We start from the raw sequence: 57,671 nt of genomic DNA on the forward strand, positions 1-57,671 counted from the left end.
ATTAATCTTATCGATAGCATCTTGTTCGCTGAAAATTCCACCCACACCAATAATTGGGATTCTATTGCCCAATATCGCAGCAAACTCAGCAATCACTTCAGTGGAGCGAGCCGTTACTGGCGCACCACTTAGGCCGCCTGCCTCTTCTCCATGCTTCATGCCCTGCACTGCATCACGAGACAAGGTGGTATTAGTTGCGATTAAACCATCAATCTCATTACTCAGTAGACACTCGGCAATGCCGGCAATCTCTTCTGAACTTAAATCCGGAGCAACTTTAACCGCTAGAGGACGATAAAAACCATGCTGCTTTTGCAATGCCAATTGCTCAGCCTTAAGCGCACCCAACAAGGCATTTAATTCTTCACCATACTGCAGCGAACGTAAGCCAGGGGTATTGGGTGATGAAATATTGATAGTGATGTAATCGGCATGCGGATACGCTTTTTGCAGGCAGACTATGTAATCATCCATCGCCAGATCCACCGGCGTCACGGCATTTTTACCAATATTGATACCCACGACACCTTGGTAGCCATTGGCGCGTGCACGCTGCACATTGTCAACCAGATGATCGACACCAGAGTTATTAAAGCCCATGCGATTGATGATGCCGTTAGCCTCTGGCAGGCGGAATAAACGCGGCTTTATATTTCCCGCTTGCGGCCTTGGGGTGACTGTCCCGATTTCAACAAATCCAAAACCCAGTGCCGCCAATGCTTCAAGGTAGTCACCATTTTTATCAAGCCCCGCAGCCAAACCGACACGATTTGGAAAACGAACTCCCATGACTTCGACCGGATCAGCAGGGGCTTGAGCTACAAAGCGATTCAGCAGATTTAAGCGATTAGCTAGATTCAGGCCTTTAAGGGTGGCGTTATGCGAGGTTTCGGCCGGCAGTTTAAACAGTAGTTGGCGTGCGATTGGGTACACAGGATTCTCTCGGTCAAAATGTGGGGCTGATTATCCCCAGAAAAAGGAAAGGCCGCAACTGCGACCTCCCTAATAACGTATCAATACAATCAATTGTTTAATTAACGCTGACTCTCCAGCGCGGCAATCCGCTCTTCTAAAGGAGGATGCGTCATAAACAACTTTTTAAAGCCGTTGCCAATACCACCCGCAATCCCGAAGGCTGCCAACTCACCGGGTAAGTCTTGTGGCTGATGCCCACGCTGTAGCGCTTTAAGTGCATCAATCATTTTTTGACGACCCGCTAGCTCAGCACCACCTTTGTCGGCCTGAAACTCGCGGTAACGTGAAAACCACATCACAACGATATTCGCCAGGAAACCTAATGCAATTTGCGCAATAGTCGAGACAATGAAGTAAGTCATGCCATAGGAGCCGCCCTGATGGCCACCATCGTTATTACGGTTGCCCGACAGCGCAGAGTTCACCACAGAGGCAATCACGCGTGAGAAGAAGATAACGAAGGTATTCATGACACCTTGCAGTAAAGTCTGAGTAACCATGTCACCATTGGCGACGTGGGCTATCTCATGCCCCAATACCGCCTCAACTTCATCGGCATTCATGGTGTTTAACAAGCCTGTACTCACCGCGACCAGCGCAGCGTTTTTGCGAGCACCCGTAGCAAAAGCATTTGGCTCTGGCGTATCGAAGATACCCACTTCTGGCATATCGATTCCGACTTTCTCAGCTTGTCTGGCGACCACATTTAACAACCAACGCTCTTGCTGGTTCGTTGGCTGCTCAATAACATGCACGCCCATGCTGCGCTTGGCCGAGCTTTTGGACATCGCTAAGCTGATAAAAGAGCCAGCAAAGCCCATCACTAATGACATGACGGCAATATAACCAAACTCTGCGGGCAGACCCATCTGCCTCAATGACTCGGAAATGCCAAACAAGCCGTCCAACACATTCCATAAAATCCCCAACACCACTACGACTGCGAAGTTAGTGGCCATTAACAACAGTACACGCTTCATGCGTTGTCCTCTCGATGATTCAGATGATAATGGAAAAACATGGCTCTTCCATCGCTTGCTTTCAAGGCGGCCACATCAAAATGACCGCGCTTCATGCTTATTATTCAACCCCTTAGTCAATCTGCTATGGCTAAAGGTTCAGTTCATTACCGCTTCGCAATCTGCGACTACGGCAGGATTTTGTGTACGTTTCTACCCAGCAATAGCCACGCGGTAATTGCGCCGCCAATGCCGCCAAATAAATGACCATCCCACGACACGCCTTGCTGCCACGGTGCAATGCCGCTAATCAGTACACCACCATAAGTAATGGCGATAAAAATACTGATAATGAGTGGTACCAAACGCTTTTCCAGCAAGCCGGAAACAATCAAAAACACAGCCAGCCCAAATACCAGCAAACTAGCACCAATATGCAAAGTATCGCCGCGCCCAAACAACCACAGCAGCGAACCACCAATGCCAATAATCAGGCAGACAATTAGCAAGCTATTGGCTCGGGAACCCGCCAGCAAAGCCAGCATCACAATCAGTGGGACGATATTTCCCATAATGTGCGCCAGATCGCCATGCAAAAAGGTCATGGTGATAATGCCGATCAACCCACCAAAGTCGCGAGGAATCAAACCCAGCTTCTCCAGCGGTAGAAAGCGATCCAACACGAAAATAGCCCAGATAATTCCGACAAAAATCAAAATACTAACCAGCTCTTCTCTGACTTTGTGCGCGTAATTTTTCATAAATTAGCTATCCTCAGACAAATGCGCTGATTTCGGAATTAATTTCGGACCAACGTTGCGTATCCAGCAAAGCACTGCGATTCATATAAGCCTTACCTTGCATACGCTCAAGACGTTGCATACTAGCAACACAGGACTCTACATTCAGATCAATCTTCGCCTGGTCCAATACCTGAATCACACCTTCGCGGTTATTACACAATAGAATCATGTCACAACCTGCGCCTAATGCCGCTTGTGCGCGTTCTGCATAATTACCGGCAAATGAGGCACCTTCCATATTCAGATCATCACTGAAAATAACGCCCTCAAAGCCCAGTTGTTTACGCAGAATATCTTGCAACCAAACATTAGAAAAACCTGCTGGCTGGCTATCCACTGACGGATAGATCACATGAGCGGGCATCACTGCATCCAAACCTTTTGACATGAGGTCAGCAAACGGCATCATATCCATCGGGCCAATTGCTTCCAGCGCACGATCATCAACTGGAATTTCAAGGTGCGAATCTGCCACAACAGCGCCATGCCCAGGGAAATGCTTACCCGTAGCCGCCATACCTGCTTCATGCATACCCGCGATATAAGCTTCTGCCATTAGGCTTACAATTTTTGCATCAGCATGAAAAGAGCGGTCGCCAATAACCTGACTTACGCCATAATCCAAATCCAATACAGGCGCAAAGCTAAAATCGATATCAATGGCCCTTAACTCAGCCGCCATTAGCCATGCATGATTATGTGCCGCTTTCAGGGCCTGCTCTTCACTCTCACTATTAGCATATAAGGTTCCCAGTGCAGGCAAGCGCGTAAAGCCTTCTCTAAAGCGTTGCACCCGACCACCTTCATGATCCACACCAATGAGCAAAGGCTTATCCGTAGCTGCACGAATATCACGAACTAACTGCTCTAGCTGCCCGACATCCTCATAATTTCTGGAAAAGAATATAACCCCGCCGCAATACGGGTGTTTCAGCAGCTCACGTTCCTCTGCTTGAAGTTGTGTTCCTTTAAGATCCAGCATTAATGGAGCGATCGGCATAAGTGTATTCTCATCGTGATTTTTTGATTTGGCACAGTATAAACGTCTATACCGCCGCTTGCAGGCTCAATTCGCGCTATTGTGCATTTCCAAAAGCTATCTATTCAGCTGTTATTCAGTTCCGCGCTAAAACCATTACTTTCGTCAGGCTCCGCATATAACTTTTTTATTGCCACGCGTAAAACATAAAGGCTTGGAAGGGATGAATTAAAAGGAGCTTTATTTATGAACTCAACTGCTGAGTTTGATCAATACCGGGGGGCATTGCATCCAACAAACCGTTACAGCGATGTGCAGATTTTATCAGCTAACGGACGCATAGGACGCTTTGAGTATTTCTTTTACTCAATCATTATACCCTTTTTAGTATTTTGGATTATTGCGGCACTGGCCGGCATATCCAGTCGTTTTGGCGAGCTCGGGGGAGCAATCGCTTATGTTTTATTAGCCGCTGGCTTTTGCGCCGCACTAATTATTTATGTGCAGCTGACTATTCAGCGTTGCCATGATTTTAATGCCAGTGGCTGGTTGGCTTTATTACTGATACTGCCATTCGCCAACATTATATTCTGGCTAATCCCCGGAAACCCTGTGGTCAATCGCTTTGGTGGACGACCGAGACCACCCAGCAAACTACTGAGGTTAGGCGCTGGTATCTTATTGCTGATCCTTGTGGCTGGCGCAACTTACTTCGGATTAGATTATTTAGGTCAGTAATTACACCAATTGCAAGCGTAAAGATTCCGTAAGATTAATAGTCTCTGCCCACGGCTTTATATACAATGTTTGTATTAGCCGTGTACAGGGGCCAGCTTGGGTCGGCTTCCGTCACGACATATAACGACTAAAATAAAGACGGTGATGCATGAAACAGCTCATACTAATAATTGCACTAATTGCCAGCTCGTTTGCACTGGCGAGCTACCTGATCAAAAGCACCCCAGAACCAAGGAAGCGCGTACGACAGCCTGTCGTACCAGTGGTCGACATCATGACACCACAACTCCAGTCGTATACTCTGAAAATTCGCTCTTCCGGCTCAGTGGAGTCCAATCTCAGTACCAATATCGTTGCAGAAGTCTCTGGCAAAGTAACCTCTATATCTCCCGTATTTGAAGAAGGTAGTTACTTTCGCAAAGGCGACCTGCTGTTGAGCATTGATAACACCAATTACCGCAATGCTATCGTCATCGCAACCGCTGAAGTCAGTCAGCGCATGCTTGAAGTTAAAACCGAACAAAATCTTGCCAATCTCGCTGAGCGTGACTTCAAATTATACGGAGCCAATCGCCGCCCTACTGATATCGCGGCCCGTAAGCCACATATTGCTTCAGCCATGGCAAACCTTGACGCCGCCAAAGTACGCCTTGAGCAAGCGCGTGATGATTTAAACAAAACCAGAATTCTCGCCCCCTATGATGGGCGGCTATTGAGCCGTAGCGTGAATGTGGGCCAATACATCACCGCCGGAACTTTGGTTGGGCAAGTGTATTCCAGTGACTATGTAGAAGTTCGCCTACCACTGTCTCTATCCGAATATGAAGAATTGGATTTGCCGGAAATTTATAGCAATCAAAAAGTCAGAGCCGATCAATGGCCTGAGGTTTCATTTTCTGCTAAATACGCCGAGAAGCAACACGAGTGGAAAGGTCGCATTGTACGAACCGCTGCCGCTATGGACGCCCGTACCCGACAAATTGCCGTGATTGCCCGCATCGAAAACCCATTCTCTAAAAAGGTGGGCAGCGATGCGCCTCCGGTAAAAGTGGGGCAATTTCTACAAGCTCAAATTATAGGTAGCACCTTAAAGAACGTTTATGTCATCCCTACTCGCTCGACCCGCCAAAACCGTGAAGTCATGCTGTATGACGAAGGCAAAATTCGCATTAAACCCATTGAGGTATTGGCACGAGAAAATGATCAATTAGTTATTTCCAGTGATTCGATTCCGGTGCAAGCCAAGTTGATTACTACACCAATGCCTTCTGCTAAAGATGGCATGGCTGTGCGCTTAGTTGGTGAGAAAACTGAAGATCGACCAACTAAAGGTGGTGGTGGCCGACCTGAAGGTGGTAAACGAGCAGGCGGCGCGAATGGCGATAAACCGGCCAATGCCGCTGCGCGTCAGGGTTCTCAACGCCCTGCTTCGAAAACTTCTGCCGAGGCCAACTAAATGCACGGAGCAATCGCTTGGTTTGCCAGAAATCATGTCGCGGCCAATTTGCTGATGGTCGTTATCGTTGCCGCTGGCATCTTCACCATGTTCAACCGCATTCCGCTGGAAGTGTTTCCATCGTTTGAACGTGATGTGATCAATGTCAGTGCCAGCTATTCGGGCGCTGCACCCAATGAAGTTGAAGAAGGTGTCATTCGCAAAATTGAGGAGTCGGTTGCCGATATTCCTGAAATTGAACATATCATCAGTACGGCCAGCGAAGGCTCTGCCTCCGTTAGCTTAGAAGTTATTAAAGGTGCGGATAAGGATAAGCTGCTAAACGAGGTCAAAAGTCGTTTAGATGCGATCACAGACTTGCCTGATGACGTGGACTCACCCGTCGCTAGTACCTCGGTCAGAACCCGTGAAAACATCAATGTCATTGTCTATGGCGAAATGACTGAGATGGAGTTAAACAAAGAAACCCTAAAGGTACGTGATGAGCTACTCAAACAACCGGGAATTACACAGGTTGCGATTAGTGGTTTGCGCCCTTATGAAGTGGCCATTGAAATACCCGAAGTTACCTTGCAGCGCTATGGCTTAAGCCTTGATGATGTCTCTCAGGCAATCAGTCGTTCTTCGCGTGACATCCCCGCTGGTACGCTTAAAACTGACGCTGGTGATATTCGAATTCGTACTTTAGGTAAAGTTACCAGCGCTCAGCAATTTAACGACATCAATATTCGCAGTAATGCGGATGGCACGCAGATTACCCTCGGCGATATCGCCACCATCATTGATGGCTTTGATGAAGGCCCGCAATACACGACGTTTGACGGTAAGCGCGGTGCGTCTCTAGAGGTTTATCGGGTTGGAGACCAAAGTGCGATTGAGCTCTCTAAAGCCGTCATCGAATACGTCGCCAATAAAAATGACCGACTACCGGAAAATATCACGCTGACTTATTGGCGGGATAACTCGGTCAGCTTGAAAGCGCGTCTTTCTACCTTAGTAACCAGTGCCGCTCAGGGTTGCTTACTGATCTTCATACTGCTTGCATTATTCTTACGACCCATTGTCGCTTTATGGGTGAGCGTGGGTATTCCAATCAGCTTTATGGGTGCGATGATTATCATGCCAGAGCTGGGTGTTACCTTTAACCAAATCAGCTTATTCGCCTTTATCATCGTACTCGGAATCGTGGTGGATGATGCCATTGTGACCGGTGAGAATATTTACACTCACCTGCAATCGGGTAGCGACCCAACTACCTCTGCCATTCAAGGCACACAAGAGGTTTCTGTACCTGTTACTTTCGGCGTACTGACCACTATGACGGCTTTTGTGCCGCTGCTAATGGTTGATGGCTTACGCGGACAAATCTTTGCGGTGATTCCGGCGGTTATTATTCCGGTACTCTTGTTCTCGCTGATTGAGTCAAAACTGATATTGCCAGCGCATATGACATCGGTTCGACGTCGGCCAGCCAATGCCAAACTCAATATTATCAGCCGTATTCAACGAGGCATTGCGGGCAGTCTGGAGTGGTTTATTCATCGTGTTTTCTCTCCGTTTTTGAATGTCGCGCTTAACCTGCGCTATTTTACCCTGACCTTCTTCGTGGCGTTACTGGTCCTTTCAATTGTTGCCATTAACACTGGACGCTTCGCGTTTACCTTCTTCCCGCGTATCCAAAGTGAGTACGTGAGTGCTGACCTGACCATGCCTGAAGGCACACCGATTGAAGTCACCAGCAAGCATGTTGATAATATGCTGACGCAGTTACTGGCTTTGCAAGAGCGCTATGTAGATCCTGGCACTAATGAAAGTGTCATTCGTCACATTCTCACTACTGTGGGCACCAAAGGCGGCAGCCGACGCCAGCTAAGTAGTGGTCAGTCAAACATTGCGCGTATTCAATTTGAAACGACACCACCGGAGGCCCGTACTATAAAAGTCTCCAGCCTGGATATGATTCGAGACTGGCAGCGCATGATTGGTGATATTCCGGGGGTTGAAAGTCTCTCCTTCCGAGCTGAAATTGGCCGCGGAGGACAGCCGCTGGAAATCCAGCTAAATGGCGATAATTTTGATGAGCTCTCTAAAGCGTCTACCGACATCAAAAAGCGACTAGCGAATTACTCCGGCCTATTCGATATCACTGATAGTTTTGAAGGCGGTAAAGATGAAATTCGGATGCGCATTAAGCCCGAAGCTGAAATGCTGGGCTTGTCGCTAACAGATCTTGGTCAGCAAATTCGCAATAGTATTTTTGGAGCCGAGGCGCAAACCTTAGCGCGCGGTAGCGAGGATGCTAAAGTCATCGTGCGTCTACCTAAGCAAGAGCGTTACTCGGTAACGGCGTTGGAGAAAATTCGCATTCGTACCAGTAATGGCGATTTAATCCCGCTACTGGAAGTTGCTGATGTTGAAATCCAACAAGGCTTTTCCAAGATCAGCCGTTATGACGGTCAACGAGTACTGACAATCGCCGCCGATGCGGATAAAGAAAATGTCGATATGCCACGCATTCAAGCAGAAATGCTGGAATGGTTGCCGCAGATTTTGCTTAGCTATCCGGATGTCGGCTACAGTTTTGAGGGAGAGCTGAAAGAGCAATCTGAAGCATTTGGTAGTCTTTATTTTGGACTTGCCTTCGCGCTACTGGGTATATATTGCCTATTAGCGATTCCTTTTCGCTCTTATGTGCAACCTTTTATCGTTATGGGGGTCATTCCGTTTAGCATTATTGGTTCGCTCATTGGTCATGCCATTATGGGAATGACCTTGAGTATTAGTAGTATTCTTGGGATGCTTGCGCTCACCGGCGTGGTCGTGAATGACTCGCTGGTATTGGTGGACTACATCAACCGCAAACGACTCGAAGGTATGGACCTGCTGGAAGCGGTCAGAAAGGCCGGTGGCGCACGTTTTCGCCCCATATTACTGACGTCGCTTACAACCTTTGCCGGTTTGCTGCCACTAATGTTCGAGAAAAGTACCCAGGCACAGTTTCTGATTCCGATGGCAGTCAGCCTCGGGTATGGCATCTTATTTGCCACCCTGCTGTCATTGGTGCTGGTGCCGGTTAGTTATCTGGTGCTGGAAGACATTAAGCGAATCCTGCACTGGATTTACAGACTAGTATTTAATATTGATGAATCAGAGAAAAAACCGGAACCTGCAAGTACTTAACAAAGCTGCCCTGTTTATTTGTGGCTGGCTATTATTAAGCAGCCACATCGCCTTAGCCGATGAGATCGACCTGCATGTCATGGGCGGCCAGTCCAATATGCAAGGTTGGCGCAGCGATGCACGTTATTATCCCGCTGACCCGCGACACCTGGACAGTACAATCCCCTTCTACTATGAAGCGGTCGACTATGCCTCGACCAAACGCCAATGGGAAACGCTACACTCCCAAGGTGGGCACTTTGCACTCGGTCATTTTGGTCCTGAAGTAACTTTTGCTCGTGCAGTTAAGAACTATGGCTTCAAGCCCGCCATTTTTAAATTCAGCTTTGGTAGCAGTAGTCTTGAAACAGTTTGGAAAAGCCCGGGACAAGGCGGCTTATATGATCGGATGATTCGCGAACTGCAACACTCGATTAACCTGTTAAAGCAACAGGGCCATCAGGTAACCATCCGCTCATTCACTTGGATTCAAGGTGAAACTGATGCCGGAAACGATGGCTTGGCTAATCGTTATTACTACAACCTTCAGCGCTTAATACATCATTTTCGTCATAACATCGCCAGAAACCCTAGGTTACCGGTGATTCTGGGCGTGGATGAACAACATCCATTAGTTAAGCAGCGTCCACAAGTGATTGCCGCTCAGCAAAAGCTGGCCGTTGAAGATGCGAATACGGCTTACACTTCGATGCTGGGACTGGAAAAATCAGACGTGACGCACTTAACCGCTAATGGTGTTATCCAACATGGCAATCGCTTATTTAAGGCGTATCTACAACTGGCTTATCATCTGGACTTTTAGTTAGGTCTGCAGAGTCATCACTAGAATCAGCTGGCGTTTCATCAGCTGATTCTATGTCTGGCATCTCCCAATCCACCACCCTGCCTGTTTGCTCATACCCACGCTCATCTTTATCGCAGAATGCCGTTTTCTTAAGATCAGGGTTTAGAAACAATTGAACTTCGTCGCTGGCGCACAGTGATGAAGACAGCACTGCATGGGCCATATCCGCATATTCCAGATAACGACTATTAGGCAGATTAGCAGCAAGTTGTTTGCCCCATTCCGGCGGTGTCACCGAATCCAAAGCACCCGCCAAAATTAATGTTGGCTTATCCGTACTGGCAGGTTCACGATGATTGCGTGATTCGGTCACTGCTTGGTTTCGCCAATTGGCACACATCTTGGGATCGTAAAGTGCATCAGGCGACCAATCGAGCATCGGGTATTTTTCACGAAACGGCTGTAGTCGCCGCATCAATTCATCCGCTTTAAACTGACCATTTTCAGAGCACTCAATAACCATATAGACGGTATCGCTGAACTCCTCAAACAACTCTACTTCCAGATAGTTACTGGCGAGTTTTAATAACGATTTACTGTCTGTGTCAGCATCGTTAACCGCCTTGATACCGGCAGGAATATCACCAAATAAGCGAGAGTCGTAGCCTGTGTAATCTAGCAATAAGATCATTCGCTCAGCGGTTAACATCAAAGGTTTGGAGGGCTTTTTACTGTCTTCTCTCGGTACTTGCAGCAATAAAGGCTCACGACTTAACGTGTTCAGCGCATCCATCAAAGAGGAGGAAAGCTCTGGATAGGCATCATTGCAAAGCTCGTCAGTTTCACAGCGCTGCATAAGGCGCTGAATACCATTAAAGCTGTTCTCAGCCAAGGTTTCAAAACCGTCATAACGAGGCGGATACACCGAATCCAATACCATGGATTTCACGATATCCGGATACTGGCGGGTCGTTTCCAGCGCAAGGCGTGTGCCATAAGACACACCATTCAATACCCACTGCTCAACGTCTAGCAGGTCACGAAGATCCGCGATATCCGATGCACTATAGCTGGTACTAAGCTGTTTTAAATAAGGTTTCAGTGCAGGCTGCTCTGCGTACTGATCATAGCAATGCTGCATTTGACGCTTGAACTGTTCAAAGTCTTCACGCCCACTGAGATCTTGCGCTAAGGTTTCAAGTCGCAACTCATTGCTATCTTTACAACGAAGCAAGGGCTCACTGAGGCCCGTACCACGCTGGTCGAACATAACCGAATCTAACCCCCAACCCTGAGCGACAAACTCACTAATCCAATAAGGCACCGTATCCTTATCGATATAGGCGGCGCCACCTGGCCCACCGGCCAGACTTATCATAGAGATGCTGCTGTTTTTAAACCAAGAATCACGCATCACCAACACCGGTAATTTGAATACCGGTGTGTGGGGTGATTGCTTACGGGTATACAGGTAGGCGCAGTCGATGCGTATTAATTTCGTATTTTCAAACCAGCACTCGGCAGGCTCCAGCCTCGCACCATTAGGTAACGTGGCTGGCCGAATGCTTAATGGGTTCCAGAAAAAGAAACCAGAACCCAATAGCGCTAATGAAACTATTAATGAAGCACGAAAAATACGCAAATAAGCGACCTCAGAGGAATGACAAAATAGTCTTTTCGATATCGTCTTTATCGATCAGCGTTTTCTGGGCAATCGGCTTATCAAACAAGGCTTCAATCTGAGCCGGAATCTGAATATTCGCTTTGGCCGAAATATTCTTCAACGCATCCAAATCGCCACTACCAGACTCTGTACCAATCGCTTCTGCAATAGTCATTGAGAACTTAGTCCACTCAGCAGTAGAGGTTACAATTGTCTTCAGAGGCTTGTCACGGCAGTTATCATAGACCTTGAGGCAGGTCGCGGTGTGTGGGTCCATTAAATAGCCATCTTCAAAACAACGCTTTACGTAGCCTACTGTTTCCTCATCATCACAATGATCTGCCGCAAAAATCGCCTTTAGCTCAGCATGCTCAGAGGGGGATAGCTCATAGAAGCGCTCGGTATCCAGCTGATACATCAACTCTCTGGTACGCTCAGCACCAAATAAATCAAACAGAATACGTTCAACATTGGAGGCTTTCAGAATATCCATTGCCGGTGCCACAGTAGGAATTACTGAAGCGCCACGGAAATCATAATGACCATCCTGAATCAAACCAGTCAGCACTTTATTGTTGTTAGTTGAAATCAAAATCTTCTCAACCGGCAAGCCCATCTGCATGGCATAGTAAGCACCCAATGCATTACCAAAATTACCACTAGGAACAGCAATATAGATCTTCTCACCTAAAGTGATTTCTTCGCGACGGACCAGTTCCAGATAAGCCGAGATATGGTAAATAATCTGGAAAATAATGCGCCCGAAGTTAACCGAGTTAGCTGCTGATAAGTGAATCTTTTTCTCACTCAGTGTTTGCTTGAAACTCTGCGAACCTAGCAACTGCTTCAATGCGCTTTGAGCATCATCAAAGTCACCGTGAATACCAATAACTCTCAGGTTATCAGCATCTTCAGTGATCATTTGAAGACGCTGCACATCCGAAGTTCCGCCTTCAGGATACATGCAGGCTACACGAACCCGCTCACGGTTCTTAAAGGTTTCTAATGCCGCAGGCCCGGTGTCTCCACTGGTCGCAGCCAGAATCAGATAATCCTCATCACGATACTTCGCTAACGCAGAAAGCAATACACCAAACGGCTGTAAAGCCATGTCTTTAAAGGCGCGGGTTGGGCCGTGATACAGCTCACTTACAAATAAATCGTCACGCACTTTAACCAAAGGCGTTGGATCATTCGGGTCATCAAACTGATCATAAGAGCTCAACGCTTCATCAATCACTCGCTCGGCAATATCAATCTCGAAGGCCTGAAGCAGCGCTTTGGCTAACTGCTTGTAGCTGGAGTTCAGATGCGCTTTTAAAAAGGCTTCACCTAAATCTGGCAGCGTTTCTGGTGCATAAATCCCGCCATAGGAAGCAATCGGGCCAAGAATGGCTTCTGAAAAATTAACATTAACCGGGTGCTGTGGCTGCGAATCATTACCACGGGTTTCTATAAACTTCATAAGGTGTCCTGATATTCGATTGACGACGTAGATTTAACCAAGGTTTTCAACACGGATGCGAGTCACTTTGCCCGTCACCACATCCAAAGCCTCAATTTTAGCAATGGCTTGATTCATATCCCCTTCATTCACGACTTTAGTCAGCAGGATAATATCCGCTTTACCATTCGTCTTGCTGGTCTCTTTCTGAATGAATGCTTCGATACTAATATTATCATCGCCCAGAATACGCGTGATATTCGCCAGCACACCCGCCTCATCCCGCGCACTTAAACGCAGGTAAAATGCCGTATCAACCGCATCCATTGCAAGCACAGGGTGATCTGATAAAGAGTCCGGCTGGAATGCCAGATGAGGAACACGATTTTCCGGATCAGAAGTCAGCACGCGTGCAATATCGATGATATCTGCAACAACCGCAGACGCTGTAGGCTCGCCACCAGCACCAGCACCGTAATACATGGTTGGGCCAACTGCATCGCCTTTCACTAATACTGCATTCATCACGCCATTTACATTAGCGATCAAACGATCTTTAGGAATCAGTGTTGGGTGAACGCGTTGTTCAATACCACGCTCAGTTCGACGGGCAATACCCAAATGCTTAATGCCATAGCCAAGCTCATCGGCATAGCCCACATCTTCACTCGAAATATCGCTAATCCCTTCCATATAAGTCTTTTCAAACTGCAATGGAATACCGAAGGCGATTGAAGAAAGAATAGTCAGTTTATGGCCGGCATCAATGCCTTCCACATCAAAGGTAGGGTCTGACTCTGCATAGCCCAGCGCCTGTGCTTCGGCTAATACATCTTCAAAATCACGTCCCTTATCCCGCATTTCGCTAAGAATAAAGTTACCTGTTCCATTAATAATACCGGCTAACCAATTGATTTTGTTAGCGGACAAACCTTCACGCAGAGATTTGATAATTGGAATTCCACCGGCAACTGCGGCCTCAAAAGCAACAATAACGCCTTTTTCACGGGCTTTTTCGAAGATTTCATTACCATGTACTGCGATCAGCGCTTTGTTGGCTGTCACAACATGTTTACCATTTTCAATGGCTTGCAGCACTAAGCTCTTAGCTGGCTCATCACCGCCATACAGCTCAACCACGACTTCAATGTCAGGATCATTGACCACATCGAAAGGGTCACGGGTGATACGACTGCCAGATAGACCTAAGCCTTCCGGCAACTCAGTCTTGGACGTTGAAACATAGTCAATAATAATGCCACGCCCTGCCCGACGAGCAATTTCTTCTGCATTACGTTTTAAGACAGTTGCTGTTCCACTGCCTACCGTGCCCAAACCTAAAAGACCAACTTTTACCGGAGTCATTTACTCTACCTGTCAACACAAAATCGGAAGCAAACAATCAGCCTTAACTCTACTGAATCAACGGCTAATTGCTGCTAAAAAAAATTGCGCCAAGTATAATGTAACGGCACCAAATAGGCTACGCCTAAGCTGGCTTGTCAGGAACTCTGCAAAAATAACTCACGCGAACCGCCTTCCTGCTCCAAAATTCGCTTCAAACGCTTCAAGGCATTCATCTGAATTTGCCGCACTCGCTCTCGAGTAATCTCCATCGCCGCACTGACTTCTTCCAAGGTTGCATAGTCGTGACCATGTAAACCGAAGCGACGCACGATGACCTCCTGCTGCTTTGCATCTAACTGGCTCAACCAAATATCAATCGCTTTAGCAATATCAGACTCCATCGCAACCTGATCTGGTCCTCGTACCGTTTCAGCCGCAATAAAATCCATCACCGACGACTCACCACCGCTACCAACCTTATAATCTAAAGAGGTCGTTGATTCAGTATGACGTAGCAGGCCATGCACTTCTGACTCCGGCTTATCCAAGCCCTTGGCGATATCGCTGACACTCGGCTCAGCGCCATAGCGCTGCGTAAGCTCGGCGCGTTTACGTAAACAACAATTCAGGGCTTTATTAACATGGATGGGTAAGCGGATGGTACGGGACTGATTCATGAGTCCGCGTTCGATACTCTGGCGTATCCACCAGATCGCGTAGGTTGAGAAACGAAACCCTTTCTCTGGGTCAAACTTTTCAACGGCGTGGATCAAGCCTAAGTTACCTTCTTCAACCAGATCAAGCAGACCTAGCCCACGATTCAGGTAGCGTCGTGATATTTTTACAACCAATCGCAAGTTTGACGTGATCATTCGCTTGCGAGCGGCCTCTTCTCCTTTTTGCACCAATCGTCCGTAATAAACTTCCTCCTCGGCGCTTAATAACGGACTTGATTCGATCTCCCTTAGGTAGATGTGAATGGCTTCCTGAGACTGCTTTCCTCCAATTCCTGATCGTAAACCAATACTGGATGGGGATCTGGCAGACTCTGATGAGGGTGTATTTCCTTGTACTCCAATCGCACTCATACTGATTCTCTCTCACATTATGGTAGTTTTTTTCGGATATTTATCCTTATCGTTATTTCTCATTATTATTTTATTATGGCCTAACAATGCCAGATAAGTTCAAAAGTATATCTACCTAAATCTAGTCAGACGCCAGCGTTACAGAAGTACTGATGAGCGGTAACATTCAGCGGTAAGGTTTTGTAATGCATCAATTACTGTGTATCATTATCTTTTATATTATAAGTAATGCAGGGTTGGGATATGCGCTGGAAAGGACGTAAACAAAGTACCAATATTGAAGATCGCCGTGGCGGTAGTAGCGGAGGATTTCGACGACCTTCTGGCGGCGTCAAGGTAGGCGGCGTAGGCTTCATTATTATGTTGTTAGTATTTCTGTTTACCGGCCAAGGTCAGGGGTTGCTTGATATGGTCGGTGGCGACATGACTCAAAGCAGCGCATCACCGCAAAGCACCGGTGGCGGCATCAACGATGAAGGTAGAGAGTTTATTGCCGTCGTTGTGAAAGATACTGAAGATGTTTGGAATCCTATATTCCAGCAAGCTGGCGCGCGTTACCGTGAACCTACTGTTGTGTTGTTTAATGACCGGGTCAGTTCTGCCTGCGGTATGACCTCCTCTGCAACCGGCCCTTTCTACTGCCCCGGCGATGAACAGATTTATTTAGACCTTAGCTTCTTCAGTGAATTAAGCAAAATGGGGGTTGTTGGTGACTTCGCTCAAGCTTATGTCGTCGCGCACGAAGTTGGCCATCATGTACAAAAAGTACAGGGTATCTCTGATGAGGTTGTCAAACTTCAGCGCCAAAGCAGTAAAATTCAGGCGAACAAACTATCCGTCCTGCTAGAGCTACAAGCCGATTGCTACGCAGGCATCTGGGCCAGACGTCAGGCCAACTACAATCTATTAGATGATGGTGACTTGGAAGAAGCCATGAATGCCGCTGGTAGCATTGGTGATGACCGGATGCAAAAGCGCGCGGGTCAGTGGGTTAACCCGGATGGATTTACTCATGGCTCTTCGGCGCAGCGTATGGAATGGCTGAAAAAGGGAATGCTAAGCGGTAATCCAAGCGACTGTGACACTTTCGCCGCGCTTCGCTAAGCTTAAACGCAGGATATGAAACAGGGCTAACTGAATATTCCGTTCAGTTAGCCCTTAATTTTGTTTAAAAACTAGCAAAATGAGCCATGCGATTCAAATTTAGGGGAATTTAACGGAGCCGCTAAGTGATTGTTTGTATTGTAAATACACATTAAATCGCAGTAACTTACCGCTTATCTGAATAACATTAAGGTTGGATTCAGCCAAATCCGCTTAATCTACACATGTCTTCAGGAGGAACTGCTTTTCTCGGGGTTTGTGGTAGCAGTTCGACTTGAACATGTGTTTGATATAAAAATTATATCTTTTAGCTGTTAATGACACTCAACAGCCTAGCACAAACCATGAACATGTTGAAGACAATCAAGTAAGCGCTTGAATCGACCAATGATTGGGGAGTCGGTTTGCTGGTAGCAAAGACTTGAAGGCGGTCGGAAATTTACGGGGGTATAGTTCTGACACTCAACGCTCTTAGAGCATTGTTAAGTTGCCTGTTACGTTTATAGGCGAGCTGGAAACAGCTCGTCTTTTTTATTGCCTTAATTTCCTTAAAAACCTCGCAAACCTTCAAAAAATCAATGATCTGAACCTCTTTCACTTGATAAGCACTTACATAGGGCATATATAATACCCGTGTATTTACGAGGAAAGTCACATGCCAAAAACCATGCAACGCTTGATCGGCTTTGTTCTATTGTCAGCCACTTTAGGACTGGTATCCTTGCAAGCACTCATTCAAGTCTTTTAGAGGTTGCTTAATGTCTAGCGCGAAACGCTACTCCCCCGGTAAGAACAATGACCCAGTGGGCCAGATCAGGCTGGGGCTCAAAGGAATTTTACTGTATCTAATGCCAATGCCGGTGTTACTGGCAGCGGTTATCTCCCTTGTTAAAGGTAACTTTTGGGCAACCATTATCAATGGCGGTGCTTTTGCAGCCTTTATGTTGGCAGCAGTAATTGCCAGACATGGCTTCAAAGTCGAGTATCAATACAACATTAAGAAACTCGCACTGGCCCCCCGCACACCTTACAAAACTGTTGCCGCACTACTACTGTCTAGTACGACTGGCGCAACCGCTTGGTTAGCCGCTGACTACAACTTATTTAGTAGTATCCTAATTGGTGGTGCCACCCTGCTCGCGTTTTATCTGTGTTATGGCTTAGACCCACGCCGCGACAAAACGGGTAGTATTGGTCTGGGAGTGTCCGCTGAGGAAGTGTTTGAAGCACTGGAAGCGGCGAATATCAAAATTGATGCGATCGAAAAAGCACGCACTGATATTAATAATGCTAAGTTCGACCAACACTTAGATCGTATTATTAGCAAAGCACGTAATATCATTACTGTGATCGAATCCGATCCAAATGACTTGCCACGTGCCCGTAAATTCCTGAAGGTGTACCTTGAAGGAACGCAACGTGTGACCGAAAGCTATGTAAAAACACATCGCAATGAAGCCACCACCGTAGAATTAGATACGAACTTTGCCAATGTACTGAACTCTATTGAAAGCACTTTTGACGAACAACACGAAAAACTAAAAAAACAAGATCGCTTTGATCTTGATGTCAATATTGAAGTTTTGGAAACCCAGCTTAAGCGCGAAGGAATCATTTAAACCTTCACTATTCAACAGCATTGCCTACATTACTAAGATTTTAAAGGAACAAACATGTCTGATACGCCAGCGAACACGGTTCAAACTGCCACTGCCACCACAGCCCCTTCTGTAGCGGTTATTCCCGGAACAGAGATTGTTCCTGCTAAACCCATTAGCCAGGAAGTTGTTGCCTACTCTCAGGTTGATCCCAGCGAAAAAACAGAGCTTGATGACATCATTGGTGAAATCGATACGCAAGACCGCTCAAGCATCATTTTCTTTGGTAGCAAAGCTCAGGAGCAAATGAGCAGCATTTCTGAGAACATGCTGGAAGGCGTACGTAATAAAGACTTGGGCGGCGCAAGTGCATCGCTAAATGACATGGTTGTAGCCATCAAAGGCTTCGATGTTGATGAGTTGAATCCTAATCGTAAGTTAGGCTTCTTTGCCCGCCTGTTCGGTAAGGCCAAGCCCGTTGCTGAGTTCCTCAGTAAGTACGATGATGTTCGCAAGCAGATCAACTCAATCACCGATCACATGGAGTCGCACAAGACTCAACTGTTAACTGATGTGATTTCTTTGGATAAGCTCTACGACGCCAACCTCGATTACTTCCATAAGCTGGAACTGTATATCGCAGCAGGTGAAGAAAAACTTCGCATGATGAACGATGTTGAAATTCCAGCGATGGAACAAGAAGCCGTCGCGGATGCGGAAAACATGCTGGCAGCACAAGCCCTTCGCGATATGCGTAGCGCACGCGATGACTTAGATCGTCGTGTACACGATTTACGCCTGACTCGTCAGGTTGCGATGCAGAGCTTGCCAAGCATTCGTTTAGTACAAGAAAACGACAAAACACTGATCAACAAAATTAACTCAACACTGATCAACACCGTTCCATTATGGAAAAACCAGTTAGCGCAGGCCGTAACTATTTTCCGCATGAGCGATGCTGCTGAAACCGTTAAGCGCGCTTCTGACCTGACCAATGATTTGTTGGAGTCCAACGCAACTAACCTACGTACGGCTAATACCGAAGTGCGTAAGCAAATGGAGCGTGGTGTATTTGATATCGAATCAGTCCGTAAAGCGAACCAAGAGCTGATTGGAACGATCAACGACAGTCTGCAAATCGCTGAAGAAGGCCGTACCAAGCGTACCGAAGCGGCAACTGAGCTCCAGCACCTTGAAAGTGAACTGCGTAATGCGTTGATGGCGGCTAAAGTCCGTAAAGAAGAAATTGACGCAGCACCAAGCAAACAGGCTTAAGGAATACCGTCATGGGATTATGGGATAAAATATTTGGCGAGTTTATCGATGTCATTGAATGGACCGATAACTCCAGCGATACCATGGTGTATCGCTTTGAACGCCACAATAATGAGATTAAATACGGCGCTAAGCTGACTGTTCGTGAGTCGCAAGTCGCTGTATTTGTGAACGAAGGCGAGATTGCCGATGTACTCGGCCCTGGCATGTATGAGTTAGAAACTCAGAACCTGCCGGTGCTATCGACCTTACAGCATTGGGATCACGCTTTTCAGAGCCCGTTTAAAGCCGAAGTGTATTTCTTCAATATGCGCCAGTTTACAGATCTGAAATGGGGTACTAAAAACCCGATTATGATGCGCGATGCAGAGTTCGATATGGTGCGCTTGCGTACCTTTGGAACCTACACCATTCGCATTAATAATCCTGAGACCTTCATCAAAGAGATCGTTGGGACTGATGGTCACTTTACGGTTGATGAGATCAGCGACCAACTGCGTAATCTGATTACCTCACGCTATGCGACCATCCTTGGCAAGTTAAAAGTACCTGTATTGGACTTGGCGTCGAACTATGATCAGTTAAGCACCTTTATTACTGAGCGTATTGCGCCGGAGTTTAATCAGTACGGATTAGAGCTGACTAAGGTTCTAGTAGAGAATATCTCATTGCCGCCAGAAGTTGAGAAGGCACTGGATAAACGTACCAGCATGGGCATGATTGGCGATTTGGATAAGTACCTGAAATACGGTGCCGCGCAATCTATGGAATCCGGCAACTCATCCACAGCCTCTTCGGCGATGGAAATGGGTATTGGATTGGCTATGGCGCAAAGCATGACCGGGCAACAAGCGCCTGCGAATGCTGCGAGCACTTCAGCGCCACCACCACTTCCGACTCAGCAGACCTGGCATGTGGCACTTAACGGCACCCCGGCAGGTCCTTTTGATAAAGCACAGATCATTGACTTCATCGGAAAAGGTCAACTTAAAGCAGAGACTTTGGTTTGGGCGAATGGAATGGCTAACTGGGAAACAGCAGGTACCACAGAGTATTTTGAAGGGCTGTTAAAAGCTGGCCAGAATACGCCACCACCGATGCCTAAGTAATACGCTGAACAATCATGGATATTAAGCAATCGCATTTTCCGTGCGAACGTTGCGGTGCGGACCTCGTTTACTCCCCTGAAAGCCAGTCATTGCTGTGTAATCATTGCGGGTTTAAAAACGAGGTTCCGGTCGTACTTGAGCCCATTAAGGAATACGACTTGCAAGAAGCGCTGCGTAATCTGGAGCGCTTAAGAGATAGTGGACAGTCCCAACAGGTGGGCGTGATCAAATGCCCATCCTGTGCGGCGCAGTTTAAACTAGATGATAATGAACATGCTGGCGACTGCCCATTTTGTGGTACGCCAGTTATCACCGGTACAGAACAAGCGAGACCCATTCTCCCGCGCTCATTACTGCCTTTTGCCATCGGCCATGATCAAGCCATACAAATTTTTGAAAAGTGGATGAAAACCCGTTGGTTTGCGCCCTCCTCGCTCAATTCCAGCGCTAAGCGCAATGACAAGCTGACCGGCGTCTACCTACCTTACTGGACATACGACAGCGATACTCAAACCCAGTACCAAGGCCAGCGTGGAACGGTTTATTACGAGCGCCAAATGGTGACAGTCGTCGTGAATGGCAAAAATACCCGACAAGAGCGTATGGTGCCTCGTATTCGCTGGTCACCGGCTTCTGGTCGAGTGGCACGGCATTTCGATGATGTGTTGATTGGTGCCAGCAAGACCTTGCCACGTACCATTATTGATAACCTAGCACCTTGGGATTTAAGCAAGCTCGTACCCTATTCTGAGGCTTATCTCAGTGGTTTTCGCAGTGAGATCTATCAGATTACTGTCGATGAAGGGTTTATGCGGGCGCAACAAGTGATGGATTACACCATCCGCCAAGATATTCGCCGTGATATCGGTGGTGATCAACAACGTATCAACCACCTGTCAACCGAGCATGATCACACCAGCTATAAACACCTGTTGTTACCAATCTGGTCAGCCGCATTTCAGTACCGCAATAAAACCTATCGCTATGTGATTAATGGCCGTACCGGAAAGATTCATGGCGAGCGCCCATACAGCATCGTTAAGATCGCTGGTGCTGTTGCATTGGCAGCAACTTTGGCGGGCGGCGGACTGTATGTCGTCGATCAAAATGGTGGCTTTGATAATATCAATACTGGCTACGCACCCACTTACCAATACTAAAAACGGATAGCCTACCTGCCACATTTTGGCACGAACACCGCTAAGACACTTTGTTTTAATCAGTGCGAAAGGATCGACAATATTGTTATTGTGGGTGGGCTTTGCTATCGTCATGCATTCTTTTAAGACGTACCTCTAAGCCGGTGGATAGATTGAATAAAAAATACCTCTGGATCATTCTCGGCTGCAGCTCGTCGATGGCTGCTCATGCTGAAACAATAGCTCCTATCTGTGCACCTATTCCAACGGGAAATCAGGCGACTGCGGTAACCCAATCCCCAGCAACCGATGCAGTTTACCTGGAAGCTGACGATGGCGTAATCAGCCGGCAAGGCACTTCTGAGCTGAGCGGCAATGTCGTTATTCAACGCAATCAGCAAAGCCTGAATGCAGATAAAGCCACTTACGATCGCAATACCTCACAAGTTCAGGCAACCGGCAATGTAAAGCTAAGCGGCGGCCAAAATGACTTTTTAAGTGACTCCGTCAGTTACAACTTGCAGAAGCAGGAAGGCGAAATCCGCAATGCGGAATACCAGATGCGCGGCTCGCACACCAATGGTCGCAGTGAACTGATTAAACAAAAAGGCCCAGACCAACTGGAGCTTCAAAAGGCAACTTACACAACTTGCCCCGCACCAGATCCAAGCTGGCACATTGCATCCGGCAATATCACACTGAACAACGCCACCCAGCAAGGAACCGCTAAAAACGTTACTTTGCGTATCGGCGACGTCCCTATATTTTACTTTCCATGGCTAAGCTTCTCGTTAAACAACGAGCGAAAGTCGGGATTTTTATCGCCTCGTGCAGGTGTTAGTGATAGCTCGGGCTATGAGCTTTCAATCCCCTATTACTTCAATCTTGCGCCTAATTACGATGCGTTGGTCACCACTGAATACCTATCAGACCGAGGGTTTAAGTTAAATAATCAATTTCGCTTCATGTCTAAAAACAGCAAAGGCGTTATCGAATATGACTTTCTCCCCAGTGATAACGACTTTGATGACAAGTGGCGGGACTATTTCAATATTGACTACGAGCTCAACTTAGCCAAAAACCGGAAGATCACCCTGCAAGCAGAAGGCGTTTCGGATGACGATTATTTTGATGACCTTGGTGGATCACTTTCCTCTTCAAGCACCTCTGCATTGGAGCGTGAGCTAAAGTACACTCGTGAAGGCACAAATTGGGATTTCAGTATTTCAGCCTTGGATTACCAGGTACTGGATGACTCGTCCTACCAGCCTTATGCCAAATTGCCAGAAATAAAATTCAATTATAACTCGCCGCACAAATACAATAAGATCGATTTTTCAGTGGACTCTGAAGCCACTTATTTTGAAAGCTCTGATGGCCCGACTGGTTTGCGGATGGATATTGGCTTTAATGCCTCAAAGCGCTTCGGCAATGAAGCCTGGTACGTTAAACCTTCCGCCAGCTACCGTGTAACTCAGTACTCTCTGGAAGACAATGATGCCGATAGCAATCCGAGTCGCGCACTACCGACCTTCACGCTGGACAGTGGCTTAGTCTTCGACCGAACCCTAGCCAACGGCATGACCCAAACCCTTGAGCCACGCTTCTACTACACTTATACACCGTATGACGACCAGAGTGATATTCCGGTCTTTGATAGCTCCTTAACTGACTTTGCCACCAGCTCACGACTATTCCAATCAAACCGCTTTACCGGTAAAGACAGGATTGGCGATGCTAACCAATTGACTCTGGGATTAACCTCTCGTCTGCAAAGCAAAACAACAGGTCGTGAGTTAGTAAAAGCAAGCATTGGCCAAGTGTTTTACTTTGATGACCGTAAAGTCACTTTAGAGGATGGAGACTCTGCGGAGACGGACAATAATTCAGAGTTCGCCTTAGAATTAGATGCTAGAATGACTGATAAAATCAGCGTCTCGACCACTTCATTTTGGGACCCGGCAGACAACCAATGGTCATCCAATGAGTTCCGGATGAATTATCTGGATAAAGAACAACGTATTTTCAATGTGGGCTATCAACGCTTGCAAGATGAACTGGAGGAGCTTGACTTGTCCTTCTCCTATCCAGTAAGTCAAAAATGGTCCTTCATTGGTCGTGCAGACCATGACCTATATAACAATAGAAGCCTTGAGCTGTTAGCGGGCATTGAATATAAGGATTGTTGCTGGGGGTCACGTGTTGTGGCCAGACGCTACCTGACATCAGATAACAGCAGCTATGACAATGCACTGTTTTTTGAAGTGGAACTCAAAGGCCTTGGAAGTATCGGCAGCAGTGCCAGCAGCATGCTTCAGGAAAAAATTTATGGATATGAATAATACAGCTATGGGAAAACACACATTATCTGGGCCGGCCAAATGGCTGGCAGGTATCGCTCTGACCGTTAGCCTGTCTGCACAAGCGGCCGATGTTAACTTGGATCAAATCGCTGTTGTTGTGAATCAGGACGTTATTCTGATGAGCGATGTGCGACAAGCGATGCGCCGTATGCAAGTCTCAGAAGGCAAGAACAGCAAAACGGATACCTTGGCTCAGCGCGCAATGGATGGCCTGATTCTTGATAGCTTACAGCTGCAAGCAGCCAAGCGTGCCGGTATTAAGCTGGATGATACAAATATCGATGAAGCCGTTGCCAGTGTTGCCCAGCGCAACCGTTTAAGTGTTGATGGCTTTAAGAAGGTACTGCAACGCGAAGGTATCGACTTTAATGGCTTCCGTGACAACCTTAGCAATCAATTATTGATTAATGAGCTTAAGCGTCAACAGTCCAGCCGCAGTAATCAAATCAGCGAGCAGGAAATTAGTGATCTGATTGCCTCAGAGTCTGAGCAAATCACTAAAGGTAAGTCGTACCGCATTCAGGACTTGCTGATCCCTACGCCAGCTAATATCAATGTCGCAAGCTTTAATGCGGCGCGTCGTAATGCCGATCAGCTGCGTAAAATGGCGATTACTAGCAAAGACTTTATGAAAACCAGCTTTGCGAATAATCAAGCAACTGATCTAGGCTGGAAATCATCCGATCAACTTTCGTTTGCTTACCTTAAAGAACTCACTGACCTGGAAGTTGGACAAGTTTCTGACGTGGTGCACGATGCTCGTGGTTTTCACGTGTTGAAAATTGTTGAGCAACGCGGCGGCTCTGAAGTTAAAGCCAGCCAAGTTCGGGTTCGCCATATTTTGATTGCAGACACTGCACCAGATGCTCAAGCGAAAGCAGAATCCATTCGCCAGCAACTGCAGCAAGGTGGTGACTTTGCCACGTTAGCTAAAGTTAACTCTGCCGATACTGGCAGTGCGAAAAACGGTGGTGACTTAGGTTGGAGTGACTCCAAGCGCTATGTTGCATCGTTCGCTAAAGCGGTTGAAACACTGCCGCTTAACACACTAAGCCCGCTAGTAAGAACCCAGTTCGGTTATCACATTATCGAAGTTATGGAGCGCAATGAGATTGATGCCAGTCGTCAGGCGCTAGAAACTCAGGCCCGCAAAATCATCCTGAGCAAGAAGCAGGAACAGGATTACGATGCGTGGGTACAAGGCTTACGCAATGATGCCTTTATTGAATATCGGCAGAAACCTTAATGGCTACGCCTCGTCTCGCGGTTACTTGTGGTGAGCCTTCTGGCATAGGCATTGACCTGCTGATTCAGATTTCTCAGCAGGCTCAGGTTGCGCAATGCGTAGTCATTGCTGACCCGAATGTCATTCAGGCACGTGCTGCCATGCTGGGCCTGAGTATCGTGCTCAAGCCTTATGATGCACTCACTGAGCGACTCCCATCGCAAGCTGGGGAGATGACCGTGCTTGCCGTGCCCTGTGAGGCCCCAGTGACTGCAGGCGAGCTTAATGTGCAGAATGCAGCCTATGTACTTAAAACGCTGGATATTGCGACTCACGGCTGCGTGAGCGGCGAATTTGACGCAATGGTGACTGCACCGCTGCACAAAGGCATTATCAATGATGCTGGTGTACCCTTTAGCGGCCATACCGAGTACTTAGCTGACTTAACTCAGGCAGTATTGCCGGTGATGATGTTGGCGGCTGGTGATTTTCGGGTTGCACTGGCCACCACTCACCTGCCACTCAAAGATGTAAGCGATGCCATCACTGCCGAATCATTGGCCCAAGTCATTCGTATTTTACAGCATGATTTGCAAGAGAAGTTCGCCATCGCCAAGCCCCGGATTTATATCTGCGGCTTAAACCCACATGCGGGTGAAGGCGGTCACTTGGGTATGGAAGAAATCAATACGATTACGCCCACCATTGAAGCCTTAAAAGCGGAAGGGATGGATTTAGTCGGGCCACTACCGGCTGATACCTTATTCACGCCAAAGTATCTGGATAATGCCGATGCGGTATTGGCGATGTTTCATGACCAAGGTTTGCCGGTATTGAAATATGCAGGGTTTGGTCGAGCGGTGAATATTACGCTTGGACTACCCATTATCCGTACTTCTGTGGACCATGGGACCGCTTTGGATCTAGCCGGCACCGGACAAGCCGATGCAGGCAGTTTGAATGCCGCATTACACACGGCGATCGAAGTGGTTGAGCTTAGAAAGCGCGGCCAACCGTAGCAATTAAAATCACCGCAATACCAATTGCGGTGTTAATTCCCACCATCATACGAATCTGATTCAGTGCTTTATCACCTTCTGGCCATTGCTGCGCCTCAACACTGCGGCATAAACGCTTGTAAGGTGCGAAGAACACATGCGCAAAAATCAGCATCATCACTAAGCCCAGCCCAAGCATAATATGCACGTAAATCGGTGCATGAGCACCTAGCTTACCTAGCATCAACATTCCGGTTAAAAACACTAACGCCACACAGCCCCAAACCCATGGGAAAAAGCGCGAGAACACACCGCGCCATAAAGTCAAACGCTGAGGCGGTTCAAGCACAGTGGCGGCGATAGGCCGTAATACTTGATAGGCAAAAAACATCCCACCGACCCAAACCACGACGGATAGAATATGTAACGCGAGTGAGATCGAAACTAACATATAGCGATTCCTAATTAATAAATAAAACAGGGAGATACAAACGTGAGTTGAAACTACAAAGGTATGCTGCGACTAGCCTGATTAAGCAATTTATCGTGAGCTTTGTAGTTCGCATCACAGTCAGCCACCAGCGCCCAAAACCGTGATGAATGATTCATCTCAATGGTGTGACACAACTCATGAATCAATACATAGTCCACTAGCGCTTGACCTAAGAACAGTAACTTATAATTTAAGTTGATATTCTTCTTACCAGAACAACTGCCCCAACGTGTTTTCTGGCCACGAATAGTTAAACGCTGATAGTTAAAACCATGCTGCTCCGCCAGCCATTTCAAGCGCGACGATAAGACCTTTTCTGCCTTAGCCTTGAGCCAGCGTCCAAGTGTTTTTTTAAGCAGCTCAGCATCATCCACATCGCCATAGCATTCCAACTGCCCTGCGGATGTGCGCAGTATGATAGAGCCCGAGGCCTGCGGAAAATACTTAATCGTCCAGCGCTCATCAAGATAAGCCAAATCTAGCAGCTCGGGCTTGGCCCAAGGCTTAATAGCTTCTGGTGATAATGTCTGGAGTTTGTTTTCTAGCCATGCAGCTTGGGAAGCAACGAATGCATGAGCTTTGGCAAGACTTACGCCATTTGGCACAACCAAGCTCAACTCACCCGTTTGCGCCAACTTGAGCCGCAGATAGCGAGCTCGTTTGGATTTGACCAGCGTATAAGGATAACGCTGGTCACTTAACTGAACCTGATAATCAACCACGCAGTCCGTCAGAACCCACAGTCAATATGGCGAAACGCCTAAACAGCACGACGCGGCCAGGAGTTCATCACCGAATGTACCAGTGTCGCCAATGGAATCGCAAAGAATACACCCCACATACCCCACAGGCCACCGAAGACTAGTACTGACATAATGATTGCCGCAGGATGCAAATTCACCATTTCAGAGAACAGTAATGGCACTAATAAATTACCATCCAGGAATTGAATCACCGCATAAGCCGTCAGCACATAGACCGTTTCATAGCTGTAGCCCCACTGGAAGTACGCCACAATGGCTACCGGCAAAGTAACCGCAATCGCCCCAACGTACGGGATCAGTACCGAAATACCCACCACAAAAGACAGCAGCAAGGCGTAATTCAAACCGAAAATCAGGAAGGTGATGTAAGAGATAACCCAAATAACGAGGATCTCCATAAATTTACCACGAACATAGCCAGTAATTTTATCGTTTACTTCACTCCAAACCGCTGCAACTAAAGCACGGTCGCGCGGCAGAAAACTGCGGAACCACGACAAAATCATGTATTTATCTTTCAGGAAGAAAAATACCAGTAATGGCACCACGACTAAGTAGACTAGGAAGGTAAATACATCCACCACAGAAGCAACCGACAAGGTCACAAACTTCTGAGACAAAGCAGTAAGATGCCCTTTAATGCTGATTAGAATTTCACCCATGAACTCTTGCGAAATGATGGTGGGATACTTTTCAGGCAACATCATGATCACACCTTGCCCTTCGGCCAGCATGCGAGGGATTTCCAACATAAACTGAGTGGTTTGCTTAAACATCAGTGGTGCCAGAATAAAAATCACGACGGTCAAAAACAACATAAACGAGCTAAAGGTCAGTAACATCGCAATGAATTGCGGAATCCTCAAGCGCTTTAACCCCTCAACTGCACCGTCCAGCAAATAGGCAATAATGACAGCTGCAAACAAGGGAGTCAGCAGGTTTCCGGCGAAGAAAACCACTGCAAAACCAAGCAGTAATAAGAACGCCAAAATCGCAACCTGCGGATCCGAAAAATGACGCGTGTACCAATCATTGATCAGTTTAATCATTTATTTTATTTCTGTAATGAAAGTTCGTAGGATTGCTGGAACAGCAACTCAAATTCGTCAATAACATTGTACGGCAGCCCTGCCTTGAAATCTGTGTTCACCCTTTAGTCCAAACAACGGTACAGTAGTTCCGTATTATTCGGGCGATGACTCACAGCAATCACTGTCAATTATCCTTCTCGTCCGTGAGCAGGTAATTTACAGGTAAAGCGAATGAGTGTCACCCGAACAAGCTCAGAAATTACATGCGAATCAGCGGCTTTCCTGAAATGCAGTAGCTACGGGCAAAATCCAGCAACTCATCCATCGCTTTTACTTTAAACTTCTGCCGCTGTCTGACAAATGAAAACTCACGCTGCAACGGAGGGTTCAGCGGAATAGCGTGCAAAGTGCCTAATTTCAGCTCCTTTGCAATACTTACACTGGATAAAATAGAAACCCCCATACCGGCTTCTATTGCACCTTTAATGGACTCAGGACTACCCAATTCCAGGCAGTTCTTCAGTAAATTCTTTTCTAAACCGCACTCTTGAAGATAATCAGTGATGACTTCACGAGTCCCTGATCCTTGTTCACGGCAAATAAAAGGATAATTCATTACCTCTTTGAGCGCCAAACCAGATTGACCGGTGGATGCGGCGATAAGCTCATGACCTGGCGGTACAACGACCACTAAATCATCTAAGCGGCAAACTTCCACAAGCAGGTTTTTATTGGCAATCGGCCCCTCTACCACGCCGAGGTCGATGACGTTATTTTCAATCATCGATACAATGCCTTCGGTATTGGATACCCTCAGGCGCAAGCGTACATCAGGGTTTTCGGCATTATAGTCACCCAGCAAGGCTGGCAACATGTACTCTGCAATAGTAGTACTGGCGCCAATGGTGAGTGAGCCATTGAAATTTCCAGTCATCTCACGAATGGCATTATCCATGGCAGAATATTGCTCAAATATGGTTTCGGCATATTCAAATACCAAATGGCCGGCATCCGTCAAACTGACTTTATTATGGGCACGATCAAATAGTCGGGTATCGAATTGCTCTTCGAGTTGTCGAATTTGAAACGTAACGGCTGGTTGAGTCATGTGTAGAACTTCGGCTGCTTTAGTGAAGCTTAGCATCCTTGCTACTGCATGAAACACTTGAAGTCTTCTATCAGACATATGACTTACAATCTCCTTTTGCTTGTCATTTGAATGCCTACCCGCAGGCGATTCAATGGTGTTATTCCATGGTGTTATTTCATAGGCATGGAGATAACGTCGGGGGTGTTGCGACTGAACTTCTCGGGGGTATAAAAGTTATTATCAGTCATCTTTTTGCTTCTTATGCTTTGCTGTTTGTTTTGCTTTATTTCCGGGTATACGTGGGTCATCGTCATCCATCAAAATACGATGGGCCGATCCATCTAAATCATCATACTGACCGCTTTTGGCGGTAAAAATAAACGCAATTACAACAATCAGCATAACGAATACACCGATGGTCAAAGTCATTGCAAGTGCACTCATTATGATCTTTCCACGCCATTTTAAAATCGGAAATATTACTATCAACCAACGTGATCGGGTAATCACAAGGGCTTGATATTACTGAAAGATGCGACACAGACAAGATAACACTTCTTATCAATCACCAACAGTATATTTGATGTTTGCTCATTATTTTTTTAAATGAGACTAGGTTTAGCCTTTACTATACAACAACATGCAGCTCAAAAACCTACACGAAAATCAGGCCAATTGACATTACAAACTGTTAAGAACCCTAAAATAAATGGATTATTTTTTTACATAAACATAGGCCAGCTGCCAAGTGCAAGGATATATCCCATCCAACCTACGAAATGTATCAAAAGCGCGCTCAAATGCAGCAAATCGCGCTTTTCCCGTCAAGCCACGCTCGCGCTCAACACGAGCATTACTCGCACCGATACGCTTAATGTCCATAATCATTTCACGCACAGAGGGGTATGGCATGACGATAGTTTCGGTGGTGATTTCGATCTGACTAAAGCCTGCGCCCTCAAGTGTATGATGAAGGGCTTCTAATTCAATAAAGTCACTTGTGTGAGGTTCCTGATCAACCATCTCCCAGCTACTTCTCACTTCAAGCAATGTACCGGTGAGAAACGTGCTGAATGCCATTTCGCCATTCTCTTTCAAGCAATCACGACAGGCACTTAATGTCGCCTGCAAGTCATTACTCCATTGCAGCATTAGACTAGAGGCAATTAAATCAAAGCTGGCCGCTGAAAAAGGTAAGTGTTCAGCATCTGCGCAAACAAGTTCAGCGTGATAATTGCATTGCATCAGGCGCTTGGCGGTCTGATCCAACATTTTAGGCGAGAAGTCCAGAGCCGTCATCGTCGCTGCGGAGTAGGCCTTACATAAGATATGTGCCACCTGCCCTGTACCACAACCTAAATCCAGAATAGCTGAAGGCTTAAGGCTGGAACCTAACTGGCGGTCCATCAAGGTTTCGGCAACCTGCTGCTGCAAGCCAGCGGATTGATCATAGCGATGTGCGGCACGATCAAAACTCTGCCGTGTTTTGTGTTTATCAAAAGCACTCAAAATAGCGGTTAACTCGTGTGAGCCTGAATGAATTCCATCAGGCGTTCAGCAAATTGCTGTGGTTGCGTCATGAAAGGCGCATGCCCACAACCCTCAAAATAATCTACTCGCCCAGCCACTAGCTGCTCAGCAACTACAGCTCCCGCCTCTGGGGGAATCAGACGATCCAGCGTGCCAAACATCCAGTGCGATGGCGGTAAACGGCTCAGTGATTGGCGGTAATCTGCCTCCTGCAGCCATTGAATACCACGTTCCAGCGCCATAGGACTGGCAGGTCGGGCTAACACCGATTGCAGTAAAGCCTTCTGCAATTTGGCGGTCGCCGATTCTCCCATGAACTGTAATCCAATGAAACGCCGAATTGTCGTATTCTGATTTTCCTTTAGCGCTTGAGCAAACTGCGCCAGAACCGCAGGCTCCATGCCGCACTGCCAATCAGCTTGCTGCACAAAGCACGGCGTACTGGCCACTAGCGACAATGAAGCAATCCGCTCAGGATATTTCAACGCAAAAGCCTGCGCCAATAATCCCCCCATCGACCAGCCTAACAAGTGACAACGCCCCTCAAACTGAGCTGCCAGCCACTCTACCGCTGTCTCAAACTCATTATTATCCAGCAATTCAGTCTGACCATGACCTGGTAAATCCAGGCAGCGAAACTCAAGGTTTTCAGGTAGGTAGGTGCTCAGTGATTGCCATACCGAAGCATTCATTCCCCAGCCGTGTAAAGCAATCAAGGGTGTTGAATTTGTTGAAAAAAATGCGTTCAAAACAATCGGCTCTTTGGTAGAATTCAAAAATGAATATTATACTACCAATTTTGCTGATCGCCGCTGCCTATTTAATGGGCTCTGTTTCCACAGCAATTCTTGCATCGTCCCTGTTTGGCTTTCCAGACCCTCGTACGCATGGCTCCAATAATCCGGGAACCACTAACGTATTACGACTGGGCGGCAAGATTCCCGCACTATTCACCTTGCTAGGTGATGCACTCAAAGGACTGATCCCTGTCGTCGTTGCAAAAGCACTGGGCTTGGATGATATGTGGGTAGTATTGATTGCCATCGCTGCCTTTATGGGTCACTTATTTCCAGTCTTTTATGGCTTTGTCGGTGGTAAAGGCGTTGCCACGGCGATGGGGGTTTATCTTGGCTTAAATCCTGTTATTGGTTTAGCGGTATTAGTGACTTGGATGGCTTCAGCATTTGCACTGAACATCTCATCCGCCTCTGCGTTGATCGCGACATTATTTGCACCGTTTTACTTTTACTTAGTCACCAAATCCGCCGCTTTGGGCTTTGGTTTATTAGTGATTACCGCGCTTATTTACTGGCGTCACATCCCTAATATTCAGAAAATCATCATGGGTACCGAAAGCCACATTGTTAAGGATAAAAACTAATTCAAGTGTGCAGAATGCCGCCATAAATCAGCGACTTCTGCTCACTTAATCAAAACTATCTCAATCGGTTTATGATAATTATCTCACCTTAACAAATCTTAATTACTCGCCACTCCTCACTCTGCCCTATACTCTGCCTATGCACATGTTACTAATAGAAGACGATACTCAGACCGCCAGCTTCATTCAAAAGGGCTTAGCGGAATCCGGACACGTAGCCGACCATGCAGACAATGGTGAGGATGGTTATCATATGGCTTTAACCGGCCAGTATGATGTGTTGATTATTGACCGGATGCTGCCGAAGAAGAACGGTCTGGATGTCATAAAAGACTTACGGGAGCAGAAAATGAAGACTCCCGTCCTGATCCTTAGCGCGCTAGGGGACGTGGATGATCGCGTCGAAGGTTTACGAGCCGGCGGTGATGACTACTTAGTCAAGCCATACGCCTTCAGTGAATTATTGGCCCGTCTTCAAGCCTTAGTCCGCCGCGCTAGTCCTGCACAGGAGCAGACACTGCTTCGTGTACATGACTTGCAAATGGATCTAATCAAACACTCAGTAACTCGTGCCGGTCAGGTGATTCACCTGCAACCTCGCGAATTTACCCTGCTCGAATACTTGATGCGCCACGCTAATGAAGTCGTGACCCGCACCATGCTATTAGAGAACGTTTGGGATTATCATTTCGACCCACAAACTAACGTGATTGATGTTCATATCAGTCGCCTGCGTAGCAAAATCGACCGCGATTTTTCCATGCCACTGCTTCACACAGTAAGAGGCGCGGGATACTCGCTACATGCTTCTTAGATTAATCAATACAACGGCATTCCGGATCTCTCTGGTTTACGCGTTGGTATTTAGTCTTATTAGTACAGGTGCCATTAGTTTTATCTATTGGAACTCAGCTAAAGAAATCCGCGCTCAAACTGACTCTCAGTTGAGCGCTGAGACTAACGCCCTGCTCAGCCTCTATAACAACGGTAAAATCAACGCGCTGACTCAGGAAATGAATCAGTTGAATACCGATGGCCGTTCAAAATTCTTCCTTTACGCACTGTTAAATCGCGAACAACGTGATTTGATTGAAGAAATTGCGCCTGAAAAAAGAGCGATGCTGCCGGGTGATAACTTTTTTGCTACGGTGCCGTTAAATACCGTTATTACTGCCCCTGACTCTCAGAAGAAACAGTTTACCCAACCTGCCCGCGTGCTATTAACACTGCTGCCGGATGGCTATCAAATGCTGGTCGGTACTGACTTATTCGAGCGTCAGGCACTGCTTGCCCGCATCCTGAATGTTATTATCACGCTTATTGTGCTGATGTTTACACTGGCCATGGCCGGTGGGGCCATGCTTGGTTATGGCGTGTTGCATCGGATTAACAGCGTACGTAAAACAGCTGGTGAAATCATTGATGGCGACCTTAGCCAGCGTATGCAGGTCACTACTAAAAATGATGAATTCGACCGCTTAAGTACCGTATTAAATACCATGCTGTCGCGTATTGAACAGCTCATGCAGAGCATGCATCAGGTAACGGACAACTTAGCGCATGATTTACGTAATCCACTAAACCGTTTACGCAATCGCCTGGAAGTCTCGCTAATTGAGAATCTGGACAAAGAAAGCTGCCAGCAAGTCCAGCAAGAAGCAATTCAGGATATTGATGACATTATTCGCACCTTCAACGCCCTGCTAAGCATTGCACAAGCCGAATCTGGCAAGCACGATCATGACTGGGTATTGATTGATACTCGCAAGTTTATTGATGAGCTTGCAGAGCTGTACTCAATTGTTGCTGAAGAATCTGAAATCAACTTCACCTGCGATATCAAAGGCAATGCCTTTATCTTGGGCGATCACCAGCTATTGGCGCAAACCTTAACGAATTTGCTCGATAATGCGGTAAAGTTCACACCTCCAAATGGCACGATTTCATTAAATGCCATGCACAATAAAAAGCAATTTATTATTGAGGTGGCTGATTCTGGAACAGGAATTCCAGAAGATAAGCGTGAGGTGGTATTTGAGCGTTTTACTCGCTTGGATAGCGCGCGTAGCACGCCCGGTAATGGATTAGGTCTGAGCTTGGTTAAAGCGGTAGTTGAGCGCCACAGCGGTACTATTGAGTTGCTAGATAATAAACCTGGGCTCAAAGTAAGACTGACATTTAACGCTGCTGGTAAACCGCTTTCTGGAAAGAAAAACGGGGCGGCTTAAACAGCCGCCAAATATCTACGCTAAATCGTTATTTTGAGAATAGAGCGCAATCACCACCGCCTTAATTCAGTTAGGCGATGTCAGTGATTATGTTGAAACTTCAATCAACATACTAACTTGCGACACATTAACAGCGAATTACGAAAAGATTACCGATGCAAAGCGCACGGTATTGGCCAATGAAGAAGGTCAGTGTTTGATATGCGAGTAGTTTTGCGCATTAGCACATTCAAGGCCGCTGCTTTTGATATACAGAATATGTGCCTTGCTACACGCCAGTTAATGGATCGCTTCATGCTGGAACTTTAAAAGGCTTAACTCATAGTATGCCTGAGTGCACCGTTTTCCAGTCGATAGACCCCATCCGCCAAAGCATCCAGCTCATGATGATCGTGACAGGCAATCAGCAGCGAAACACCTGATGACTTCAGACTCTTTAGCAGATCAACCGTTTGCTCTCGCGCTTTATAATCTAAGTTTGCCGTTGGCTCATCCAATAGCATAATTTCAGGCTGCCTTAATCGGGCACGCGCCAAAGCTAAACGCTGCTTTTCACCACCGGACAATTGCTTTGCGGGATTATCCGCCAAAGCTTGCAAGCCACCCCAATCCATTACACTCCGTAAACTAGCCTGCTGCTCACGGCGAGATAGGTATTTTGGCAGCGCATATTCAAGATTCTTTCGCACACTACCATCAAATAAGTAAGGCGCTTGATGCAGATACATAATCTTTGATCGCAATACATTACGTTGCTTACGCCAGCTAGCGCCACCAAGATCAGCTTCTATAACTGCGTTATCAGGCTTTAATAGGCCAGCTAAAATACGCAATAAGGTCGACTTCCCTGCGCCATTATCACCGAGCAATAAATGGCATTGCCCTACCTGCAGATCAATACTCAAATCCTTTAGAACCACACGGCCCTTAAATGATTTAGTAACTTGCTCAAAATGAATTAAGGGCTTTAGTGAAGTTTGGGCTGCAGCATTCATGACAATGCCCCCTTACCCTGAAATAAATGCAGCAAGATATTGAGCGTAAAAGCCAACAGCAGCAAAACAATCCCCAAAGCAATACCTTGGGCAAATTCACCTTTGCTAGTTTCCAGCGCAATAGCAGTGGGAATATTACGGGTGTAATGAAGGATATTGCCACCCAGCATCATCGACGCACCAACCTCAGCAATAATGCGTCCAAAGCTTGCCAACACCGCAGCTAATAAGGCAAATCGCGCTTCACGCATCATCAAATATAAAGCACCTAAAGGGCTAATACCGATAGTAATGGCCGTCTCCCAAGCCCGTCGGTCAACGGCTTGAAAGGCAGTATGGCTCATCGCCACCAGCAACGGAAAGCACAAGGCAATCTGCCCGATAATCATGGCTGACTGAGTAAACAGCAAACGTAAATCACCCAATGGCCCTTGGCGAGAAAGTAATAAATAGAAAGTGAGCCCAATCACCACCGCAGGAACCGATAGCATGGTATTCGACAGCGCAATCAGCAGGCGACGACCAAAGAAGTCATAAAACGCGAGGATAAAGCCCAGCGCCATAGCCGGCACTAAGGCAATAAATAAGGCAGAGAGTGAAACCTGAAAGGAAATCCCGATAATATCCCAAAGCGCTGGATCACCACTTAACAGCAAGCGGATCGCGTCTAAAATCGTAGCACTTAGGGATTGCTGCATGGCTTTACTGCATCAGAAAATTAGATAGAAAGGAATTTAGTTGCCAGACTTGATCTGCTTCGGCGGAGCATCATAAACGATTTGATCAGCGCCTTGATACACCAGAAAGTGCTTCCCCTTGGCGCGAGCAATCAACACCACGCCTAACTGCTGCGCCAACTCTAGCCCCATTTGGGTCGCACCAGAGCGCGATAACAATACCGGAATACCCATTTGTGCAACTTTAATCACCATTTCGGAGGTCAAGCGCCCTGTGGTATAAAACCATTTATCACCACCGCTAACATCTTCCAGCCACATATAACCGGCAATCGTATCGACCGCATTATGGCGACCTACATCTTCAACAAAGCTTAAGATCTCCGTACCATGACATAGCGCACAGCCATGCACGGCACCAGCTTTACGATAGACTTCATTATGTTGATTTAAGCTATCTAACAAACCATAAATCTGGGATTGCTTCACTGTCACTTTTGGAATTTTGATTTGATCAAGACTATCCATCAAGCGACCAAACATAGTGCCCTGACCACAGCCAGTCGTCACAGTGCGATGCTCTAGTTTTTTCTCCAAACCATCGACACCGCCGCGCGTAGTAATCACCGCTGCTTCGACTTCCCAATCGATTTGCACAGATTCAACTTCAGAAATATCACTGATCAGGTTCTGATTTTTCAACCAGCCTAATACCAATAACTCCGGCTGAGAGCCTAACGTCATTAACGTGAGAATTTCCCGCTTATCCAAATAAATTGTCAGTGCTCGCTCGGCGGCAATGTGTCCTTCGCGTGGCTCACCAAACTCATCATGAGCTACCGCTGAGATCGAAGCACCAAGACCTTCGCTGGTTAACTGTGGGCGCTTTGCCGTCAGAGACGTTGAATTAGAATTAGCCACCGGTCACGCTCATATGTCGCATAATGATAGGTTTAGCGGTCACATCAAAATCATGACCTTTCGGTTTAATCTGCATGGAATCGATAATCGACTGACGGAGTACCACATCATCCGTAGGATGCGCCCGTACAATAGCCCGCAAATCCATGGAGTGCTCTTGCCCCAAACACAGCAATAAACGCCCTTCTGCGGTAATGCGCACACGGTTACAGTCATCACAGAAATTATGGCTATGCGGTGAGATAAAGCCAATGCGTGAGTCACTATCGGCAGTACGGTAGTAGCGCGATGGGCCGCCAGTGGTTTCAGTGCTTGGCAGCAAGCTGTACTGCGCTTCGATTCGCTTTAACACTTCATCACTGGAGCAATACGATTTATCACGATCGTGCTGGCCGGTATCACCTAATGGCATTTCTTCGATAAAAGAAATATCGATGCCGCGATCACGAACATATTCCACCAAATCCAGAATCTCATCGTCATTATGATTCTTCATAATCACGGCATTGAGCTTAATGCGTTTGAAGCCCTGAGCCACTGCGGCATCAATACCATCAAGTGTCTTTTTGATATCACCAATGCGGGTAATTTCCTTAAAGCGGTCGGCTCTCAGGGTATCCAAGCTCACATTAATACGAGTGACTCCCGCGCTTTTGAGCTCTGCCGCGTATTTGGTCAGTAGCGTGCCATTAGTGGTCACGGTCAGATCTTTTAATCCTTCCATGGCACCTAAATCATTAAACAGCTTCATCACATTGCGACGAGTCAGCGGCTCACCACCGGTAATGCGGATTTTATCAACGCCTAAATCTACGTACTGCTTCGCGATTCTGGCAATTTCTTCCAGCGTTAACAGCTTGGCACGAGGCATAAACGTCATGTCTTCCGACATACAATACACACAGCGCAGATCGCAACGGTCAGTGACTGAAATGCGTAAATAATTAATTTTGCGACCAAAACGATCTATTAGCTGGGGGGATTGTGCTTCAGACATACGCTATTTTATCCTCTGTTCTGAGCTCCATTCTACACAGGGTCTGCTATAAAACCATAGCCCCCGCGTCCAAAATAATCGAAGCTTAATCTTATAAAATCGGCTCAACCAGTATCTCATCGCCAATGGCGACATCCGCTTGCTCATCTGGCAGTACGATAAAGCAGTTCGCCAAACTCATCGAACTTAAAATCCCAGAGCCTTGGCGACCAGTTAACCGCACCTGTAAATTGCCATCTTCCGCTTGAGAATAAATGCCACGCTGAAACTCCATGCGCCCTGGCCGCTTGCGAATTGCATTGCAAGCGCGCGCCTTAAAGCGCAATGGTGGAATTACTTCAGCACCAGATAATTGCTGCAATGCCGGCTTCACAAACTGCAGGAATGTGACCATGACCGCCACCGGATTACCCGGCAAGCCAAAGAAATGCGCCTTACCCAATTTGCCATAGGTGAGTGGCCGACCGGGTTTCATAGCAATTTTCCAGAAATTGATTTCGCCCAATTCGCGAAGCGTCGGTTTGATGTAATCCGCCTCACCGACAGATACGCCACCTGAGGTAATCACCACATCGGCCATGGCAGCGGCTTGCTCAAAGGCCTGCTTTACGCGCTCCGGCTGATCCGGCACCACGCCCATATCTAATATCTCGACACCCAACTGCCGCAACATGCCATACAGCGTGTAGCGATTGCTGTCGTAAATCTCACCTTCAACTAAGGTCTCACCAACGCTACGCAACTCATCGCCCGTTGAGAAAAAGGCCACCCGAATTTTACGCTTCACCGCGACTTCAGCAAAACCAAATGAAGCGAGAATACCTAAGTCTGCCGCTGTAATTTTTCGCCCCGGATTAAATACAGTTGTACCCAGCGCAATATCTTCACCTGCTTGGCGCACATTTTGTCCAAGCTTATGGCCGCTACCGATACGCACAGTCGCCTCATCAACACGCTCAGACTGTTCCTGCATAACGACAGTATCAGTGCCTTCCGGCATAATCGCACCAGTCATAATCCGTACGCATTGACCTGTCTGACAGTCACCCTCAAAGCTAGCACCGGCCATAGCAGTGCCCACAATGTCAAAGCTTTGAATACTGTCATCCGGTAAATCAGCCCCGCGCAGCGCATAGCCGTCCATTGCCGAGTTTCGATGCCCCGGCACATTAATCGGCGAGATCACCGATTGCGCTAAAACCTGCCCCAAACAATCTCGCAATGGCCGTTTGATCGCATCGGTTAGCGGCTCGACCTGCGACAAGATATCCGCTAAGGCCTCATCAACCCGCAACACACCTGGTTCAAAGGCACTGGCACAACTGGGGGCCGTTTCGATCCGGCTGCTCATAACGACTCCTGATATTTTTGGTAAATAAACGTCGCCATATCCTCAGGTGAATTAAGGTTAATCCATGGGATAGGCAAGTTTTCAGGAGGCTGCTCACTGGCAAAGGCGATGATATTGTCATCTTCAGGGTATAGCAGCGGCTTGTGCAATCCTTCGCGATGTAACTCAATTTTAGCAAAGCTTTCCCGCTTGAAGCCTTCCACCAGAATCAAATCTAAGGTTTCAGGGTCTAACAAATTCAACGCTTCCTGCAAATCAGGCTCTTCGCGTCCATCACGTAATTCATGCACCCATGCCACTTGGCTACGTGAGACCACCAGCATTTGCTCAGCACCTGCTTTTCGTAGCTCATAGCTGTCTTTACCGGGATGATCAATATCCATTGCATGGTGCGCATGCTTTAACATCCCAACCCGCAAACCGCGCTCACGTAAAATTGGCAGTACCTTAGTTAGCAAGGTCGTCTTTCCGGTACCACTAAACGCGGCAAAGCCGATGACTGGCATTGGAAAAGTGATGCCGTTTTTAACCTCCGGCCCTGACACTTGCGCCGCTTCATGCTGCTGTTTTTGTGCCTCGGTATTAAGATTATGAAATGCCTCAGCCTGATCACTAAAATCAACACTCACCATATTATGTTCGGCATACCAACGGTCTATTTTGCGCTCGCCATGTTCTAAAAAGGCTTTCAGGCTGGGCAATAATCGCGTGGCAATTAAGGCATGAACCGGCTGCAACCGCTGGCCATCACTCGCCACCACAATGTCCGCATTCGATGCTTCCTGAGCTGCTTTCATTCGCGCTAAATATTGCACCGGAACGGTTGGAGCATCGCAAGGCAGAGTCAGAATATATTCACAATTTAACTGCTGCATTAAACTCGCAAAACCCGCCAGAGGCCCCTGAAAATCAGGCAGGATATCTTCCACCACCGGATAGCCATAGTCGGCATACAAGGCCTGATTACGATTCGCATTAATCACAATATTCGAGGTTTCTGACGACACTTGCTCCAGAATGTGCTCAATCAGTGGACGGCCAGACACCATCACCAAGCCCTTATCCTGACCACCAAATCGTCGCCCTTGCCCACCGGCTAAAACCGCCACTGTTACCGAATGTGTCATCGTTGTTTGCTACCCTTATGTCGTCTGTAAAATCGTCGAATATTGATGCTGGAACCCTATTACTTTAGCAACTGAACCTAATCCCGACCAGCTTTGTAAGCTACCATGATGGATAAGTATAACTAAGTCTATCGCACGGTATCCTTCATTTGATTATAAGTGAAGCTTCGTTCTATTATCGCGAACATTCAGGAATTCTTGACCGAGGAAGTTGGAAGCATGGCAAAACAGCAAAAGGCTAAAAAGTGGCGTGGACGCGGTCTTGATCAGGACGCACTGGAAATAGTGAGCGCCCTGATTGCAGACCTACCCATGCGCAGAGACTTGTTAATCGAATATCTGCACCGAATTCAAGATGATCAGGGCTGTCTGCATGCGGCCCAAATCAACGCCTTGGCAACCCTGATGAAAATCAGTCAGACCGAAGTCTACGAGGTTGCCAGCTTCTATCATCATTTCGATATCGTTAAAGAAGGCGATGAGCCACCGCCAGCGCTGACTGTCCGCGTCTGTGAATCGGTTAGCTGCTCGCTGTTTGGCTCTGAACAACTAATCTCCTCACTGCAAGCCGAATACGGCGATAGCGTGCGCATTCAACCCGTGCCTTGCGTGGGTCGTTGTGAGTCAGCGCCGGTCGCCGTTGTTGGACAGTTGCCCATTGCACACGCCACCACTGAAAAAGTGATCGAATGCGTGAATGCCGGTACCACCACGCATCACCCTGATCCTTACATTGGCTATGAGCAATACCTAGCCGAAGGTGGCTATGCAACTTACAAAGCCTGCCGCGCTAATCATGTCACTGAAGAACATGTCTTAACCATGCTGGAAGATTCCAATCTTCGCGGTTTAGGTGGTGCAGGTTTTCCAGTGGGTCGTAAATGGCACATTGTCAGAGATATGCCCGACCCTAAGTTGATGGCGGTAAATATCGATGAAGGCGAGCCCGGAACCTTTAAGGACCGCTATTATTTAGAGCGTGATCCACATCGTTTCCTGGAAGGTATGTTAATTGCCGCCGATGTGGTTGGCATTAAAGATGTCTATATTTATCTGCGCGATGAGTACGCAGATATTCGCCATATTCTGGAAACTGAACTGGATATAATACGCGAGCAATTCCCGCTGGACTTGCCAACCATTCAACTGCGCCGCGGTGCCGGTGCTTACATCTGCGGTGAAGAGTCCGCCATGATTGAATCCATTGAAGGCAAGCGCGGGATGCCACGGCTACGCCCTCCGTTTGTGGCTGAGGTCGGTTTGTTTGGCCGCCCGACACTGGAACATAATATGGAGTCGCTGTACTGGGTACGTGATCTAATTGAGCGTGGCGTCGATTGGTTTGTCGATCAAGGCCGCCATAACCGCAAAGGCATGCGCTCATTCTCAGTCAGTGGCCGCGTGAATAAGCCCGGCGTGCACTTTGCACCCGCCGGCATCACCATGAATGAATTAATCGAAGAATATTGTGGCGGCATGCCGGAGGGCCATACCTTCTACGGCTATTATCCCGGTGGAGCCTCTGGTGGTATTTTACCTGCCAGCTTAGGCGACGTGCCGTTGGACTTCGACACGCTACAGGCGCATGGCTCATTTATCGGCTCTGCAGCCGTGGTGGTGTTATCGGATCAAGACTCGGCCCGCGACTGCGCCTTGAACTCGATGAAGTTTTTCGAACATGAATCCTGCGGCCAATGTACCCCTTGCCGTGTCGGTACCAGCAAAGCCGTCCAGCTCATGCAACATGAACACTGGGATACGGCCCTGATGAAAGAACTCTCCGAAGTGATGGTCGATGCCTCCATCTGCGGACTCGGCCAAGCGGCTCCCAACCCTATGCAAAGCGTGATCAAATACTTTCCGAAGGAGGTTCATAAATGAGTGCACAAATGAAGGAAAGCCCGGTGGTACGTTTCAGTTTAAATGGCGCCACGCTAGAAGCTCACTCTGATGAAACTATCCTGCAAGTGGCCAAGCGCAGTGATATTCAAATCCCGCACCTGTGCTACAAAGATGGCTTAGCTCCTGATGGCAACTGTCGTGCCTGCATGGTTGAAATTGATGGCGAACGTGTACTCGCACCCTCTTGCTGCCGTAAACCAACCGAAGGCATGGTGATTAACTCAGCCAGTGAGCGCGCTCAAAAATCCCAGAAAATGGTACTGGAGCTGCTGCTTTCTGATATGCCGGAAGAGACTTTCAGCCCTAACAATGAACTAACGCAATGGGCTAAACACCTTGAGGTTCAAGCCCCACGCTTTGAAGCTCGCCCTCGGGTAAAGGCCGACAGTTCACATCCTGCGATTGCGGTTAATCTGGATGCTTGCATTCAATGTACCCGCTGCCTGCGTGCTTGCCGAGATATTCAAGTGAATGACGTGATTGGCTATGCCAAGCGCGGCGCAGAGTCCAAAATTGTTTTTGATATTGATGACCCAATGGGCGATAGCAGCTGCGTGGGTTGTGGTGAGTGCGTACAAGCTTGCCCAACTGGCGCGCTGATGCCATCCAAAGGCGCGGGCATGATTATTCCGGACAAACAGGTTGATTCCATCTGCCCGTACTGTGGTGTGGGTTGCCAACTGACTTACAATGTTAAAGAAAACAAAATTGTCTTTGTGGAAGGTCGTAATGGCCCCGCGAATGAAGGTCGCTTATGCGTGAAAGGCCGCTTTGGTTTTGACTATGTTCACAATACGGAGCGCCTGACCAAGCCGCTGATTCGTCGCAGCGACGTGCCAAAGACAGCTGACATGACAGGCTTTGATCCATCCAAACCTGAAGCCATTTTCCGCGAAGCCAGCTGGGATGAAGCCTTAGACTTTGCCGCCGCCGGTTTGAAAAAGATCCTTGAGCGTGATGGCGGCAATGCATTGGCCGGACTGGGTTCTGCCAAAGGCAGTAATGAAGAGGCGTACCTGTTCCAGAAACTGATTCGTACTGGCTTTAAGAGTAACAATGTCGATCACTGTACGCGACTGTGCCATGCCTCCTCGGTCGTAGCGCTATTGGAAGGACTGGGCTCCGGCGCAGTATCTAATCCAATGGGCGATGTGTCGGATTCGGATGTCATTATCATTACCGGTGCTAATCCGACGGTAAATCATCCGGTCGGTGCCACATGGATGAAAAACGCCATTAAAAACGGCACCAAACTCATTCTGTTAGACCCACGTCGCTCTGAAATGACACGCCATGCAACGCATCATATCGCTTTTAAACCGGCCTCCGATGTGGCGCTACTGAATGCCATGATGCATGTCATTATCAAAGAAGGTCTGACCGATAAAGACTTTATCGAAAAGCGCACCGAGAACTACGAGGAGCTGGCTGAGCATCTGGAAGCCTTCTCACCGGAGGCGATGGAGCCTATCTGCGGTATCGAAGCGGACCGCATTCGCGAGATTGCCCGTCTGTATGCCACCGCTAAAAATGCCATGATCCTGTGGGGCATGGGCGTTTCTCAGCACGTACACGGAACTGATAATGTGCGTTGCCTGATTGCTCTGTGCATGATCACCGGACAAGTCGGTCGCCCCGGCAGCGGCTTGCACCCATTGCGCGGGCAGAATAATGTTCAGGGTGCCTCGGATGCCGGACTGATCCCTATGGTATTCCCAGACTACCAACCCGTCACTGATGAAAAAGCCCTGCACCGCTTTGAAACCTTGTGGGATACCAAGCTCAATAATGTACCGGGCTTAACCACCGTTGAAATCGTGAATGAAGCCTACAATGGCAACCTGAAAGGTTTATATGTGGAAGGTGAGAACCCTGCCATGTCGGACCCTGACAGTAATCATGCCCGTGCTGGTTTAGCGAATTTAGAGCATTTGGTGGTGCAGGATATTTTCCTCACTGAAACGGCTTACTTCGCCGATGTGGTGCTGCCTGCTTCTGCCTTCTCCGAGAAAACCGGTACCTTTATCAACTCCGACCGCTCGGTACAGCTTGGTCGCCAAGCCATTGACCCACCGGGTGATGCCAAGCAGGACTTGTGGATTATTCAGGAGCTGGCGCGTCGCTTAGGTCAGGATTGGCAATATGACAGCGCAGAGCCCGTATTTAATGAAATGCGTCAAGCCATGGACTCAATTGCGGGGATCACTTGGGAGCGCTTACAGCACGAATCGGTTACTTACCCTTGCACCAAGGAAGGCGACCCTGGCCAGCCGATTATCTTCACGGATAAATTCCCGACGGCCAGCGGCAAAGCCAAACTGGTGCCTGCCAGCATTGTTTCTCCAGATGAAGTGCCCGATGAAGACTACCCCTTCATTCTGATTACCGGTCGCCAGTTGGAACATTGGCATACCGGCAGTATGACACGCCGTGCCTCGATGCTGGATGCGCTGGAGCCAGAGCCTTATGTTGCCGTCAATCAGCGCGATTTAATCAAACTGGGCTTGAGCGCCGGTGATTACTTAAAACTGGAAACTCGTCGCGGTGAGCTCACCATTAAAACGCGTATTGATGACTTAACGCCTAGCGGCACGGTACACATGCCTTTCTGCTACTTTGAAGGCGCAGCGAACACCTTGACCAATGCGGCTTTAGACCCATTCGCCAAAATCGCCGAAGTCAAATATTGCGCGATCAGAATCAGCGCGGCTTAGACCTTAAGAATAGCGCTCCGGAACTCTCTGGAGCGCTTCTATCGTTAACCTATTAAAATGAACAACCTTACAATCAGGATTTACAATACTGTAAATTTTTTTTAATGTTGCAGTGCAGCTAAATTGACAACACACTGAAATACCGCTAATTTAAAGCGCGAATTTGCAACCGCTGAATTCGACAAACTTGATGCGGTTAATCACAAACTTTTAGTCTGCCATTTTGTTGACATAAACACTGATACACAGTTCGGCGATAACTGCTAAGTGTTGTATCATACGCTGTTAACAAGTCACTTCGAGGATGCATCACGTACTATGGATAACTCTATAATCGATCAGGGATTCAGTCTGATGTTGTTCGGCATGGGAACCGTTTTTGTGTTCCTGACGTTGCTGATTTTCGCAACCGGAGCCATGTCAAGCGTGATATTGCGTTGGTTCCCAGAGAAAATCGTCGAGCCAACAGCAAAGAAAAAACGCACCCCTGCGGCTACTTCTGGCTCTCCTGTGTCAGCAGCCACCCTGAAAATTATTCAGGGCGCGATCGACCAGCACCGTAACCGGAAGTAATCAGTTCCCCGACGGGAAATTCTCCAACCCTTTTGAGAATGATCAGAGCACTATGAGTCAGAATACAAACACCGATAGCAATTCCAAGCAACGCTTGCAAATTACAGACGTAGTTTTGCGCGATGGCCACCAGTCCCTGTTTGCCACCCGGATGCGTCTTGCTGATATGTTACCCATCGCTGAAAAACTGGACAGTGTAGGCTACTGGTCTGTCGAGACTTGGGGTGGGGCAACGTTCGATTCATGCATTCGTTTTTTAGGTGAAGATCCATGGGATCGTATCCGCCAGTTAAAAGCGGCTATGCCAAACACGCCTCAGCAAATGCTGTTCCGTGCTCAGAATATTCTGGGTTACCGCCATTATGCCGATGACGTGGTCAACAAGTTTGTTGAGCGTGCAGCGGTAAACGGAGTGGACGTATTCCGCGTATTTGACGCGATGAACGACACCCGTAATATGGAAACGGCATTGAAAGCGGTTAAAGCCGTTGATAAACATGCTCAAGCAGCCATGTCATATACCTTAAGCCCAGTACACAATTTGCAGCTGTGGTTGGATATGGCGCGTCGCCTTGAAGACATCGGCTGTGACTCCATCTGCATTAAAGATATGGCCGGCCTGCTGAAGCCTTACACCGGTTATGAACTAGTAACCGAGCTGAAGAAAGCGGTCTCTGTGCCCATTCATATTCAGTGTCACGCAACAACCGGTCTTTCGACCAGTACTTACCTGAAATGTATTGAAGCGGGCATCGATAATGTCGATACCTCGATTTCATCCATGTCGATGACTTATGGTCACTCGCCAACCGAATCTGTGGTTGCCATGCTGCAAGACACTGAGCGCGCAACGGGCTTGGATTTGGAGCTACTGGAAGAGATTGCTGCTTATTTCCGCGATGTTCGTAAGAAGTACGCGAAATGGGAAGGCTCGCTGAAAGGCATCGATTCTCGTATTTTGGTTGCACAAGTGCCAGGCGGCATGCTGACCAATATGGAAACTCAGCTTAAAGAGCAAGGCGCTGGCGATAAGCTGGATGCGGTTCTGGCAGAAATTCCACGTGTACGTGAAGACTTAGGTTTCATTCCGCTGGTAACCCCTACTTCGCAAATCGTTGGTACTCAAGCGGTGCTTAACGTATTAACTGGTCAGCGCTACGGCAAACTGACGGGTGAAGCAGCAGGTGTATTGCGTGGCGAATACGGCGCAACACCGGCTCCGGTTAATGCTGAACTACAAAAGCAAGCCTTGGGCAATGATGAGTTAATCACTTGCCGTCCGGCTGATCTGCTGGGTTCCGAGTTGGATAAGCTCAAAGACGAGCTGGTTGGCATTGCTAAAGAGAAAAACATTAAACTGACTGAGGGCGAAGGCCTGATCGATGACGTGCTGACTTATGCACTGTTCCCACAGATCGGTTTGAAGTTCCTTGAAAATCGTGACAACCCATCAGCATTCGAACCCATTCCAACGGGTAAAGAAAGTGAAGCGGTTACTACTGGCTCTGGTGAAGAAGTTTACACCGTGACAATTGATGGCGTTGATCATGTGGTCACTGTTGGCAATGGCGGCGATATCACGGGTATCGTTCCTGTGGCTGGCGCTGCTTCTGGCTCATCTGATTCTGCACCGGCTGCTGCCGCTCCAACTGGCGGCGAAGGTTATCCTGCGCCAATGGCAGGTAATGTATTCAAAGTATTGGTACAACCTGGCGAGATGGTAGAAGAAGGCGACATCATGATTATTCTGGAAGCCATGAAGATGGAAATCACTGTGGTCGCACCAAAAAGTGCAACTGTGGTTGAAGTTCTTGTTAAGGAAGGTGACGCCGTGTCACTGGGCGACACACTGGTTACCTTGGCATAGGAGCTGACTGATGGAAAACCTCTACAAATTATGGACTGACTCGGGAATTGCACAGCTACATCCCGGACAAGCAGTCATGATGATCGTTGGCTTGGGACTTTTGTACCTCGCCATCAAGAAAGGCTTTGAGCCCCTGCTACTGGTACCCATCGCCGTCGGTACCCTGTTGGTGAATATTCCTGGAGCGGGCTTTGAAGCCGAGCCAGTGTATGACGCCATGGGTCACCTGCAAGACCCCGGCGGTATGATGTATTACATCTACAATATGGGTATTGCGTCAGGCATGTTCCCGCTGATCATCTTTATGGGTGTTGGCGCGATGACTGACTTTGGACCGCTTTTGGCGAACCCAAAGACACTGTTACTTGGTGCAGCGGCTCAGTTTGGTATTTTTGCGACGGTATTGGGCGCAGTTAGCCTAAGCCACTTCGGTATTCTGGACTTTAGTATTACGGATGCGGCAGCAATCGGTATTATCGGTGGTGCGGATGGCCCGACGGCAATCTTTGTTACCAGTAAGCTCGCCCCCGATATTCTGGGTGCGGTAGCGGTAGCAGCCTACTCTTACATGGCACTGGTGCCAATTATCCAGCCGCCAATTATGCGTGCCCTGACTACTGAGCAGGAACGTGCAATCAAGATGGTACAGCTGCGTCATGTAACAAAAAGTGAGAAGATCATTTTCCCACTGTTACTGCTGATCATGGTGGCTATGGTTCTCCCTTCGGCTGCTCCGCTGCTGGGTATGTTCTGCTTTGGTAACCTGATGCGTGAAGCCGGCGTGGTTGAGCGTTTAAGTGATACTGCACAGAATGCACTGATCAATATCGTAACCATCTTCCTTGGTTTAGGTGTTGGCTCGAAAATGAGTTCTGACAAGTTCCTGAACTGGGAAACATTGGGTATTCTGGGACTGGGTGCGATTGCATTCTGTATCGGTACGGCCTCTGGTGTGTTACTGGCGAAGTTACTCAATAAGTACAGCAAATCGCCCATCAATCCATTGATTGGTTCAGCCGGTGTATCTGCGGTGCCGATGGCAGCTCGTGTTTCCAATAAAGTGGGACTGGAAGCGAATCCGCATAACCATCTGTTGATGCATGCCATGGGTCCTAACGTGGCGGGTGTTATCGGTTCTGCGATTGCAGCCGGTGTGATGATCAGCATGCTTAGCTAATTGCTCGATTACACTGCATAAAAAAAGCCGGGCTAATTCAGCCCGGCTTTTTTGTTTGTGAATTTGGGCTTTGGACGTTGTTATTTAATTTTAAAAGCTCTGAGTTGTATGCGGCTGATTTACACTGCAATTGAAGCAATAACGGACGTGTCCTTTGCCGCTAGAGAATCACCCAGCATTGCATTAGTAGAATCCTCTGCAACGCAAACACCCGCAAATATCCCAGCAACCGTTTGCTCCAATAATTCAGGCAATGGCTGCTTAATCAAACCATCTAATCGCAGCTGCACCATTCGAATTGCCCCGCCAAAAATACAGGATGAAGCCACCAAGGGCTCCATAGTGCGAAACTCACCTGCGGCAATTCCTGCTTCAATAATCTGATCGATTTTCACAAAACCAGCATCTTCACACAGTAATAACTGATCACTCAAAAACTCGGTGTGTCGGATATTAAACAGATAAGCCATGATGTCGGCGTGGGATTCTGTGTACTCAAACATCAACTCAATAATCTTTCGGCACTGCTCACGTGGCGAGTCACTACTGGCAATCCCATCATCCACCAACTCATCAAATTCAATGCACAAATGCAGGTACAGCGCCTTGGCCACACCCTCTTTTCCACCGAAGTGATTATAGATGGACCCGATGCTGACATTCGCCAGACTTTGGATCTGATGTACTGAAACCGTGTGGTAGCCTTTTTTTACAAACAGCTCTAACGCCGCCGTAAGAATTTTACAGTCGATGGGTTCAGGTACTGGTGCGAGGCGTTTTAGATAAGGCATAGGCGAATAGTACTATTTGATTAGGCAACTATCAATTGACAAAAGTGAAGGTTCATTCTATTTTAAATAAAACAATAATAGCCGCTGCTGATTGCTCCTTGAATTCACTACGTTATTTCCTGAGGAGGAAAATGATGTCATACGAAACAAGAAAATTTCCGGTGCGTAATGCGCTGGCGCTGGCTTTAATGGTTTGCGGAATATCTGCAACAACGATTACTGCGGTACAGGCCGATGAAACCTGCATGTCTCCTTATATGGCCAAAATTACTGGCCAGGAAGACTTCGTGTATATATGGACGCTGGGTGTCGAGGGATTAGGCGACGCACAGGACAAACTGGTGACAGTGGATGTGAATCCAAAATCTGAACAGTATGGCAAAGTAATTAATAGCTTGTCGGTAGGCGGTCGCAATGAGGCGCACCACTCCGGCTTAACTGATGACCGCAAATACCTCTGGGCTGGCGGTCTGGATACCAACAAGATTTTTATATTTGATGTGCACACTGATCCTGCCAAACCAACGTTGCATAAAGTGATTACTGACTTTGTATCCGCCAGTGGCGGTGCTGTGGGCCCTCATACGACTTATGCGCTCCCCGGCAAGATGATTATCACTGCTCTATCCAATAACAAGGATAATGGTGGTCGTACTGCCTTGGTGGAATACAGTAATGCTGGTGAATACCTCCAAACGCATTGGATGCCGAGCGATCAGGATTTAAATGGCGCAGTGAAAACCGGAAAATATTCTGATGGCTTTGGCTATGACATTCGTGCGCTACCACGCCGCAATGCCATGTTTACTTCATCGTTTACCGGCTGGTCTAACTACATGATGGATTTCGGTAAAATGCTGGGCGACCAAGAGGCCATGAAGCGCTTTGGTAACACCATGGTGCGCTGGGATTTGCACGCCAGAAAGCCCAAAGAAGTATTCGATGTACCCGGTGCGCCACTGGAAGTGCGCTGTGCTTGGCAACCACGCAATAACTGGTGCGTCACCACGACTGCCCTGACCTCAAAAATCTGGATTGTGCACGAAAACACCGATGGTAAATGGAAAGCAGAGCCTGTCGCAGATATTGGCGATCCTTCCAAAATCCCACTGCCGGTGGATATTTCATTGTCTTCAGATGATCAGGGCTTATGGGTGAACACCTTTATGGATGGCAAAACTCGTTACTTTGATATGAGCGACCCATTCAATCCGAAGCAAACCTATGAAAAGCAAATCGGCGCACAAGTGAATATGGCTTCCTCCAGTTGGGATGGCAAGCGCGTGTATTACACCTCATCACTACTCGCCAACTGGGATAAAAAAGGTGCTGACAATGAGCAATATTTCAAAGCCTATAATTGGGATGGCAAAGAACTGACCGAGCAGTTCAGCATTGATTTTACTAAAGAAAAGCTAGGACGCGCACACCAAATGCGGTTTGGCGCTTACTCCTTGTATGCCAATGCCAGCCCGGTGACACCTAAAACCAAACTGAGCCAGTTAGCTCAGTAAGCCGCCGACCAAGCAATATGTTTACCAGCCAACACAGAGGATGTGACGAGTGATGCAACCTTCATTGAAACATTTAAGGGTTCTGTGTTGGCTGGTGCTATTTGGCTTGTCGACCACGCTCAGCGCTGCTGATATTGCACCGGCTATTGGTTACCGCACGCTATCTTATGAATTGCCAGAAGTTGGGAGCTATCAACTCCCGGCATTAAAGCAAGCAGCAGATGGCACGGTACTGGATACCAATGAAAACCCACGCCAGCTTCACGATTTATACCGTGGGAAATACACACTGCTCGGCTTTATCTACAGCAATTGCGGCGATTTGAATGGCTGCCCGCTGTCATCCTATGTGTTTTACAAACTCAAATCGCAAATGCAGAAAGACCCAGAGCTTGCGAATAATCTGCGACTAATGAGCCTGAGCTTTGACCCTGAGCGCGACACGCCAAAAGTCATGCAGCTTTACGGAAAGAATTTTGATTACGCTGGCCCAAATGGCGAATGGCATTTTCTCACCACCGACTCGGAAGCCAGCCTGCAACCACTACTCAAATCCTATGAGCAAGATGTGCAGCGTGAGATGTCGGTTAATGGTAAAGCGGGTACGGCGATCTCTCATGTGTTGCGCGTGTATTTGATTGATCCTGAGAATGCGATTCGCAATATTTACAGTGTTCAGTTTTTACATCCTGACATTATTATCAATGATCTGAAAACATTGCTGCAGCAAGATCGACGGCTTAACAAGCAAACTCCAGACTCAGTGGAGTCCGCACCGAAGCCAGCGACTGAAACCCAAGTAAAACTCATTCAAGCAGCCAACAAAACAGAAACAACTGCAACTGCAACTGCAACTGCAACTGCAACTGCAACTGCAACTGCAACTGCAACTGCAAGCTTAGCCGAGCAGCCTATTCATCAACGACAAGGTAAAGCCGCCGATTTATTGGCGCTAACCCAATCACCACCGCTTGGCCTGCCGCCGCTAGATCAAGCACAACAACAAAACCTTAGCACTGACCGCATTGCTCTCGGTCGCAAGCTGTTTTTTGACCGTCGCTTGTCCCTAAATGACACGCTCTCCTGTGCCATGTGCCATGTGCCAGACCAAGGCTTTACCAGTAATGAAATCGCCACAGCGGTTGGTTTTGAGGGCCGTAGCGTCAGGCGCAACACACCCAGCTTATATAACGTTGCCCACGCCAAAACCCTATTTCACGATGCCCGTGAAGACTCATTAGAGCAGCAAGTTTGGGGGCCGTTTTTAGCAACGAATGAAATGGCCAATCCATCCATTGGCTATGTGATTAATAAGCTGAGAAAATTTACTGACTACGATGGCTTGTTTGAAACTAGCTTCGATAAACAAGGCCCGAATATGCAAACGGTCGGTCTTGCACTTGCGGCTTATCAACGCAGCTTACTCTCCGCTGATTCGCCATTTGATCGCTGGTACTTTGGTAAACAGCCGCCGGCGCAAGCCAGTTTCAGCAAACAAGCCGAAGCAGGCTTTAAGCTATTCACCGGAAAAGCACGTTGCAGCAGCTGCCATACAATTGGTACAGACTCTGCACTATTCAGCGATCATGCACTGCATAACACCGGCTTAGGCTATTTAAACTCCATGGGCAAAAAGCCAGAAACCCAGCGTGTCATGTTGGCGCCCGGGATCTTTGTAGATGTAGACAGCAAAATTATCGACAGCGTAAGTGAAGCACCGATTGCCGACCTTGGCCACTATGAAGTGAGCCAAGACCCCGCTGATCGCTGGAAATACAAAACCCCGATATTACGCAATGTCGCGATCACCGCACCCTATATGCACAATGGCAGCCTGCCAAGCTTACGCTCTGTGGTGGAGTTTTATAATCAGGGTGGCATTGCAAACCCCGGACTTGATCCACTCATTACGCCATTAAACTTAGACGACACTGAAGTCGATCAACTAGTCGCGTTTCTGCAAAGCCTGACCGGCAGTAATATCGACACGCTGGTTTCTGATGCCTTCGCAGCGCCTATTGGTGATACGGTGGTTACACCAGCAAAGCAGCCAACAACCAAGGCTAGCGAGCCGAAAACCCAAAAAACCAATACGGTTGGTGGGGACTTTACGCTCACTGATCACCACGGCAAGCCCTTTAAACTGACGCAATTACGCGGCAAAGTCGCGTTGATTTTCTTCGGTTACACGCATTGTCCTGATGTCTGCCCGACGGAGCTTGCAAGGATGGCTCAGCTATTAAAGCAACTGGGAAATGATGCGGATAAAGTACAAGGGCTGTTTGTCAGCGTAGACCCTGAGCGGGATACACCAGAAATTCTGAGTCAATACGTGCCCTACTTTCACTCCAGCTTAATCGGCCTCACAGGAAGCCAGAAACAGATTCAAGCCGTGACTGATGCTTATCATGTACAAACAAAGGTTCAGCAGAACCAACGCACAGACACGCATTATTTTGTCGATCACACGGCAAATTTGTTTATCATTGATGGCCAAGGAAAGCTGGCACAAATCGTCCCATTCGGCTTTCCGGCACAACATATTTTAGATGCAGTAAAGCGCACTATCGCAGCGTTAAATTCCAACCCATTAATCACAACCAACCAGTAATTCATAACAGGAGCAAACCATGAAATGTAAAGCAGCAATTGCCTGGGGCCCAAAACAGGCGCTTGAAATCGAAGAAGTAGAAGTCGCCGGCCCTCGTGAAGGTGAAGTTCTGCTAAAAGTTCATGCCACAGGCGTGTGCCATACCGATGCATTCACCATGTCTGGTGATGACCCAGAGGGCGTATTCCCAGCGATTTTAGGTCACGAAGGTGGCTGTGAAGTGGTTGAAGTAGGCCCGGGCGTTAAGAATCTGGAAGTCGGCGACCATGTTATCCCGCTATACATCGCTGAGTGTGGCGATTGCGAATACTGCAACAGCACTAAGTCCAACTTGTGCCAAACCATCGCACCAACCATCTGGACGGGCTTCATGCCAGATGGCACGCGTCGCTTTAAAGCACGTGGCCAAGATATCTATCACTACATGGGTTGCTCAACCTTCTCTGAGTACACGGTAGTGCCTGAAATCGCATTGGCGAAAATCAACAAAGCAGCACCTTTGGATAAGGTTTGCTTGTTAGGTTGTGGTGTAACTACCGGTATCGGTGCAGTATTAAATACCGCGAAAGTAGAGCCAGGTTCTACTGTTGCGGTATTTGGCTTAGGCGGTATCGGCTTGTCTGTTATTCAGGGCGCGGTTATGGCTAAAGCCTCACGCATTCTGGCAGTTGATCTTAACCCTGAAAAATGGGAAATGGCTAAAGCCCTTGGCGCGACTGACTTCGTTAACCCGAAAGAAATCGATGGCTCCGTCAGCGAATACATTCAGGAAATCACTAATGGTGGTGTTGATTACTCATTTGAGTGTATCGGTAACGTCCACGTAATGCGTGACGCGCTGGAATGTACTCACATGGGCTGGGGTGTTTCTACCGTAATCGGCGTTGCTGGTGCCGGACAAGTCATCCAAACCCGTCCATTCAATCTGGTCGTTGGTCGTACCTGGAAAGGCTCTGCATTCGGTGGCGTTAAAGGCCGTACTGAGTTACCAGGCTACGTTGAGCGCTATATGTCTGGCGAAATCGAGCTGGATAAGATGGTCACTCACACCATGGGACTGGAAGACATCAACAAAGCCTTCGACCTGATGCACGAAGGTAAGAGTATCCGTTCTGTCATCCTGATGTAAGGAAGCCTCATGCAACAAATTGAAACAGTTAAAGAGTTTGGCGGCTACCTTAACCGTTACCGCCATCAGTCGGTCGTTAACCAGTGTGAGATGACCTTCTCGGTCTATCTGCCGCCACAATCCACCGATGGACCAGTGCCGGCCCTATACTGGCTATCGGGCCTTACCTGCACGGATGACAATGCACGTACCAAAGCCGGTGCGCAGCGTTATGCCGCAGAGCATGGTATCGCACTGATTTTTCCAGACACCAGCCCACGTGGCGATGTGGTTCCGGATGAGCCAGAGCGTTACGATCTTGGTCAAGGTGCAGGCTTTTATGTGAATGCCACGCACACGCCTTACGCTGATAACTACCACATGTATGACTATGTGACTAAAGAGCTACCGGCTTTAGTGGAAGCGCAACTGCCATTACTGCCGGGCGTTAAATCAGTAACGGGTCACTCAATGGGTGGCCATGGTGCCTTGATTTGTGCACTGAAAGAGCCAGATGCTTATCGCTCTGTCTCAGCGTTTGCACCTATTTGTAATCCAGTGAATTGTGGCTGGGGTAAAGGTTGCTTTACGGCGTACCTTGGTGAAGATCAGAGCAGCTGGGCCGCTTACGATGCCACTGAGTTGGTCAAAGGCGGCGCTCGTGTTCCACACATCTTGGTTGATTCTGGATTGGCCGATGAGTTTTATGATGAAGGCCAGTTGTTGCCTGAAAATCTTAAAGCGGCCTGTGAGGCAGCAGGCCAACCCTTAGCGCTACGCTTGCAGGAAGGTTACGACCATAGCTATCACTTCATCGCGACCTTTATTGGTGAGCACATTGCTTATCATGCAGAGCGCCTGAAGGCCGTTTAAATGACACTCTCCGTAGGACGGTAATGTTTGATTTGAGCCATCCACGGAGAGTTTCACGCATATATCTGTGAGGCTGTGCTTTTATTTCTAGACAGCTTCAAACCCGTGTTAATGAATCCAAGAGGAGATATAGCATGAAAAGGATAGCAATCATTGCAGCAATCGTTTCGCTGTTTATTGGCCAAACGGCTTTTGCTCATAATGGCGATCACCGCTCCGGCGGTGCTCATAAAGGTGGCTCATTCAGCATCTTTATTGGTGACGGTCGTCGTGGCGGTATACAGTGGAATGGCGGAAATCGCGGAGGTCATGGTCACAACCGACATCGCCCTCGCCGCCCTGCCGTACACTGCCACAACCAACGTAGCCACCATGGGCAATGGAGTAAGTACTGCCATTCTCACGGACAGCCACATCATCGTGGCGGACGTCACTAACACCTGATGGTGTAAGTTAAACGGGTAAACGGCCTTCTTTTTCGATGCGAAAAAGAAGGCTTTTTTCATGGTGATGACCACTCACCGCCAAACCTAAGCCTTTTATAACGCACTGACTCTCTCCATAAAAAACATCGACAGGTCAACGCTTTAGGCTCGACATTAAGCCGATAAGTCTCTATAGTTCGCCACATTTTACCACCCATATTAGCGCCTTGGGCTAATCGCCCTATTCATCCGCGCACAGGAATTCAGTTTTGATATCTACCGCAAACATCACCATGCAATTTGGCTCTGAGCCATTGTTCGAAGACATCTCTGCCAAATTTGGCAACGGCAACCGATACGGTTTAATCGGTGCCAATGGTTGCGGCAAATCAACCTTTATGAAAATCCTGAGCGGCGAGCTAGCGCCTACCGCCGGTAACGTATCCATCAGCACTGGCGAAACCGTTGGTACTTTGAGTCAGGATCAATTTGCCTTTGAAGAGTACAGCGTGATTGATGCCGTAATCATGGGTGACGTAAATCTGTGGAAAGTAAAACAGGAACGTGACCGCATTTACGCCAAGCCAGATATGACCGAAGAAGATGGCATGGCCGTAGCTGAGCTGGAAGTCCAGTTTGCAGAAATGGATGGCTACAGCGCTGAAAACCGTGCCGGTGAAATTCTACTGGAAGCCGGTATTGAAGAAGCCCTTCACTTTGGTTTAATGAAGCAAGTAGCACCGGGTAGAAAGCTGCGTGTGTTATTGGCACAAGCGTTGTTTGCAAATCCAGATATCTTGCTGCTGGATGAGCCAACCAACAACTTGGACATCGACACCATCAACTGGCTGACCACGGTGCTGAATCAGCGCAAGTCCACCATGATTATTATCTCGCATGACCGTTTCTTTTTGAACTCAGTCTGCACTCATATGGCCGACATCGACTATGGCGAGCTGCGCATTTATCCGGGTAACTACGAAGCATTCGTCGCTGCCTCGACACTGATTCGCGAGCAACTACTGACTGAGAATGCTAAGAAAAGCGCTGAGATTGACGAGCTGCAAGGCTTCGTTAACCGCTTCTCTGCTAACGCCTCTAAAGCGAAGCAAGCCAGCTCACGTGCCAAAAAGTTGGATAAAATTAAGCTGGATGAAGTGAAAGCCTCCAGCCGTATCTCTCCATCCATCAGCTTTAAGCAGTCCAAGCAGTTGCACCGTCAGGCGCTCACGCTGGAAGATTTGGCACACGGTTTTGATGGCAAAACACTGTTTAGCCAAGGCAATATTATTCTGGAAGCCGGT

The 57,671-nt window shown here is 47.8% G+C and carries 48 protein-coding genes (2 of these 48 cut by a window edge); 26 read left to right on the forward strand and 22 right to left on the reverse strand.

The window, feature by feature from the left end; all coding sequences use genetic code 11:
- From LEUMU_RS0108695 to nagZ, 4 genes are all read right to left on the reverse strand, one after another.
- Positions 1 to 933 carry the 5' portion of a quinone-dependent dihydroorotate dehydrogenase gene (locus LEUMU_RS0108695; RefSeq protein ID WP_022951902.1) on the reverse strand. 120 nt of this gene lie to the left of the window's left edge, so only the first 933 of its 1,053 coding nucleotides appear in the window; its start codon is at positions 931 to 933; its stop codon lies beyond the left edge, outside the window.
- Positions 934 to 1,034: 101 nt separating this feature from the next.
- Positions 1,035 to 1,955 carry a protease HtpX gene (gene htpX, locus LEUMU_RS0108700; protein ID WP_022951903.1) on the reverse strand — a complete coding sequence of 307 codons (921 nt, stop codon included), beginning with the start codon at positions 1,953 to 1,955 and terminating at the stop codon, positions 1,035 to 1,037.
- Between the two features lie 167 nt (positions 1,956 to 2,122).
- Positions 2,123 to 2,695 (reverse strand): rhomboid family intramembrane serine protease, encoded by a 573-nt coding sequence (locus LEUMU_RS0108705; RefSeq protein ID WP_022951904.1) that lies wholly within the window; start codon positions 2,693 to 2,695, stop codon positions 2,123 to 2,125.
- Positions 2,696 to 2,708: 13 nt separating this feature from the next.
- On the reverse strand, positions 2,709 to 3,737 hold the full coding sequence (gene nagZ, locus LEUMU_RS0108710; RefSeq protein WP_022951905.1) for a beta-N-acetylhexosaminidase: 1,029 nt from the start codon (positions 3,735 to 3,737) through the stop codon (positions 2,709 to 2,711).
- A 225-nt stretch (positions 3,738 to 3,962) separates the two neighbouring features.
- Here nagZ and LEUMU_RS0108715 point away from each other — a divergent pair, with 225 nt between their 5' ends.
- From LEUMU_RS0108715 to LEUMU_RS0108730, 4 genes are all read left to right on the forward strand, one after another.
- Positions 3,963 to 4,454 carry a DUF805 domain-containing protein gene (locus LEUMU_RS0108715; protein WP_022951906.1) on the forward strand — a complete coding sequence of 164 codons (492 nt, stop codon included), beginning with the start codon at positions 3,963 to 3,965 and terminating at the stop codon, positions 4,452 to 4,454.
- Between the two features lie 148 nt (positions 4,455 to 4,602).
- Entirely contained in the window at positions 4,603 to 5,910 is a 1,308-nt protein-coding gene (locus tag LEUMU_RS0108720) for an efflux RND transporter periplasmic adaptor subunit (protein WP_022951907.1), read from the forward strand.
- Positions 5,911 to 9,090: an efflux RND transporter permease subunit gene (locus LEUMU_RS25250; protein ID WP_022951908.1), complete on the forward strand. Its 3,180-nt coding sequence runs from the start codon at positions 5,911 to 5,913 to the stop codon at positions 9,088 to 9,090.
- Positions 9,053 to 9,892 (forward strand): sialate O-acetylesterase, encoded by an 840-nt coding sequence (locus LEUMU_RS0108730; RefSeq protein WP_022951909.1) that lies wholly within the window; start codon positions 9,053 to 9,055, stop codon positions 9,890 to 9,892. The genes LEUMU_RS25250 and LEUMU_RS0108730 overlap by 38 nt, the downstream gene beginning before the upstream one ends.
- On the opposite strand, the gene LEUMU_RS0108735 is transcribed toward LEUMU_RS0108730, so the two are convergent.
- The 4 genes from LEUMU_RS0108735 to rpoS all read right to left on the reverse strand — a co-directional run bounded on the left by LEUMU_RS0108735 (position 9,852) and on the right by rpoS (position 15,416).
- Positions 9,852 to 11,516, reverse strand: a complete 1,665-nt coding sequence (locus LEUMU_RS0108735; protein ID WP_022951910.1) for an alpha/beta hydrolase — start codon at positions 11,514 to 11,516, stop codon at positions 9,852 to 9,854. The genes LEUMU_RS0108730 and LEUMU_RS0108735 overlap by 41 nt on opposite strands.
- Before the next feature lie 10 nt (positions 11,517 to 11,526).
- Positions 11,527 to 13,002 (reverse strand): threonine synthase, encoded by a 1,476-nt coding sequence (gene thrC, locus LEUMU_RS0108745; RefSeq protein WP_022951911.1) that lies wholly within the window; start codon positions 13,000 to 13,002, stop codon positions 11,527 to 11,529.
- 33 nt (positions 13,003 to 13,035) lie between these two features.
- Positions 13,036 to 14,346, reverse strand: coding sequence for a homoserine dehydrogenase (locus LEUMU_RS0108750; protein ID WP_022951912.1), 1,311 nt, complete (start codon positions 14,344 to 14,346; stop codon positions 13,036 to 13,038).
- A gap of 137 nt (positions 14,347 to 14,483) precedes the next feature.
- Complete coding sequence (rpoS, locus tag LEUMU_RS25255) at positions 14,484 to 15,416, reverse strand: RNA polymerase sigma factor RpoS (RefSeq protein WP_022951913.1); 933 nt, start codon at positions 15,414 to 15,416, stop codon at positions 14,484 to 14,486.
- A gap of 243 nt (positions 15,417 to 15,659) precedes the next feature.
- Between rpoS and ypfJ the strand changes: the two genes are divergently transcribed.
- The 8 genes from ypfJ to pdxA all read left to right on the forward strand — a co-directional run bounded on the left by ypfJ (position 15,660) and on the right by pdxA (position 26,248).
- Positions 15,660 to 16,520: a KPN_02809 family neutral zinc metallopeptidase gene (gene ypfJ, locus LEUMU_RS0108760; protein WP_022951914.1), complete on the forward strand. Its 861-nt coding sequence runs from the start codon at positions 15,660 to 15,662 to the stop codon at positions 16,518 to 16,520.
- Between the two features lie 758 nt (positions 16,521 to 17,278).
- Positions 17,279 to 18,139 carry a 5-bromo-4-chloroindolyl phosphate hydrolysis family protein gene (locus LEUMU_RS0108775; RefSeq protein ID WP_022951917.1) on the forward strand — a complete coding sequence of 287 codons (861 nt, stop codon included), beginning with the start codon at positions 17,279 to 17,281 and terminating at the stop codon, positions 18,137 to 18,139.
- Positions 18,140 to 18,193: 54 nt separating this feature from the next.
- Positions 18,194 to 19,393 (forward strand): toxic anion resistance protein, encoded by a 1,200-nt coding sequence (locus tag LEUMU_RS0108780; RefSeq protein WP_022951918.1) that lies wholly within the window; start codon positions 18,194 to 18,196, stop codon positions 19,391 to 19,393.
- An 11-nt stretch (positions 19,394 to 19,404) separates the two neighbouring features.
- Complete coding sequence (locus tag LEUMU_RS0108785; protein ID WP_022951919.1) at positions 19,405 to 20,502, forward strand: SPFH domain-containing protein; 1,098 nt, start codon at positions 19,405 to 19,407, stop codon at positions 20,500 to 20,502.
- A gap of 14 nt (positions 20,503 to 20,516) precedes the next feature.
- A complete protein-coding gene (locus LEUMU_RS25260; protein ID WP_022951920.1) occupies positions 20,517 to 21,662 on the forward strand; it encodes a TFIIB-type zinc ribbon-containing protein in 1,146 nt (381 codons plus the stop codon).
- 152 nt (positions 21,663 to 21,814) lie between these two features.
- Positions 21,815 to 23,983: an LPS-assembly protein LptD gene (locus LEUMU_RS0108795; protein ID WP_157474292.1), complete on the forward strand. Its 2,169-nt coding sequence runs from the start codon at positions 21,815 to 21,817 to the stop codon at positions 23,981 to 23,983.
- Positions 23,970 to 25,250 (forward strand): peptidylprolyl isomerase, encoded by a 1,281-nt coding sequence (locus LEUMU_RS0108800; RefSeq protein WP_022951922.1) that lies wholly within the window; start codon positions 23,970 to 23,972, stop codon positions 25,248 to 25,250. The genes LEUMU_RS0108795 and LEUMU_RS0108800 overlap by 14 nt, the downstream gene beginning before the upstream one ends.
- Positions 25,250 to 26,248, forward strand: coding sequence for a 4-hydroxythreonine-4-phosphate dehydrogenase PdxA (pdxA, locus tag LEUMU_RS0108805; RefSeq protein ID WP_022951923.1), 999 nt, complete (start codon positions 25,250 to 25,252; stop codon positions 26,246 to 26,248). Before LEUMU_RS0108800 ends, pdxA begins: the two co-directional genes overlap by 1 nt.
- Here the strand turns inward: pdxA and LEUMU_RS0108810 are convergent.
- The 7 genes from LEUMU_RS0108810 to bioH all read right to left on the reverse strand — a co-directional run bounded on the left by LEUMU_RS0108810 (position 26,226) and on the right by bioH (position 31,911).
- A complete protein-coding gene (locus LEUMU_RS0108810) occupies positions 26,226 to 26,678 on the reverse strand; it encodes a DUF4149 domain-containing protein (RefSeq protein WP_022951924.1) in 453 nt (150 codons plus the stop codon). The two genes, pdxA and LEUMU_RS0108810, sit on opposite strands and share 23 nt — an antisense overlap.
- A gap of 53 nt (positions 26,679 to 26,731) precedes the next feature.
- A complete protein-coding gene (locus LEUMU_RS27865) occupies positions 26,732 to 27,442 on the reverse strand; it encodes a M48 family metallopeptidase (protein ID WP_022951925.1) in 711 nt (236 codons plus the stop codon).
- Positions 27,443 to 27,480: 38 nt separating this feature from the next.
- Positions 27,481 to 28,533, reverse strand: a complete 1,053-nt coding sequence (locus LEUMU_RS0108820) for an AI-2E family transporter (RefSeq protein ID WP_022951926.1) — start codon at positions 28,531 to 28,533, stop codon at positions 27,481 to 27,483.
- 241 nt (positions 28,534 to 28,774) lie between these two features.
- The gene (locus LEUMU_RS0108825; RefSeq protein WP_026744613.1) at positions 28,775 to 29,701 is read right to left on the reverse strand and encodes a LysR family transcriptional regulator; all 927 of its coding nucleotides are present in this window, start codon (positions 29,699 to 29,701) and stop codon (positions 28,775 to 28,777) included.
- A 144-nt stretch (positions 29,702 to 29,845) separates the two neighbouring features.
- Positions 29,846 to 30,049, reverse strand: coding sequence for a cbb3-type cytochrome oxidase assembly protein CcoS (gene ccoS, locus LEUMU_RS0108830; protein ID WP_022951928.1), 204 nt, complete (start codon positions 30,047 to 30,049; stop codon positions 29,846 to 29,848).
- Positions 30,050 to 30,319: 270 nt separating this feature from the next.
- The gene (gene bioC, locus LEUMU_RS25270; protein WP_022951929.1) at positions 30,320 to 31,114 is read right to left on the reverse strand and encodes a malonyl-ACP O-methyltransferase BioC; all 795 of its coding nucleotides are present in this window, start codon (positions 31,112 to 31,114) and stop codon (positions 30,320 to 30,322) included.
- An 8-nt stretch (positions 31,115 to 31,122) separates the two neighbouring features.
- Positions 31,123 to 31,911, reverse strand: coding sequence for a pimeloyl-ACP methyl ester esterase BioH (gene bioH, locus LEUMU_RS25275; RefSeq protein ID WP_022951930.1), 789 nt, complete (start codon positions 31,909 to 31,911; stop codon positions 31,123 to 31,125).
- A gap of 2 nt (positions 31,912 to 31,913) precedes the next feature.
- Between bioH and plsY the strand changes: the two genes are divergently transcribed.
- The 3 genes from plsY to LEUMU_RS25280 all read left to right on the forward strand — a co-directional run bounded on the left by plsY (position 31,914) and on the right by LEUMU_RS25280 (position 34,744).
- Complete coding sequence (gene plsY, locus LEUMU_RS0108845) at positions 31,914 to 32,516, forward strand: glycerol-3-phosphate 1-O-acyltransferase PlsY (protein ID WP_022951931.1); 603 nt, start codon at positions 31,914 to 31,916, stop codon at positions 32,514 to 32,516.
- A 145-nt stretch (positions 32,517 to 32,661) separates the two neighbouring features.
- A complete protein-coding gene (locus LEUMU_RS0108850; protein WP_022951932.1) occupies positions 32,662 to 33,330 on the forward strand; it encodes a response regulator transcription factor in 669 nt (222 codons plus the stop codon).
- Positions 33,320 to 34,744 carry a sensor histidine kinase gene (locus tag LEUMU_RS25280; RefSeq protein ID WP_022951933.1) on the forward strand — a complete coding sequence of 475 codons (1,425 nt, stop codon included), beginning with the start codon at positions 33,320 to 33,322 and terminating at the stop codon, positions 34,742 to 34,744. Before LEUMU_RS0108850 ends, LEUMU_RS25280 begins: the two co-directional genes overlap by 11 nt.
- A 314-nt stretch (positions 34,745 to 35,058) precedes the next feature.
- Here the strand turns inward: LEUMU_RS25280 and LEUMU_RS25285 are convergent, their stop codons facing one another.
- The 6 genes from LEUMU_RS25285 to mobA form a co-directional block, all read right to left on the reverse strand.
- Complete coding sequence (locus tag LEUMU_RS25285; RefSeq protein ID WP_022951934.1) at positions 35,059 to 35,739, reverse strand: ATP-binding cassette domain-containing protein; 681 nt, start codon at positions 35,737 to 35,739, stop codon at positions 35,059 to 35,061.
- Positions 35,736 to 36,437: an ABC transporter permease gene (locus LEUMU_RS0108865; RefSeq protein ID WP_022951935.1), complete on the reverse strand. Its 702-nt coding sequence runs from the start codon at positions 36,435 to 36,437 to the stop codon at positions 35,736 to 35,738. Before LEUMU_RS0108865 ends, LEUMU_RS25285 begins: the two co-directional genes overlap by 4 nt.
- Before the next feature lie 36 nt (positions 36,438 to 36,473).
- Positions 36,474 to 37,337: a formate dehydrogenase accessory sulfurtransferase FdhD gene (locus LEUMU_RS0108870; protein ID WP_022951936.1), complete on the reverse strand. Its 864-nt coding sequence runs from the start codon at positions 37,335 to 37,337 to the stop codon at positions 36,474 to 36,476.
- Positions 37,330 to 38,334: a GTP 3',8-cyclase MoaA gene (gene moaA, locus LEUMU_RS0108875; RefSeq protein WP_022951937.1), complete on the reverse strand. Its 1,005-nt coding sequence runs from the start codon at positions 38,332 to 38,334 to the stop codon at positions 37,330 to 37,332. The genes LEUMU_RS0108870 and moaA overlap by 8 nt, the downstream gene beginning before the upstream one ends.
- Before the next feature lie 91 nt (positions 38,335 to 38,425).
- Positions 38,426 to 39,685 carry a molybdopterin molybdotransferase MoeA gene (gene moeA, locus LEUMU_RS0108880; protein WP_022951938.1) on the reverse strand — a complete coding sequence of 420 codons (1,260 nt, stop codon included), beginning with the start codon at positions 39,683 to 39,685 and terminating at the stop codon, positions 38,426 to 38,428.
- Positions 39,682 to 40,812 carry a molybdenum cofactor guanylyltransferase MobA gene (gene mobA, locus LEUMU_RS29150; RefSeq protein ID WP_022951939.1) on the reverse strand — a complete coding sequence of 377 codons (1,131 nt, stop codon included), beginning with the start codon at positions 40,810 to 40,812 and terminating at the stop codon, positions 39,682 to 39,684. Before mobA ends, moeA begins: the two co-directional genes overlap by 4 nt.
- Positions 40,813 to 41,031: 219 nt before the next feature.
- On the opposite strand from mobA, the gene LEUMU_RS0108890 reads away from it, so the two are divergent.
- From LEUMU_RS0108890 to LEUMU_RS0108910, 5 genes are all read left to right on the forward strand, one after another.
- Positions 41,032 to 42,693 (forward strand): NAD(P)H-dependent oxidoreductase subunit E, encoded by a 1,662-nt coding sequence (locus LEUMU_RS0108890; RefSeq protein WP_022951940.1) that lies wholly within the window; start codon positions 41,032 to 41,034, stop codon positions 42,691 to 42,693.
- A complete protein-coding gene (gene fdhF, locus LEUMU_RS25290; protein WP_022951941.1) occupies positions 42,690 to 45,428 on the forward strand; it encodes a formate dehydrogenase subunit alpha in 2,739 nt (912 codons plus the stop codon). Before LEUMU_RS0108890 ends, fdhF begins: the two co-directional genes overlap by 4 nt.
- A 318-nt stretch (positions 45,429 to 45,746) precedes the next feature.
- Positions 45,747 to 46,001 carry an OadG family protein gene (locus tag LEUMU_RS0108900; protein WP_022951942.1) on the forward strand — a complete coding sequence of 85 codons (255 nt, stop codon included), beginning with the start codon at positions 45,747 to 45,749 and terminating at the stop codon, positions 45,999 to 46,001.
- 52 nt (positions 46,002 to 46,053) lie between these two features.
- Positions 46,054 to 47,868 (forward strand): sodium-extruding oxaloacetate decarboxylase subunit alpha, encoded by a 1,815-nt coding sequence (gene oadA, locus LEUMU_RS0108905; RefSeq protein WP_022951943.1) that lies wholly within the window; start codon positions 46,054 to 46,056, stop codon positions 47,866 to 47,868.
- A gap of 10 nt (positions 47,869 to 47,878) precedes the next feature.
- Positions 47,879 to 49,045 (forward strand): sodium ion-translocating decarboxylase subunit beta, encoded by a 1,167-nt coding sequence (locus LEUMU_RS0108910; RefSeq protein WP_022951944.1) that lies wholly within the window; start codon positions 47,879 to 47,881, stop codon positions 49,043 to 49,045.
- A 119-nt stretch (positions 49,046 to 49,164) separates the two neighbouring features.
- Here LEUMU_RS0108910 and LEUMU_RS25295 read toward each other — a convergent pair whose 3' ends face one another.
- On the reverse strand, positions 49,165 to 49,836 hold the full coding sequence (locus tag LEUMU_RS25295) for a TetR/AcrR family transcriptional regulator (RefSeq protein ID WP_022951945.1): 672 nt from the start codon (positions 49,834 to 49,836) through the stop codon (positions 49,165 to 49,167).
- A 134-nt stretch (positions 49,837 to 49,970) separates the two neighbouring features.
- Here LEUMU_RS25295 and mtoX point away from each other — a divergent pair, with 134 nt between their 5' ends.
- The 6 genes from mtoX to LEUMU_RS0108945 all read left to right on the forward strand — a co-directional run.
- Entirely contained in the window at positions 49,971 to 51,350 is a 1,380-nt protein-coding gene (gene mtoX, locus LEUMU_RS25300; protein WP_022951946.1) for a methanethiol oxidase, read from the forward strand.
- Between the two features lie 52 nt (positions 51,351 to 51,402).
- Positions 51,403 to 53,961 carry an SCO family protein gene (locus LEUMU_RS25305; protein ID WP_022951947.1) on the forward strand — a complete coding sequence of 853 codons (2,559 nt, stop codon included), beginning with the start codon at positions 51,403 to 51,405 and terminating at the stop codon, positions 53,959 to 53,961.
- A gap of 19 nt (positions 53,962 to 53,980) precedes the next feature.
- Positions 53,981 to 55,090, forward strand: coding sequence for an S-(hydroxymethyl)glutathione dehydrogenase/class III alcohol dehydrogenase (locus LEUMU_RS0108930; RefSeq protein WP_022951948.1), 1,110 nt, complete (start codon positions 53,981 to 53,983; stop codon positions 55,088 to 55,090).
- Between the two features lie 9 nt (positions 55,091 to 55,099).
- Complete coding sequence (gene fghA / locus LEUMU_RS0108935) at positions 55,100 to 55,942, forward strand: S-formylglutathione hydrolase (RefSeq protein ID WP_022951949.1); 843 nt, start codon at positions 55,100 to 55,102, stop codon at positions 55,940 to 55,942.
- Positions 55,943 to 56,076: 134 nt separating this feature from the next.
- On the forward strand, positions 56,077 to 56,379 hold the full coding sequence (locus LEUMU_RS0108940) for a hypothetical protein (protein ID WP_157474296.1): 303 nt from the start codon (positions 56,077 to 56,079) through the stop codon (positions 56,377 to 56,379).
- 257 nt (positions 56,380 to 56,636) lie between these two features.
- On the forward strand, positions 56,637 to 57,671 hold the 5' portion of the coding sequence (locus LEUMU_RS0108945; protein WP_026744619.1) for an ABC-F family ATPase. The gene runs 573 nt beyond the window's last position; the window shows 1,035 of its 1,608 coding nt (coding positions 1-1,035); the start codon lies at positions 56,637 to 56,639; its stop codon lies off the right edge, out of view.

Origin of the sequence: Leucothrix mucor DSM 2157, assembly GCF_000419525.1 — a bacterium.
Classification (GTDB): domain Bacteria; phylum Pseudomonadota; class Gammaproteobacteria; order Thiotrichales; family Thiotrichaceae; genus Leucothrix; species Leucothrix mucor.

Coding starts and splice junctions, on each gene's coding strand:
- LEUMU_RS0108890 (WP_022951940.1), top strand. CDS start 41,032: ATGGCAAAACAGCAAAAGGCTAAAAAGTGGCGTGGACGCGGTCTTGAT.
- LEUMU_RS0108940 (WP_157474296.1), top strand. CDS start 56,077: ATGAAAAGGATAGCAATCATTGCAGCAATCGTTTCGCTGTTTATTGGC.
- ccoS (WP_022951928.1), bottom strand. CDS start 30,049: ATGAGTGCACTTGCAATGACTTTGACCATCGGTGTATTCGTTATGCTG.
- LEUMU_RS25260 (WP_022951920.1), top strand. CDS start 20,517: ATGGATATTAAGCAATCGCATTTTCCGTGCGAACGTTGCGGTGCGGAC.
- LEUMU_RS25305 (WP_022951947.1), top strand. CDS start 51,403: ATGCAACCTTCATTGAAACATTTAAGGGTTCTGTGTTGGCTGGTGCTA.
- LEUMU_RS0108910 (WP_022951944.1), top strand. CDS start 47,879: ATGGAAAACCTCTACAAATTATGGACTGACTCGGGAATTGCACAGCTA.
- plsY (WP_022951931.1), top strand. CDS start 31,914: ATGAATATTATACTACCAATTTTGCTGATCGCCGCTGCCTATTTAATG.
- LEUMU_RS0108705 (WP_022951904.1), bottom strand. CDS start 2,695: ATGAAAAATTACGCGCACAAAGTCAGAGAAGAGCTGGTTAGTATTTTG.
- rpoS (WP_022951913.1), bottom strand. CDS start 15,416: ATGAGTGCGATTGGAGTACAAGGAAATACACCCTCATCAGAGTCTGCC.
- LEUMU_RS0108750 (WP_022951912.1), bottom strand. CDS start 14,346: ATGACTCCGGTAAAAGTTGGTCTTTTAGGTTTGGGCACGGTAGGCAGT.
- LEUMU_RS0108900 (WP_022951942.1), top strand. CDS start 45,747: ATGGATAACTCTATAATCGATCAGGGATTCAGTCTGATGTTGTTCGGC.
- fghA (WP_022951949.1), top strand. CDS start 55,100: ATGCAACAAATTGAAACAGTTAAAGAGTTTGGCGGCTACCTTAACCGT.
- LEUMU_RS25280 (WP_022951933.1), top strand. CDS start 33,320: ATGCTTCTTAGATTAATCAATACAACGGCATTCCGGATCTCTCTGGTT.
- thrC (WP_022951911.1), bottom strand. CDS start 13,002: ATGAAGTTTATAGAAACCCGTGGTAATGATTCGCAGCCACAGCACCCG.
- LEUMU_RS0108785 (WP_022951919.1), top strand. CDS start 19,405: ATGGGATTATGGGATAAAATATTTGGCGAGTTTATCGATGTCATTGAA.
- LEUMU_RS0108850 (WP_022951932.1), top strand. CDS start 32,662: ATGTTACTAATAGAAGACGATACTCAGACCGCCAGCTTCATTCAAAAG.
- LEUMU_RS25295 (WP_022951945.1), bottom strand. CDS start 49,836: ATGCCTTATCTAAAACGCCTCGCACCAGTACCTGAACCCATCGACTGT.
- LEUMU_RS0108865 (WP_022951935.1), bottom strand. CDS start 36,437: ATGCAGCAATCCCTAAGTGCTACGATTTTAGACGCGATCCGCTTGCTG.
- moeA (WP_022951938.1), bottom strand. CDS start 39,685: ATGAGCAGCCGGATCGAAACGGCCCCCAGTTGTGCCAGTGCCTTTGAA.
- mtoX (WP_022951946.1), top strand. CDS start 49,971: ATGTCATACGAAACAAGAAAATTTCCGGTGCGTAATGCGCTGGCGCTG.
- ypfJ (WP_022951914.1), top strand. CDS start 15,660: ATGCGCTGGAAAGGACGTAAACAAAGTACCAATATTGAAGATCGCCGT.
- LEUMU_RS0108780 (WP_022951918.1), top strand. CDS start 18,194: ATGTCTGATACGCCAGCGAACACGGTTCAAACTGCCACTGCCACCACA.
- nagZ (WP_022951905.1), bottom strand. CDS start 3,737: ATGCCGATCGCTCCATTAATGCTGGATCTTAAAGGAACACAACTTCAA.
- LEUMU_RS0108930 (WP_022951948.1), top strand. CDS start 53,981: ATGAAATGTAAAGCAGCAATTGCCTGGGGCCCAAAACAGGCGCTTGAA.
- LEUMU_RS25250 (WP_022951908.1), top strand. CDS start 5,911: ATGCACGGAGCAATCGCTTGGTTTGCCAGAAATCATGTCGCGGCCAAT.
- oadA (WP_022951943.1), top strand. CDS start 46,054: ATGAGTCAGAATACAAACACCGATAGCAATTCCAAGCAACGCTTGCAA.
- LEUMU_RS0108820 (WP_022951926.1), bottom strand. CDS start 28,533: ATGATTAAACTGATCAATGATTGGTACACGCGTCATTTTTCGGATCCG.
- pdxA (WP_022951923.1), top strand. CDS start 25,250: ATGGCTACGCCTCGTCTCGCGGTTACTTGTGGTGAGCCTTCTGGCATA.
- moaA (WP_022951937.1), bottom strand. CDS start 38,334: ATGTCTGAAGCACAATCCCCCCAGCTAATAGATCGTTTTGGTCGCAAA.
- fdhF (WP_022951941.1), top strand. CDS start 42,690: ATGAGTGCACAAATGAAGGAAAGCCCGGTGGTACGTTTCAGTTTAAAT.
- mobA (WP_022951939.1), bottom strand. CDS start 40,812: ATGACACATTCGGTAACAGTGGCGGTTTTAGCCGGTGGGCAAGGGCGA.
- LEUMU_RS0108825 (WP_026744613.1), bottom strand. CDS start 29,701: ATGTCTGATAGAAGACTTCAAGTGTTTCATGCAGTAGCAAGGATGCTA.
- LEUMU_RS0108720 (WP_022951907.1), top strand. CDS start 4,603: ATGAAACAGCTCATACTAATAATTGCACTAATTGCCAGCTCGTTTGCA.
- htpX (WP_022951903.1), bottom strand. CDS start 1,955: ATGAAGCGTGTACTGTTGTTAATGGCCACTAACTTCGCAGTCGTAGTG.
- LEUMU_RS25285 (WP_022951934.1), bottom strand. CDS start 35,739: ATGAATGCTGCAGCCCAAACTTCACTAAAGCCCTTAATTCATTTTGAG.
- LEUMU_RS0108775 (WP_022951917.1), top strand. CDS start 17,279: ATGTCTAGCGCGAAACGCTACTCCCCCGGTAAGAACAATGACCCAGTG.
- LEUMU_RS0108800 (WP_022951922.1), top strand. CDS start 23,970: ATGGATATGAATAATACAGCTATGGGAAAACACACATTATCTGGGCCG.
- LEUMU_RS0108730 (WP_022951909.1), top strand. CDS start 9,053: ATGAATCAGAGAAAAAACCGGAACCTGCAAGTACTTAACAAAGCTGCC.
- LEUMU_RS0108810 (WP_022951924.1), bottom strand. CDS start 26,678: ATGTTAGTTTCGATCTCACTCGCGTTACATATTCTATCCGTCGTGGTT.
- LEUMU_RS0108715 (WP_022951906.1), top strand. CDS start 3,963: ATGAACTCAACTGCTGAGTTTGATCAATACCGGGGGGCATTGCATCCA.